56 protein-coding genes, 1 pseudogene and 1 riboswitch (2 of these 58 cut by a window edge) are annotated in these 55,235 nt (G+C 74.0%); of the genes and pseudogenes, 23 read left to right on the top strand and 34 right to left on the bottom strand.

Annotation, left to right across the window (positions count from 1 at the left end):
- The 4 genes from FHX78_RS30245 to FHX78_RS30260 form a co-directional block, all read right to left on the bottom strand.
- On the bottom strand, positions 1–522 hold the beginning of the coding sequence (locus tag FHX78_RS30245; protein WP_229924021.1) for a GNAT family N-acetyltransferase. The gene continues 732 nt to the left of window position 1, outside the view; the window shows 522 of its 1,254 coding nt (coding positions 1–522); its start codon is at positions 520–522; the stop codon falls past the left edge of the window.
- A 125-nt stretch (positions 523–647) separates the two neighbouring features.
- The gene (locus FHX78_RS30250) at positions 648–2,234 is read right to left on the bottom strand and encodes an alkaline phosphatase D family protein (RefSeq protein WP_145870560.1); all 1,587 of its coding nucleotides are present in this window, start codon (positions 2,232–2,234) and stop codon (positions 648–650) included.
- Positions 2,235–2,470: 236 nt separating this feature from the next.
- Positions 2,471–3,901: a MocR-like pyridoxine biosynthesis transcription factor PdxR gene (gene pdxR, locus FHX78_RS30255; RefSeq protein ID WP_145870561.1), complete on the bottom strand. Its 1,431-nt coding sequence runs from the start codon at positions 3,899–3,901 to the stop codon at positions 2,471–2,473.
- 42 nt (positions 3,902–3,943) lie between these two features.
- Positions 3,944–4,774 (bottom strand): alpha/beta fold hydrolase, encoded by an 831-nt coding sequence (locus FHX78_RS30260; protein ID WP_145870562.1) that lies wholly within the window; start codon positions 4,772–4,774, stop codon positions 3,944–3,946.
- 182 nt (positions 4,775–4,956) lie between these two features.
- Between FHX78_RS30260 and sigJ the strand changes: the two genes are divergently transcribed.
- Positions 4,957–5,844: an RNA polymerase sigma factor SigJ gene (sigJ, locus tag FHX78_RS30265; RefSeq protein WP_145870563.1), complete on the top strand. Its 888-nt coding sequence runs from the start codon at positions 4,957–4,959 to the stop codon at positions 5,842–5,844.
- 172 nt (positions 5,845–6,016) lie between these two features.
- Positions 6,017–6,778 (top strand): GntR family transcriptional regulator, encoded by a 762-nt coding sequence (locus FHX78_RS30270; protein ID WP_145870564.1) that lies wholly within the window; start codon positions 6,017–6,019, stop codon positions 6,776–6,778.
- Positions 6,779–7,126: 348 nt separating this feature from the next.
- Here the strand turns inward: FHX78_RS30270 and FHX78_RS30275 are convergent, their stop codons facing one another.
- The 3 genes from FHX78_RS30275 to FHX78_RS30285 all read right to left on the bottom strand — a co-directional run bounded on the left by FHX78_RS30275 (position 7,127) and on the right by FHX78_RS30285 (position 10,228).
- Positions 7,127–8,284, bottom strand: coding sequence for an ROK family transcriptional regulator (locus FHX78_RS30275; RefSeq protein WP_145870565.1), 1,158 nt, complete (start codon positions 8,282–8,284; stop codon positions 7,127–7,129).
- 106 nt (positions 8,285–8,390) lie between these two features.
- A complete protein-coding gene (locus FHX78_RS30280; RefSeq protein ID WP_145870566.1) occupies positions 8,391–9,047 on the bottom strand; it encodes a response regulator transcription factor in 657 nt (218 codons plus the stop codon).
- Between the two features lie 14 nt (positions 9,048–9,061).
- Positions 9,062–10,228 (bottom strand): sensor histidine kinase, encoded by a 1,167-nt coding sequence (locus FHX78_RS30285; protein WP_145870567.1) that lies wholly within the window; start codon positions 10,226–10,228, stop codon positions 9,062–9,064.
- A gap of 109 nt (positions 10,229–10,337) precedes the next feature.
- Between FHX78_RS30285 and FHX78_RS30290 the strand changes: the two genes are divergently transcribed.
- From FHX78_RS30290 to FHX78_RS30300, 3 genes are read left to right on the top strand one after another with little or no spacing between them, the layout of a single operon-like run.
- A complete protein-coding gene (locus FHX78_RS30290; protein ID WP_145870568.1) occupies positions 10,338–11,258 on the top strand; it encodes an ABC transporter ATP-binding protein in 921 nt (306 codons plus the stop codon).
- Positions 11,259–11,260: 2 nt separating this feature from the next.
- Positions 11,261–11,986 carry an ABC transporter permease gene (locus tag FHX78_RS30295; RefSeq protein ID WP_145870569.1) on the top strand — a complete coding sequence of 242 codons (726 nt, stop codon included), beginning with the start codon at positions 11,261–11,263 and terminating at the stop codon, positions 11,984–11,986.
- 55 nt (positions 11,987–12,041) lie between these two features.
- On the top strand, positions 12,042–12,482 hold the full coding sequence (locus tag FHX78_RS30300) for a hypothetical protein (RefSeq protein ID WP_145870570.1): 441 nt from the start codon (positions 12,042–12,044) through the stop codon (positions 12,480–12,482).
- Between the two features lie 35 nt (positions 12,483–12,517).
- Here FHX78_RS30300 and mug read toward each other — a convergent pair whose 3' ends face one another.
- The 8 genes and pseudogenes from mug to FHX78_RS30340 all read right to left on the bottom strand — a co-directional run bounded on the left by mug (position 12,518) and on the right by FHX78_RS30340 (position 21,869).
- Complete coding sequence (mug, locus tag FHX78_RS30305) at positions 12,518–13,015, bottom strand: G/U mismatch-specific DNA glycosylase (RefSeq protein WP_145870571.1); 498 nt, start codon at positions 13,013–13,015, stop codon at positions 12,518–12,520.
- A 44-nt stretch (positions 13,016–13,059) separates the two neighbouring features.
- A complete protein-coding gene (gene purB / locus FHX78_RS30310; protein WP_145870572.1) occupies positions 13,060–14,502 on the bottom strand; it encodes an adenylosuccinate lyase in 1,443 nt (480 codons plus the stop codon).
- Positions 14,503–14,609: 107 nt separating this feature from the next.
- Complete coding sequence (locus tag FHX78_RS30315) at positions 14,610–15,386, bottom strand: SGNH/GDSL hydrolase family protein (protein ID WP_145870573.1); 777 nt, start codon at positions 15,384–15,386, stop codon at positions 14,610–14,612.
- Positions 15,387–15,466: 80 nt separating this feature from the next.
- Entirely contained in the window at positions 15,467–16,480 is a 1,014-nt protein-coding gene (locus tag FHX78_RS30320; RefSeq protein ID WP_145870574.1) for a hemolysin family protein, read from the bottom strand.
- Entirely contained in the window at positions 16,477–17,844 is a 1,368-nt protein-coding gene (locus FHX78_RS30325; RefSeq protein WP_145870575.1) for a hemolysin family protein, read from the bottom strand. Before FHX78_RS30325 ends, FHX78_RS30320 begins: the two co-directional genes overlap by 4 nt.
- 159 nt (positions 17,845–18,003) lie before the next feature.
- Positions 18,004–18,429 carry a GNAT family N-acetyltransferase gene (locus FHX78_RS30330; protein ID WP_145870576.1) on the bottom strand — a complete coding sequence of 142 codons (426 nt, stop codon included), beginning with the start codon at positions 18,427–18,429 and terminating at the stop codon, positions 18,004–18,006.
- 69 nt (positions 18,430–18,498) lie between these two features.
- Positions 18,499–21,055 (bottom strand): annotated as a pseudogene (locus FHX78_RS30335) (FtsX-like permease family protein).
- 4 nt (positions 21,056–21,059) lie between these two features.
- Complete coding sequence (locus tag FHX78_RS30340; protein ID WP_145870577.1) at positions 21,060–21,869, bottom strand: ABC transporter ATP-binding protein; 810 nt, start codon at positions 21,867–21,869, stop codon at positions 21,060–21,062.
- A 198-nt stretch (positions 21,870–22,067) separates the two neighbouring features.
- On the opposite strand from FHX78_RS30340, the gene FHX78_RS30345 reads away from it, so the two are divergent.
- Both FHX78_RS30345 and FHX78_RS30350 read left to right on the top strand, forming a co-directional pair.
- Positions 22,068–22,343 carry a toxin-antitoxin system HicB family antitoxin gene (locus FHX78_RS30345; protein WP_145870578.1) on the top strand — a complete coding sequence of 92 codons (276 nt, stop codon included), beginning with the start codon at positions 22,068–22,070 and terminating at the stop codon, positions 22,341–22,343.
- Between the two features lie 4 nt (positions 22,344–22,347).
- Positions 22,348–22,722 (top strand): fic family toxin-antitoxin system, toxin component, encoded by a 375-nt coding sequence (locus FHX78_RS30350; protein ID WP_145870579.1) that lies wholly within the window; start codon positions 22,348–22,350, stop codon positions 22,720–22,722.
- Here the strand turns inward: FHX78_RS30350 and FHX78_RS30355 are convergent, their stop codons facing one another.
- The 4 genes from FHX78_RS30355 to bioB form a co-directional block, all read right to left on the bottom strand.
- Positions 22,723–23,424: a class I SAM-dependent methyltransferase gene (locus tag FHX78_RS30355; protein ID WP_145870580.1), complete on the bottom strand. Its 702-nt coding sequence runs from the start codon at positions 23,422–23,424 to the stop codon at positions 22,723–22,725. It lies immediately after the preceding gene.
- 67 nt (positions 23,425–23,491) lie between these two features.
- Entirely contained in the window at positions 23,492–24,208 is a 717-nt protein-coding gene (gene bioD / locus FHX78_RS30360) for a dethiobiotin synthase (RefSeq protein WP_145870581.1), read from the bottom strand.
- Position 24,209: 1 nt separating this feature from the next.
- A complete protein-coding gene (locus tag FHX78_RS30365; RefSeq protein WP_145870582.1) occupies positions 24,210–25,490 on the bottom strand; it encodes an adenosylmethionine--8-amino-7-oxononanoate transaminase in 1,281 nt (426 codons plus the stop codon).
- Positions 25,483–26,649: a biotin synthase BioB gene (gene bioB / locus FHX78_RS30370; protein ID WP_145870583.1), complete on the bottom strand. Its 1,167-nt coding sequence runs from the start codon at positions 26,647–26,649 to the stop codon at positions 25,483–25,485. Before bioB ends, FHX78_RS30365 begins: the two co-directional genes overlap by 8 nt.
- 147 nt (positions 26,650–26,796) lie before the next feature.
- On the opposite strand from bioB, the gene FHX78_RS30375 reads away from it, so the two are divergent.
- A complete protein-coding gene (locus FHX78_RS30375; RefSeq protein WP_145870584.1) occupies positions 26,797–27,924 on the top strand; it encodes an 8-amino-7-oxononanoate synthase in 1,128 nt (375 codons plus the stop codon).
- A 76-nt stretch (positions 27,925–28,000) separates the two neighbouring features.
- On the opposite strand, the gene FHX78_RS30380 is transcribed toward FHX78_RS30375, so the two are convergent.
- Complete coding sequence (locus FHX78_RS30380; RefSeq protein ID WP_145870585.1) at positions 28,001–28,225, bottom strand: DUF397 domain-containing protein; 225 nt, start codon at positions 28,223–28,225, stop codon at positions 28,001–28,003.
- Positions 28,226–28,234: 9 nt separating this feature from the next.
- On the bottom strand, positions 28,235–29,095 hold the full coding sequence (locus tag FHX78_RS30385; RefSeq protein WP_145870586.1) for a helix-turn-helix domain-containing protein: 861 nt from the start codon (positions 29,093–29,095) through the stop codon (positions 28,235–28,237).
- 212 nt (positions 29,096–29,307) lie between these two features.
- Here FHX78_RS30385 and FHX78_RS30390 point away from each other — a divergent pair, with 212 nt between their 5' ends.
- Complete coding sequence (locus FHX78_RS30390) at positions 29,308–29,769, top strand: ATP-binding protein (RefSeq protein ID WP_145870587.1); 462 nt, start codon at positions 29,308–29,310, stop codon at positions 29,767–29,769.
- A 60-nt stretch (positions 29,770–29,829) separates the two neighbouring features.
- On the opposite strand, the gene FHX78_RS30395 is transcribed toward FHX78_RS30390, so the two are convergent.
- The 3 genes from FHX78_RS30395 to FHX78_RS30405 form a co-directional block, all read right to left on the bottom strand.
- Positions 29,830–30,303, bottom strand: coding sequence for a C40 family peptidase (locus tag FHX78_RS30395; RefSeq protein ID WP_145870588.1), 474 nt, complete (start codon positions 30,301–30,303; stop codon positions 29,830–29,832).
- A 3-nt stretch (positions 30,304–30,306) separates the two neighbouring features.
- Positions 30,307–30,496: riboswitch (cyclic di-AMP (ydaO/yuaA leader) on the bottom strand.
- A gap of 346 nt (positions 30,497–30,842) precedes the next feature.
- Complete coding sequence (locus FHX78_RS30400) at positions 30,843–31,151, bottom strand: hypothetical protein (RefSeq protein ID WP_145870589.1); 309 nt, start codon at positions 31,149–31,151, stop codon at positions 30,843–30,845.
- A gap of 7 nt (positions 31,152–31,158) precedes the next feature.
- Positions 31,159–31,794, bottom strand: coding sequence for an ATP-dependent Clp protease proteolytic subunit (locus FHX78_RS30405; protein ID WP_145870590.1), 636 nt, complete (start codon positions 31,792–31,794; stop codon positions 31,159–31,161).
- A gap of 68 nt (positions 31,795–31,862) precedes the next feature.
- Here FHX78_RS30405 and FHX78_RS30410 point away from each other — a divergent pair, with 68 nt between their 5' ends.
- Positions 31,863–32,159 (top strand): type II toxin-antitoxin system Phd/YefM family antitoxin, encoded by a 297-nt coding sequence (locus tag FHX78_RS30410; protein WP_145870591.1) that lies wholly within the window; start codon positions 31,863–31,865, stop codon positions 32,157–32,159.
- Positions 32,160–32,257: 98 nt separating this feature from the next.
- Here the strand turns inward: FHX78_RS30410 and FHX78_RS30415 are convergent, their stop codons facing one another.
- Positions 32,258–33,259 carry an ABC transporter permease gene (locus FHX78_RS30415; RefSeq protein ID WP_145870592.1) on the bottom strand — a complete coding sequence of 334 codons (1,002 nt, stop codon included), beginning with the start codon at positions 33,257–33,259 and terminating at the stop codon, positions 32,258–32,260.
- Between the two features lie 106 nt (positions 33,260–33,365).
- Here FHX78_RS30415 and FHX78_RS30420 point away from each other — a divergent pair, with 106 nt between their 5' ends.
- From FHX78_RS30420 to FHX78_RS30455, 8 genes are all read left to right on the top strand, one after another.
- Positions 33,366–33,995 (top strand): TetR/AcrR family transcriptional regulator, encoded by a 630-nt coding sequence (locus FHX78_RS30420; RefSeq protein WP_145870593.1) that lies wholly within the window; start codon positions 33,366–33,368, stop codon positions 33,993–33,995.
- A gap of 165 nt (positions 33,996–34,160) precedes the next feature.
- Positions 34,161–34,463 carry an urease subunit gamma gene (locus tag FHX78_RS30425; RefSeq protein WP_189908634.1) on the top strand — a complete coding sequence of 101 codons (303 nt, stop codon included), beginning with the start codon at positions 34,161–34,163 and terminating at the stop codon, positions 34,461–34,463.
- A 16-nt stretch (positions 34,464–34,479) separates the two neighbouring features.
- Entirely contained in the window at positions 34,480–34,791 is a 312-nt protein-coding gene (locus tag FHX78_RS30430; RefSeq protein WP_145870595.1) for an urease subunit beta, read from the top strand.
- On the top strand, positions 34,784–36,505 hold the full coding sequence (locus FHX78_RS30435; protein WP_145870596.1) for an urease subunit alpha: 1,722 nt from the start codon (positions 34,784–34,786) through the stop codon (positions 36,503–36,505). Before FHX78_RS30430 ends, FHX78_RS30435 begins: the two co-directional genes overlap by 8 nt.
- On the top strand, positions 36,505–37,179 hold the full coding sequence (locus tag FHX78_RS30440) for an urease accessory protein UreF (protein ID WP_145870597.1): 675 nt from the start codon (positions 36,505–36,507) through the stop codon (positions 37,177–37,179). Before FHX78_RS30435 ends, FHX78_RS30440 begins: the two co-directional genes overlap by 1 nt.
- 119 nt (positions 37,180–37,298) lie before the next feature.
- Positions 37,299–37,982, top strand: a complete 684-nt coding sequence (ureG, locus tag FHX78_RS30445) for an urease accessory protein UreG (RefSeq protein WP_145870598.1) — start codon at positions 37,299–37,301, stop codon at positions 37,980–37,982.
- Positions 37,970–38,746: an urease accessory protein UreD gene (locus FHX78_RS30450; RefSeq protein ID WP_145870599.1), complete on the top strand. Its 777-nt coding sequence runs from the start codon at positions 37,970–37,972 to the stop codon at positions 38,744–38,746. The genes ureG and FHX78_RS30450 overlap by 13 nt, the downstream gene beginning before the upstream one ends.
- 119 nt (positions 38,747–38,865) lie before the next feature.
- Entirely contained in the window at positions 38,866–40,467 is a 1,602-nt protein-coding gene (locus FHX78_RS30455) for an alpha/beta hydrolase (RefSeq protein WP_145870600.1), read from the top strand.
- 75 nt (positions 40,468–40,542) lie between these two features.
- On the opposite strand, the gene FHX78_RS30460 is transcribed toward FHX78_RS30455, so the two are convergent.
- Positions 40,543–41,262, bottom strand: a complete 720-nt coding sequence (locus tag FHX78_RS30460) for a lysophospholipid acyltransferase family protein (RefSeq protein WP_145872220.1) — start codon at positions 41,260–41,262, stop codon at positions 40,543–40,545.
- A gap of 192 nt (positions 41,263–41,454) precedes the next feature.
- On the opposite strand from FHX78_RS30460, the gene FHX78_RS30465 reads away from it, so the two are divergent.
- Positions 41,455–41,910, top strand: a complete 456-nt coding sequence (locus FHX78_RS30465) for an RpiB/LacA/LacB family sugar-phosphate isomerase (protein WP_145870601.1) — start codon at positions 41,455–41,457, stop codon at positions 41,908–41,910.
- Positions 41,911–41,933: 23 nt separating this feature from the next.
- Here FHX78_RS30465 and FHX78_RS30470 read toward each other — a convergent pair whose 3' ends face one another.
- The 5 genes from FHX78_RS30470 to FHX78_RS30490 all read right to left on the bottom strand — a co-directional run bounded on the left by FHX78_RS30470 (position 41,934) and on the right by FHX78_RS30490 (position 48,462).
- Complete coding sequence (locus tag FHX78_RS30470) at positions 41,934–43,163, bottom strand: PP2C family protein-serine/threonine phosphatase (RefSeq protein ID WP_189908635.1); 1,230 nt, start codon at positions 43,161–43,163, stop codon at positions 41,934–41,936.
- An 11-nt stretch (positions 43,164–43,174) separates the two neighbouring features.
- Positions 43,175–45,628 carry a SpoIIE family protein phosphatase gene (locus tag FHX78_RS30475; protein WP_145870602.1) on the bottom strand — a complete coding sequence of 818 codons (2,454 nt, stop codon included), beginning with the start codon at positions 45,626–45,628 and terminating at the stop codon, positions 43,175–43,177.
- Between the two features lie 170 nt (positions 45,629–45,798).
- Positions 45,799–47,025: an ornithine--oxo-acid transaminase gene (gene rocD, locus FHX78_RS30480; protein ID WP_145870603.1), complete on the bottom strand. Its 1,227-nt coding sequence runs from the start codon at positions 47,023–47,025 to the stop codon at positions 45,799–45,801.
- Entirely contained in the window at positions 47,022–47,834 is an 813-nt protein-coding gene (gene ddaH / locus FHX78_RS30485) for a dimethylargininase (protein WP_145870604.1), read from the bottom strand. Before ddaH ends, rocD begins: the two co-directional genes overlap by 4 nt.
- A gap of 124 nt (positions 47,835–47,958) precedes the next feature.
- Entirely contained in the window at positions 47,959–48,462 is a 504-nt protein-coding gene (locus tag FHX78_RS30490; protein WP_145870605.1) for an Lrp/AsnC family transcriptional regulator, read from the bottom strand.
- 111 nt (positions 48,463–48,573) lie between these two features.
- Here FHX78_RS30490 and FHX78_RS30495 point away from each other — a divergent pair, with 111 nt between their 5' ends.
- From FHX78_RS30495 to FHX78_RS30510, 4 genes are read left to right on the top strand one after another with little or no spacing between them, the layout of a single operon-like run.
- A complete protein-coding gene (locus FHX78_RS30495; protein WP_145870606.1) occupies positions 48,574–49,329 on the top strand; it encodes a LytR/AlgR family response regulator transcription factor in 756 nt (251 codons plus the stop codon).
- 9 nt (positions 49,330–49,338) lie between these two features.
- Positions 49,339–49,695 (top strand): hypothetical protein, encoded by a 357-nt coding sequence (locus tag FHX78_RS30500; RefSeq protein ID WP_145870607.1) that lies wholly within the window; start codon positions 49,339–49,341, stop codon positions 49,693–49,695.
- 19 nt (positions 49,696–49,714) lie between these two features.
- Positions 49,715–51,427 carry a sodium/solute symporter gene (locus FHX78_RS30505; RefSeq protein ID WP_145870608.1) on the top strand — a complete coding sequence of 571 codons (1,713 nt, stop codon included), beginning with the start codon at positions 49,715–49,717 and terminating at the stop codon, positions 51,425–51,427.
- The gene (locus FHX78_RS30510; RefSeq protein ID WP_145870609.1) at positions 51,424–52,629 is read left to right on the top strand and encodes a sensor histidine kinase; all 1,206 of its coding nucleotides are present in this window, start codon (positions 51,424–51,426) and stop codon (positions 52,627–52,629) included. Before FHX78_RS30505 ends, FHX78_RS30510 begins: the two co-directional genes overlap by 4 nt.
- Positions 52,630–52,642: 13 nt before the next feature.
- On the opposite strand, the gene FHX78_RS30515 is transcribed toward FHX78_RS30510, so the two are convergent.
- The 3 genes in view from FHX78_RS30515 to FHX78_RS30525 are tightly spaced (at most 13 nt apart) and all read right to left on the bottom strand, a layout consistent with a single transcriptional unit that may run on beyond the window.
- Entirely contained in the window at positions 52,643–52,819 is a 177-nt protein-coding gene (locus FHX78_RS30515) for a membrane protein (RefSeq protein ID WP_030865508.1), read from the bottom strand.
- A gap of 13 nt (positions 52,820–52,832) precedes the next feature.
- Positions 52,833–54,638 (bottom strand): serine/threonine-protein kinase, encoded by a 1,806-nt coding sequence (locus tag FHX78_RS30520; RefSeq protein WP_145870610.1) that lies wholly within the window; start codon positions 54,636–54,638, stop codon positions 52,833–52,835.
- 4 nt (positions 54,639–54,642) lie between these two features.
- Positions 54,643–55,235, bottom strand: the end of a protein-coding gene (locus FHX78_RS30525) for a DUF6777 domain-containing protein (protein WP_308439678.1). 781 nt of this gene lie beyond the right edge of the window; the window shows 593 of its 1,374 coding nt (coding positions 782–1,374); the start codon falls outside the window, past its right edge — the gene reads right to left on this strand; its stop codon occupies positions 54,643–54,645.

The raw sequence follows: 55,235 nt of genomic DNA on the forward strand, positions 1-55,235 counted from the left end.
CGAGCGGATCGTGCACCGGCCCAGCAACTGGCGCAGGGCGAGCGGCAGTTCGGAGGCGTCCTGGGCGGTGCGGGCGGCCAGCCGCAGGACCCGGGTGGGGGCGTCCACCAGGTCGTGGGCGTCGGCGCGCTCCAGCCAGACGGCCGTACCGCCGGCCCGCGACACCGCCGCGGTGAGGTCCGTACCGGCCGGGGCCCGCAGCAGGAACTCGTCGACGGTGTCCGCGCCCAGCGGGTGCGTCTGCAGGGTGAGGATGTCGACGCGCAGGTTGGCCAGTGCCGTGCACAGCGCGGCCAGCGCGCCCGGTTCGTCCTTCACCGTCGTCCGCATCCGCCACAGCTCGCTCTCCCCGGCCGCGGCGGAGGGCGGCGGGGCACCGCCGGTATCGTGCGCCGGCGGTGCGCTGCCGTGGCGGCGTGCCCACCATGCGTGGAACCCGGCCGAGCACCGGGCGGCGAGCTCGGCGGGGTTCCAACGGCGGTGGGCGGGGCCGCCGTGCCGGATGTCGGTCGCTTCAGACATGTCTCGACTCATACAGCCACTGTGAAGGAAATGTGTTTCGTGATCACGAACGCACTGTGACTGACGGGTAAAGCGAGCTTCCGCCCGTTTTCGCGGGGTTGCCGCGGGACTCGGGCCCTGCCGCGTTACTGGCCGACCAGACCCGGCCGCAGGGTCTTCGTGAACAGGACGGTGCCGTCCTGCTCGCGCATCCGCACCGTCAGTTCGCCGCTGTCGCCGTCGATGTCGACCTCGCCGAAGAACTGGTAGCCGCCCGCGGGGGAGACGTTCGAGGCGGTCGGCGCCTTCACCCACACCCGTTCCGGGCCGAAGGTGTCGTCGAGCGCGCTGGCCGGGAAGGCACCCGCGTTGAGCGGACCGGAGACGAACTCCCAGAACGGCTCGAAGTCGCCGAACGCGGCGCGCGAGGGCTGGTAGTGCTGGGCCGAGGTGTGGTGCACGTCGGCCGTGAGCCACACGGTGCCGGTGATCCGCCGGTGCTTGACGAACCGCAGCAGCTCCGCGATCTGAAGCTCCCGTCCCAGCGGCGCGCCCGGGTCGCCCTGGGCCACCGCCTCGACGTTCCTGCGGCCCTCCGTGGTGTCCGGCACGACCAGGCCGATCGGCATGTCGGCGGCGATCACCTTCCACACCGCGCGCGAACGCGCCAGCTCCCGCTTGAGCCACTCCAACTGCTCGCGCCCGAGGATGCCCTGGGGGTCGACGGTCTGGTCACCGGAGGAGTTGGCGTTGCGGTAGGTCCGCATGTCCAGCACGAACACGTCGAGCAGCGGGCCCTGCCGCAGCACCCGGTACACCCGGCCCTCGCGGTCGCCCGGACGCGGCGTCGACATCGGGAAGTACTCGCTGAACGCCCGCCGCGCCCGCGCCGCCAGCACGTCGACGCTCTTCTCCGTGTACCGGGTGTCCGTGTCCGCGATCCGCTGGCCGGGGTACCAGTTGTTGCGCACCTCGTGGTCGTCCCACTGCACGATGGAGGGCACCTGGGCGTTGAACCGGCGCAGGTTCTCGTCGAGCAGGTTGTAGCGGAAATTCCCCCGGAACTCGGCGAGGGTCTCGGCCACCTTGGACTTCTCCTCGGTGGTGATGTTCCGCCAGACGCTGCCGTCCGGCAGGGCGGCGGTCTCGGCGATGGGGCCGTCGGCGTAGACGGTGTCACCGCTGAACAGGAAGAAGTCGGGGTCGAGCCGGGCCATCGCGTCGAAGATGCGGTAGCCCCCGAAGTCGGGGTTGATGCCCCAGCCCTGTCCGGCCAGGTCGCCCGACCACAGGAACCGTACGCCGTCCCGCCGCCGGGCCGGCACCGTGCGGAAGGTGCCGGTGACCGGCTCGCCGGTGCGGCGCGGGTCGTCGGGGTCGGCGAGCAGCACGCGGTAGTGGATCTGCTCGCCCGGCGGCAGCCCGCGCAGCCGGGTCGTGCCGGTCAGATCGGTGTCCGTGCCGAGCAGCGGCCCGTGCCACCTGCGGGGATTGCGGAACGACTCGGTCGCCGAGGTCTCGACGATCATCCGCGCCGGCCGGTCGGACCGCACCCACACCAGTCCCGAGTCACGGGTCACGTCGCCCGTCTGCACGCCCCACCGCGCCAGCGGACGTCCGGAGCGTGCGAACGCGGGCGCCGCGCCGAGGGCGGTGGGCAGGGTCAGGGCCGCCGAGGCCGCGAGCGAGCCGCGCAGAACGGCGCGACGGCCCGGGAACGAACGGTGTGACATGGATGCGCCTCCAGGGACGGGATCCGGCCAGTGTGTGCAGCCACACCTACGCGGGTGGCGCGGCTCGCACGCAAACCCGAGGTGAACAACTGATCGGACGGGACGACGCCCGACGACGGGCTTGCGCGCGGTCGGCGGTCGCGGTCACGCCCGGCTCCGGCTCCGGCTCCTGCCCGGTGGCGGTTCCGGTCCTGCTCGGAGGGGACCGGGCCCTCACCCCGTCGAGGCCCCGCCCGTCACCCGGCGGCGGCCTCCGCCATCAGGCGGACGCCCTCGTGGATGCGCGCGGGCGGCACGTGCGCGTAGCCCAGCACGAGGCGCACCCGCTCGTCCGGCTCCGCGTGGTGCGCGCAGTCCGTGAGCGGACGCACCGCCACACCGGCCCGCGCGACCCGCGCGAGGAACCGCTCCTGTGACCCGCAGCGTTCCGGCAGCGAGGCGATGACATGCAGCCCCGCCGCGATCCCGGACACCTCCGCGCCCGGGAAGTGCGCGGCCAGAGCGGCGACCAGCGCGTCGCGCCGCTCGCGGTAGGCGCGCCGGCAGCGGCGCAGCTGACGGTCGTAGTCGCCGCGCTCCACGAGACGGGCGAACAGCGCCTGGTCCAGCGCGGGGTGACCGAGGTCCATGGTGCGCTTGCGCTCCACCACCTCGTCCGTCCACGCCTGCGGCACCAGCAGCCAGCCGAGCCGCAGCCCCGGGGCGAGGGACTTGCTGACCGAGCCGGTGTAGGCCACGCGCTCGGGGTCGAGTCCCTGCAGCGCGCCGACGGGGGCGCGGTCGTACCGGAAGTCCCCGTCGTAGTCGTCCTCGAGGACGAGGCCGTCCACGGAGCGCGCCCAGTCCAGCAGGTCGGCCCGGCGCCGCGCGGAGTACGCGATCCCGGTGGGGAACTGGTGGGCCGGCGTCACGACGACCGCCCGCGCCCCCGACGCCCGCAGCGGCTCCAGGGTGAGCCCCTCGCCGTCCACCGGCACGGGTACGGCGGTGACCCCGGCGGAGGCGTAGAGGCCGGCGTGCTGCGGGCTGCCCGGGTCCTCCACGCCGACGGACCGCAGGCCGCGCGCGCGGAGCGCGAACCCCAGCAGGGTCATCGCCTGCGTCACCCCCGAGACGACCACGATCCGCTCGGGATCGGCCACCACGCCCCGCCGTCGCGCGAGCAGCCCGGCCAGGGCCGTGCGCAGCCGGGGGAGCCCGCGCGGGTCGGGGTAGCCCAGCTCCCGGTGCGGAAGGTCCGCGAGCACGGCGCGGTGCGCCGCGGCCCACGCCGCGCGCGGGAAGAGCGACGGATCGGGCGTGCCGGGGACGAAGTCGGCGCGGGCGCCGGGCGTACGCGGGGCGAGGTCGTGGGCGCGCGGGCGGGCGGCCCGTACCGCCTCTCCCACCCAGGTGCCGGCACCCCGGCCGGACCGCAGATAGCCCTCCGCCGTCAGCTGCTCGTACGCCTCGGTGACCAGCCCCCGCGACACACCGAGGTCGGCGGCCAGGTCGCGGCTCGACGGCAGCCGGGTCCCCGGTGCCAGCCGCCCCGAGCGCACCGCCTCGCGCAGCGCCGTCCGCAGCGAACGGCCGCGCGCGCGGGCGGGGGCGGAGGCGGCGGGCAGCAGCAACTCCCAGGCGGAGGAGGGGGTGTGCCCTTCGGAGCCGGTCCGCGGTGACGTCATGACGGGATCACCCTAGGCGCTGCCGGCCCGCTCCCGCACCGCTCAGCGGCTGCCGTCCAGGATGACGCGGGCGACCAGCGCCGGGTCGTCGTTCATGGGGACGTGGCCGCAGCCGGGCAGCCGCACCAGCCGGGCCCCCGGGATCGTCCGCTTGGCACGGACGCCCTGCCGGGGGACGAGCAGCCGGTCCCGGGCACCCCAGGCGACGGTCACGGGGATGTCGGGCACGTCGTCCGTGAACTGTACGGTGGCGCCCGCCCGGAGGGTCTCGGTGAAGCCCGTGGCGCCGGCGAGCGCCAGCGTCTCGGCGACCACGGCCTCGGGGGAACGGCGCCCGGGGCGGGCGTAGATGGTGCTGGTCAGCACCGCCCGGCCGGCCGCGGACCGGGAGAGCCGCTGGACCAGCGACAGCGGCATCCGCTCCGCGATCCGCCGCATGCCCGTCAGCACGGTGAAGGCGTACCGCCGTTCGGCCAGGGTCCAGAAGCCCGCCGGGGACAGCGCGGTGACGGACCGTACGAGCCGCTCGCGGCCGAGTTCCAGGGCCAGCAGACCGCCGAGCGAATTGCCCGCGACATGCGGCCGGTCCAGCTCCAGCGCCTCGCACAGGGCGCCGAGCGCGGCGTTCATGGTGGGCAGGTCGTGGGCGAGGCCGGCCGGCAGCGACGGGGAGGCGCCGAAGCCGGGCAGGTCCACGGCGATCACCTCGCGCTCGGTCGCCAGGATGTCCACCACCGGGTCCCAGGCCTGGCGGTGGTGGCCGATGCCGTGCAGCAGGAGCAGCGGTTCACCGCGGCCCACGCGCGCGTACGACAGGGTCACGGTCTGCGGGCCGAGGGGAGAGGTGACCTCGAAGGAGACGGTCGCGGACATGGGTGCTCCTCGTCTGGGACTCGCGGAAACGGACGCCGCCTGACGTCGTAGACAGCTTGTCAGCAATTGCTACCGACGGGTAGCCCCCGGTGCCGTCCCGATCTCCGCGCGGTGACCGGACAGCTTCCGGCGCGCGCTGGTGCCGCCTGGACACGACCGTGCGGGTCGGCTGGGATGGTGCCGTGACCACCGACACCGCGACCGATGTCTTCGAAGAGCACCGCCCCGTCCTCCTGGGAGTCGCCTACCGCATGCTCGGCCGGGTGGCCGACGCGGAGGACGTGGTCCAGGACGCGTGGCTGCGCTGGTCGGGCGGCGACCGGTCCGGGGTGCGCGAGCCGCGCGGCTACCTGGTGCGCGTCACCACCCGCCTCGCCATCGACCGGCTGCACCAGATCAGGACGCGCGGCGAGACCTACGTCGGCCCCTGGCTGCCCGAGCCGTACGTCACCGACTTCGGCGACAGCGCCCCGGACACCGCCGAGCGGGCCGTGCTCGCCGACTCCGTCTCCCTCGCCGTCCTCGTCGTCCTGGAGTCCCTGTCGCCGCTGGAACGCGCCGTCTTCGTGCTGCGGGAGGCGTTCGGATTCCCGTACGCCGACATCGCGGCCGTGCTCGACCGCGGCGAACCGGCCGTACGCCAACTCGCCGGACGCGCCCGCAGGCACGTCGCGGAACGGCGCCCGCGCTACGAGGTCGACCCCGCCCAGCGCCGCGACCTCACCGAGCGCTTCCTGGCCGCCGCCACCGGCGGCGATCTGGCGGGGCTGATGCGACTGCTCGCGCCGGACGTGCGGCTGGTCGGCGACAGCGGCGGCAAGTCGCGGGCCCCGCTGCGCGTCCTGGAGAGCGCCGACCACGTGGGGCGCTTCCTCGTCGGGGTCGCCGGCAAGGGGGTGCCGGACCTCACCTTCCGGCTGCTGGAGCTCAACGCCGGTCCCGCGGTGCTCGTCCTGTCCGGCGGCAAGCCCGACTCGGTCGTCCAGCTCGACGTCGCCGACGGGCGCGTCCAGGCGGTGTACGTCATCCGCAACCCCGACAAGCTCCGCTCGCTGCCCACGGCCCCGTAGAGCGGCACGCACGCGACATCGAGGCCCCCGTACGGCACGGGGGCCTCGTCTCGTCGTGCGGATTGGTATTGACCAAGGGTGGGGGCCGCCTTATGGTCGCAGAGAAGTGAAACAACCTTTAATAAACAAGGGCGCTAAAACGCCGCCGGACACGGCGATCGCGGAGGACAGGGTGGGGACCACGCAGCTGGAAACGGTGCCGGAACCGAAGTACTGGCATCTCAGGACCGTGCTCAGCGAGGCGCTGGACTCGGAGTTCTCGGTGGGCGAGATCCTGCCCAACGAGCGGGACCTCGCGGCCCGCTTCGGCGTCGCCCGCGCCACGCTCCGGCAGGCCCTGGAACAGCTCGAACTGGAAGGCAGGCTGCAGCGCCGCCGCGGAGTGGGCACGACCGTCGCCCCGCCGCGCATGGGGGTGTCCGTCGGCACGGCGCAGCACGTGTGGCCGGGCGGTCCGCACGACGCCTGGCAGACCCTCGACTGCGCGCTCGAGGTGCCGCCCGCCGCCGTCGCCGAGACCCTGGTGACCGGACGCGACGAGCCCGTGCACATCGTGCGCCGCTCCCGGGTCTCCCACGGTCAGCCCGTCGCCGCCGAACTGCTGTACATCCCGGCGGACTCGGTGCGCGACCTGTCCGGCATCGACGCGCCGTCCGGCGCCGCCCGCGCGCGTGCGGTGCTGCGCGAACTGCAGCGGCTGGAACTGGAGCGGCAGGAGAACACGGTGGAGCTCGGCTCCGCCCGCGCGGACGACGCCAGGGAGCTGGACCGCCTGCCGGGCGCCCCCGTCCTCGTCGTCACCACCCGCTTCATCGCCCGCGGGCGCACCGCCGCGCTCTCCGTGGCCACCTACCGCGCGGACACCTGCCGGCTGACGTTCGGCGACTCCGGCGGCGTGGAGATCCACCACGGCCCCGAGCGCCACGCCTCCTGAACACGGCCGACCGGGCTCCCGCGTAGGGCCGGCCACGCTCCGGGCGCGGCCGGCCGTCGCGCGTCCGGGGACGGCCGGCCACGCACCTGAGCACGGTCGGCGGCCACGCTCCCGAGGGCGCCCGGCGGTCACGCTCCCCGAGCGCGGCCGCCCGGCCCGCTCCCGAGGCCGGCCGGGAGGCGCGCCCCGGCGGCACACCCAACGGCGCCCCGGCGGCACACCCAACGGCGCCCCGGCGGCACACCCAACGGCGCCCCGGCGGCACACCCAACGGCGCCCCGGCGGCACACCCAACGGCGCCCCGGCGGCACACCCAACGGCGCCCCGGCGGCACACCCAACGGCACACCTAACGGCGTGCCGTCACCGTGCCCTCCACCGCGAAGAGCTGCTCCTCCACATGGTCCAGCGCCAGCCGCACCGCGCCGGTGGCGACCGCCGCCTCTCCCAGGTGGGACAGGGCGACCCTCGGCGGGCGCAGGCAGTAGCGGGCGAGTTCGCGGCGCAGCGGCTCCAGGACCCCGTCCAGGCCGGCCGCCCAGCCGCCGATCACCACCAGCTCCGGGTCGAGGGCCAGCACCAGCGCCGCCACGTCGTGGACCAGCCGGTGGATGAAGCGGTCCATGGCTGCGAGCGCCCGTTGGTCGCCCTCGCGGGCCTGGGCGAAGACCGCGGCGACCGCCTGCTCGTCCAGCGGGTGCAGCGGCTCGTCCGTGGTGGACAGCAGCGTCTCCGGGGTCGCCTCCCGGCCCAGCAGGTGCAGCGCCCCGATCTCACCGGCCGCCCCGCCGTACCCCCGGTGCAGCCGCCCGCCGATCAGTGACCCGGCGCCCGGGCTCAGCCCGGCCAGCACGAACACCACGTCGTCGGTCTCCCTGGCGGCGCCCTTCCAGTGCTCGGCCACCACGGCCGCGTTGGCGTCGTTCTCCACCAGCACCGGGCACTTGAAGGACCGGCCCAGCCGCTCACCGAGGCCGAGCCCCGTCCAGCCGGGCAGCGCCGTGCCCAGCCGCACCGTGCCGTCCGCCTCGACGATCCCCGGCGTGCCCACGCCCACGGCGCGCAACGAGCCGCGCGGCACACCGGCCGTGTCCAGCAACTCACCTATGGCCGCGTCCAGCCGCTCCAGCCGCTCGTCGGCGTCGACCCTCTCGTCGACGTCCCCGGCCCGGGCGCCGATCACCCGGCCGTCCAGGTCGGCCAGCAGCGCCGCCACCCGGTGCACACCGATCTCCAGGCCCAGCAGATGCCCGGCCTCCGCCCGGAACCGGAACCGCCGCGCGGGCCTGCCCTGGCGGCGCGCGGCACCCTCCTCGGCCGCCGTCTCCACGACGAGGCCCGCCTCGATGAGGCCCTCCACGACGCCCTCGACGGTCGGCCGGGACAGCCCGGTCACCCGGGTGACCTCGGTCAGCGTCGCGCAGTCCGTCGCCCGCAACGCGTGCAGCACCACCGCGGAGTTGATCCTTCGCAGCAGCGAGGGGTCCCCGCCGGTCAGCCGAGCCACCGTCCGTCCTCCCCGCTCGTGCGCGTGTTGGGCGGATCGTACTCGGCACGGCCGACACCGGCGACCTCCGGGCCCGGGCACCCCGGGGACGGCCCGCGCACGCGGCTCACCCCGGCGCCACGAAGCCCGACTCGTAGGCCGCGATCACCGCCTGCGTCCGGTCCCGCGCCCCGAGCTTCGCCAGGACGGCACTCACGTGCGACTTCACGGTCTCCGTCCCGACCACCAGCCGGGCCGCGATCTCCGCGTTGGTCAGACCCCGCGCCATCAGCCGCAGCACCTCCCCCTCGCGCTCCGTCAGCCGTGCCCGCTCCAGCAGGTCGCGCGCGGCCCGGTCGCCGTCGCCGTACTCGGCCGCGAGCCGGCGCACCGAGGCGGGGAACAGCAGAGACTCGCCCTCGGCGACCAGCCGTACCGCGTGCACGATCTCCGCGGGCCGCGCCCGCTTCAGCAGGAACCCGTCGGCGCCCGCGCGCAGCGCCCCGTAGACGTACTCGTCGTTCTCGAAGGTCGTCACGACGAGGATCTTCGGCGGCGCGTCGACCGTCCGCAGCAGCGCGCGCGTGGCCTCGATGCCGTCCAGCAGCGGCATGCGCACGTCCATGGCGACCACGTCCGGCCGCAGTCGCCGCACCAGCGGGATGACCGCCGCCCCGTCGGCGGCCTCCCCGACGACCTCGATGTCCGGCTGCGCCTCCAACACGGCCCGCAGACCCGCGCGTACGAGGGGTTCGTCGTCGACGAGCAGAACGGTCACCGGCATCCCGCCAGCGTAGATCAGCGCACCGGCAGCTCGACGCGCACCCGCCAGTCGCCCTCGCCGTCGGGCCCGGTGCGCGCCCGCCCGCCGAGCAGGGCGGCGCGCTCGCGGATGCCGCGCAGCCCGCTGCCGCGCACCGGACCGGGCGCCACCCGCGCCAGCGGGTTGCGGATCTCCAGCAGCAGCGTGCCGTCGGCGACGTGGATCCGGACCCGCACGGGGACCGCCCCCGCGTGCCGCAGGGCGTTGGTGAGCGACTCCTGGAGGATGCGGTAACCCTCGCGGGAGACCGGACCGGGCACGGTGTCCAGGGGGCCGGTCACCTCGGCGTCGACCCTCGCCCCGGAGGCGCGGGCGGACTCCAGCAGCCGTCCGGCGTCCACGAGCGCCGGCCGGCCGCTCACGGGCTTCTCGGGCTCGCGCAGAAGGCCGAGGACCCGCTCCAGGTCCTCCAGCGCGGCCCGTCCGGTCTCCTCGATGGCCTGCAGCGCCCGGTCGGTGAAGGCGGGGTCGGCCGCCGCCCGCGCGGCGCCCGCCTGCACCACGGCGACGGTGAGCGCGTGGCCGATCGAGTCGTGCAGTTCGTGGGCGATGCGGCTGCGTTCCAGGAGCCGGTCGGTGCGGGCCTCCAGCGCGGCCAGACGCGCGGCGGGGGAGGGGCCGAGCAACTGCCGGGCCAGGGCGGTGATCAGCGATCCCGCCCCGACGACCACCGCGCCGAGGACGAGCAGCGGAACGGGCACCAGCAGCGCGTGCCACCAGTGCCGCCCGGGAACCTGCACGAACGTCGAGGGGTCGGCCGTACCGCCCCGGGCCGTGTTCGCCAGGTCCACGGCGAGCATGGGCAGATGGACGGTCAGGAAGGAGACCGCGCCCCCGAGGAACAGCCGGCACTCCAGCCACACCACGGTCCGCCCGCGGTCGGCCCAGCCGGCGGACGGTGCCGGGACGATCTCCGCGTCCCGCGCGTCGTACCGGCGCCCGAAGAGCAGTCCGGTGGCCTGCACGCCCTCCACCGTGCGCATCGCCGGCACCAGACCGACGAGCGCGAGCAGCACCGCGGCCAGGTACATGCGCGTGTTGTCGATGAGGTACCACATGGCCGGCCACACGACGGCGATGAAGAGATGCAGCCACCGCGTGTACGTCACCGCCCGCCCGAACGGGCCCGGGATGCGGACCATGGCGCCATCGTGCCAGGGCGCGCCGACGGCCCGCCTCCCCCGCGCGGGGGAGGCGATCTCCACGCCCGGGGGAGGCCCCGGCACCGGTCCGGCGGCCACGCTGGACCACATGACCAGCATCGACGTCCAGGACCTCACCAAGGAGTACGGCACCCGGCGGGCCGTCGACCACCTCACCTTCCGCGTCCACCCCGGCCGGGTCACCGGCTTCCTCGGCCCCAACGGCGCCGGAAAGTCCACCACCATGCGCCTGGTGCTCGGCCTCGACCACCCGACGTCCGGCACCGCCACCGTCGGCGGACACGCCTACGCCACCCTCGCCGAACCCCTGCGCCGGGTCGGGGCCCTGCTCGACGCGCAGGCCGCGCACGGCTCCCGCACCGGCCGCGACCACCTGCGGGTGCTGGCCGCGAGCAACCGCATACCCGACCGCCGGGTCGACGAGGTGCTGGAGGAGACCGGCCTGACAGCGGTGGCGCGCCGCCGCGTGCGGACGTACTCCCTGGGCATGCGTCAGCGGCTGGGCATCGCCGCCGCCCTGCTGGGCGATCCGGCCGTCGTCGTGCTCGACGAGCCCTCCAACGGGCTCGACCCCGAAGGCATCGTGTGGATCCGCACCCTGCTGCGGCGGCTCGCGGACGAGGGGCGCACCGTCCTGGTCTCCAGTCATCTGATGAACGAGACGGCCGCCTTCGCCGACCACCTCGTCGTGCTCGGCCGGGGCCGGCTGCTGGCCGACACCCCGGTGCGGGAGTTCATCGACACGCGTGTGCGGCCCGCCGTCCGCGTCCGCACCCCGGACCCCGCCGCCCTCAGGACCGTCCTCGCCCGGCACGGACACGAGGCGGTGGAACACCCGGACGGGCACTGGACCGTACCGGACGCGCGGGTGGACGACATCGGACGCCTCGCGTCCGCCGCGGGGGTGCCGATCCTCGAACTCGCCGCGGACGAGGGCACCCTGGAGCAGGCCTATCTGGACCTGACCGCCGCCGAGACCGAGTTCACCGCCCAGCGCCAGGAGGCCTGACCATGCAGTTCGCACCCGTACTCCGGTCCGAGTGGCTGAAGATCCGCACGATGCGCCCGCTCCTCGGGGCCCTCCTGGCGCTGTTCGCGGCGACCACGGCGTTCTCCGCGCTCGCCGGGGTGTCGGACACCTCGGACCCCGGCTTCGACCCGCTGTTCACCAGCTTCTCCGGCGTCCTGCCGGGCCAGATCGCCGCCATCTCCTTCGGCGCCGTGGCCGTGTCGTCGGAGTTCCACAACGGCGCGCTGCGCGTCTCCCTGGCGGCGGTACCGCGGCGCGGCCGCTGGTTCGCGGCCAAGATGACGTCGATCGCCCTGCCGGCGCTGGCCGTGGGGCTGGCGACCGCCGTCGCCTCCCTCCTCGCGGCCCGCGCGGGACTGGGCTCCGAGGCGGACGGCCTCACCGCGGGCGAGCAGGTCCGGGCGGTGGCGGGCTGCGCCGTCTACCTCACGCTGACGGCGCTGTTCGCCGCGGGCCTCACGACCGTGCTGCGCAGCGGTGTGGCCACCCTCTCCGTGCTGGTCCCCTTCATCCTCGTCGTGTCGTTCGTGATCGGTGACGGGGCCGGGACGGTCGTGGAGTTCCTGCCCGACAGAGCCGGGCAACTGGTCCTCCAGCAGACCCACGAGGGGATTCTGGGACCCTGGTCCGGTCTCGCCGTGACCGCCCTGTGGACGACCGCCGCCCTCCTCGCGGGCGTCTGGAGCCTGCGCCGCCGGGACGCCTGACCGGGAGTCGGCTGACGGCCCGCCAAGTGTCAGTGGCGGCGGGTTTACTGGACCCATGAACATCGCACAGCACATCGCGCTCATCGACGAGCTGTGCTTCCGCCCCTTCCCGGCGGAGCACGGTCCGTCGGACGTCGGCTTCGCCGGACCGGGCCACCACGTGGCGGTCCTGGAGAGCGCCCACGGCCTGCGGGACGGCGACCCCGCCGAGTGGGCGGTGACCGTGGACCAGTACGAGAAGGACCGCGACGCCGTCTACGAGCTGCTGGCCTCACGCTGGGGGGACGTCGCGCCCTGGAACCTGCAGACGGTCCTGCTGCGCACCGGTGCCGAGGAGATACCCGAGCCGTGGGCCTGGCTCGCCGCCCGCGCGGGTGTGGCCTGGCTGTGGGAGGTCCAGGGGACCGGCCGCTGGGTCGCGCTGGCGGTCGCCGACCGGGACGCCGGCGACGAGATCCAGCTGCTGGCGGTGGTCACGGAGACAGCCCCTCCCTGACCACGGCCGGCCCTACGTCCCCCGGCCGGTCGGCGTCACTCCGCCGCGGCCTCCCGCAGCCGCCCGAACTCCTCGGCCAGCGTCGCCGGTGTCCAGTGCGCGTTCAGCCCGCTCGGGTTGGGCAGCACCCACACCCGTGTGCCGCCGATCGTCCGCGCCTGCGGCCCCACGGCGGCCCCGCGGTCGTCGAACGCCGCCCGGTAGGCGGTGATGCCCACCACGGCCAGCCACCTCGGGCGCAGCCGGGCCACCTTGAGCGTCAGCAGCCGCCCGCCCTCGCGGTACTCCTCGGCGCTCAGCTCGTCGGCCCGCGCGGTCGCCCGCGCCACCACATTGGTGATGCCGAGCCCGTACGACAGCAGCTCCCGCTGCTCGGACGGCAGCAACAGCCGCGGCGTGAACCCGGAGCGGTGCAGGGCCGGCCAGAAGCGGTTGCCGGGGCGCGCGAAGTGGTGGCCCGTCGCGGCCGTCATCAGGCCCGGGTTGATGCCGCAGAACAGCACCCGCAGGCCGTCCGCGACCACGTCCGGCACCAGGCGGTCGCGGGCGGCCTCCAGCTGCTGCTGGGTGAAGCGGGTCAGAGGATCGCCCCGGGGGTGTACCCGGCGGCCTCCGGGTGCCGCTTCACGATCTCGTCGATCCTTCCGACGACGGTGGCGACCTGGTCGCTCGCCGCGCCCGTGAAGGACAGCTTGTCCGCCATCAGCGCCGCCAGCTCCGCCCGGCCGAGCGGCAGCCGCTCGTCGGCGGCGAGCTTGTCGAGCAGGTCGTTGCGCTCGGCGCCCTGCTCACGCATGGCCAGGGCGGTGGCGACGGCGTTCTCCTTGATCGCCTCGTGGGCGACCTCGCGGCCGACGCCCGCGCGCACCGCGCCCATCAGCACCTTGGTGGTGGCCAGGAACGGCAGGTAGCGGTCGAGCTCGCGGGCCACGACCGCCGGGAAGGCGCCGAACTCGTCGAGCACCGTCAGGAACGTCTCCAGCAGACCGTCCAGGGCGAAGAACGCGTCCGGAAGCGCGACCCGGCGCACCACCGAGCAGGACACGTCGCCCTCGTTCCACTGGTCGCCCGCCAGCTCGCCGGTCATCGAGGCGTAGCCGCGCAGGATCACCATCAGGCCGTTGACGCGCTCGCAGGAGCGGGTGTTCATCTTGTGCGGCATCGCGGAGGAACCGACCTGGCCCGGCTTGAAGCCCTCGGTGACCAGCTCGTGCCCGGCCATCAGCCGGACCGTCTTCGCCAGCGACGACGGCGCGGCGGCCAGCTGCACCAGCGCGGTGACGACCTCGTAGTCCAGCGAGCGCGGGTAGACCTGGCCCACCGAGGTGAACGCCTCCGAGAAGCCCAGGTGCCCGGCGATCCGCCGCTCCAGCTCCGACAGCTTGGCCGCGTCCCCGCCGAGCAGGTCCAGCATGTCCTGCGCCGTCCCCACCGGGCCCTTGATGCCGCGCAGCGGGTAGCGGCCGAGCAGCTCCTCCACCCGGCCGTACGCGACGAGCAGCTCGTCGGCGGCGGTCGCGAACCGCTTGCCGAGGGTGGTGGCCTGCGCGGCCACGTTGTGCGAGCGGCCGGCCATGACCAGCTCGCCGTACTCACCGGCCAGCCGGCCCAGACGCGCCAGCACGGCCACCGTGCGGTCGCGCATCAGCTCCAGCGAGAGCCGGATCTGCAACTGCTCCACGTTCTCGGTGAGGTCGCGGGAGGTCATGCCCTTGTGCACGTGCTCGTGCCCGGCGAGGTTGTTGAACTCCTCGATCCGCGCCTTCACGTCGTGCCGGGTGACCTTCTCGCGCTCGGCGATCGAGGCCAGGTCGACGGTGTCGAGGACGCGCTCGTAGTCGGCGATCGCCGCGTCCGGCACCTCGATCCCGAGATCCTTCTGGGCGCGCAGCACGGCGAGCCAGAGCTGCCGCTCGAGCTTCACCTTCTGCTCGGGCGACCAGAGCGTGGCGAGCTCGGCGGAGGCGTAGCGTCCGGCGAGGACGTTCGGGATGCGGGGCTTGGCGGGCGCAGAAGTCACGTGTACGGATTCTACTGGCGCATCGTGCAGGCCGGCGCCACGGGGTGGTTCGGCGGAAGCTACGAACGGCCTGGGTGCGGGGGACCGGTGCCGGGGGACCGGCGCCGCTAACCGATCTCGTACGGCAGCAGCTCGGGCCGCTTGGGCGGCAGCCCGTCGCCGGAGGAGCGGCCGGTGAGGCGGCGGCCTATCCACGGCAGCAGGTGCTGCCGGGCGAACCGGGCGTCCGCGACCCGGCGGGCCGCCCAGCGCGGCGGCAGCGTCGCCTCCGGGGGCAGGTGCCACTCGGGGTCCTCGGGCGGGTAGCCGAGGGTCTGCCAGACCGCCTCCGCGACCCTGCGGTGGCCCTCCGCGGTCAGGTGCAGCCGGTCCACGTCCCACAGCCGGGGGTCGCCGAGGGCGGGCGCCCCGTACAGGTCGACGACGAGTGCGCCGTGCCGCTCGGCGAGCTCGTCGACACAGGCGAACAGCGCCTCCATGCGCGGCCGGAACCGCTCCAGGACCGGCCCCTGGCGGCCGGGGCTGCGCATCAGCACCAGTTGCTCGCAGTGCGGGGCCAGCCGCTCCACGGCCTCGGTCAGCAGGTCCCGCACCCGCACCATGTCGCACTTGGGCCGCAGGGTGTCGTTGAGTCCGCCGACCAGGGTGACGACGTCGGCCCGCATGGCCGCCGCCGTCTCCACCTGCTCGTCGACGATCTGCTGGATCAGTTTGCCGCGCACCGCGAGGTTGGCGTAGCGGAAGCCGGGGGCGGCGGCCGCCATCCGCCCGGCGAGGAGGTCGGCCCAGCCGCGGTAGGTGCCGTCAGGGAGCCGGTCCGACATGCCCTCGGTGAAGGAGTCGCCGACGGCGACCAGGCTGGTGTGGGTGGGAATCGTCTGCATGGCGACAGAGATGGTATCCCGCGGCACATACCCGGCGGTCGGTCGGCCCGGGTCCGGGCCGACCGACCGGGTCGCGCGGCTCAGGTCCGCTGACCGAACAGCTTCTGGAGGACGTCCTCCATCGTCACCAGTCCGGACAGCCGCCCGTCGGTCCCGAGGACCGCCGCCAGGTGCGTACGGCTGCCCCGCATCGCAGTGAGGACGTCGTCCATCGGCGTGCCCTCCCGCACCCGAGCGATGGGCCGCATGTCGCGCAACCGGAACGGCAGGTCCCGCGGAGAGGCGTCGAGGGCGTCCTTCACGTGCAGATACCCCACGATCCGCCGCTGCCCGTCCACCACCGGGAAGCGGGAGAACCCGGACCGCGCCGACAACTCCTCCAGCCCCTCGGGGGTGACGCCCACGCTCGCGTAGACCACGCGCTCCAGCGGCATCACCACGTCCCGCACCGGCCGCCGGCCCAGCTCCAGCGCGTCGTGCAGCCGCTCCTGCGCGCGGTCGTCGATGAGGCCCGCCTCACTGGAGTCCTTCACGATCTGGGCCAGTTCGGCGTCGGAGAAGGAGGCGACCACCTCGTCCCGCGTCTGCACCCGCAGCAGCTTCAGCAGGGTGTTGGCGAAGGCGTTGATCGTGAAGATCACCGGGCGCAGCGCCCGGGACAGCGCCACCAGCGGCGGACCCAGCATCAGCGCGCTGCGCACCGGCTCGGCGAGCGCTATGTTCTTCGGCACCATCTCGCCGAGCAGCATGTGCAGGTACGTCGCCAGCGCCAGCGCGATGACGAAGGACACCGCGTGCCCCGCGCCCTCCGGCACGCCCACCGCGTGGAACGCCGGTTCCAGCAGGTGCTCGATGGCCGGCTCGGCGACGACACCGAGGACCAGGGTGCACAGCGTGATGCCGAGCTGTGCGGCCGCCATCAGCGCGGACACGTGCTCCAGGCCCCACAGCACGCTCTTGGCGCGCCGGTCGCCCCGGTCGGCGTAGGGCTCGATCTGGCTGCGGCGGACCGAGATCAGGGCGAACTCGGCGCCGACGAAGAAGGCGTTGACGACCAGCGTCGCCAGACCGATCAGCAACTGTACGGCGGTCATCGCCGCGCCCCCTTGTCCTCCGTGGTTCGGCCCGTCCGCTGCTGCGCCGGGTGCGGGTCGTCGAGGGGCGCGTGCAGCAGGACGCGCGCCGCGCGGCGGCCGGTGGCGTCCAGCACCTCCAGCCGCCAGCCGGTCACCTCGAAGGTGTCCCCGACGGCCGGTATCCGGCCCAGCTCGGCCGCCACGAGGCCGGCGAGGGTCTCGTACGGCCCCTCCGGGGCGCGCAGGCCCACCCGGGCGAGCTGGTCGACGCGCGTCGCGCCGTCGGCCGAGAACAGCGCCCGGCCCTCCTCGTCGGTGCCGGCCCGGGCCAGGTCGGGGACCTCGTGCGGGTCGTGCTCGTCGCGGACCTCGCCGACGACCTCCTCCACGATGTCCTCCAGGGTGGCCACCCCGGCGGTGCCGCCGTACTCGTCGATCACCACGGCCATGGTGCGCCGCCCGGAGAGCCGGTCGAGCAGCCGGTCGACGGTGAGCGATTCGGGGACCAGCAGCGGTTCGCGCATCAGCTCCGAGACCGGGACCCGGGCGCGACGTTCGGCGGGCAGCGCCAGTACGTCCTTGACGTGCGCGGTGCCGACGACCGCGTCGAGGGTGTCGCGATAGACGGGGAAGCGGGACAGCCCGGTCGCCCGGGTCACGTTCGCCACGTCCTCGCAGGTCGCGTGGACCTCCAGGGCGACGACCTGGACGCGCGGGGTCATCACGTTCTCCGCGGTGAGGTCGGCGAGGTTCAGGGTGCGGACGAACAGCTCGGCCGTGTCCGCCTCCAGGGCGCCCTCCCTGGCGGAGTGCCGGGCGAGCGCCGCGAGTTCCTGGGGTCCGCGCGCCGACTCCAGTTCCTCGGCGGGTTCCACGCCGATGCGGCGCACGATGCGGTTGGCCGTGTTGTTCAGGTGGGTGATGAAGGGGCGGAACGCGGCGCTGAACCAGCGCTGCGCGTTGCCCACCCGCTTGGCGACGGCCAGCGGCGAGGAGATCGCCCAGTTCTTGGGCACCAGCTCGCCGACCACCATCAGGAACACGGTCGACAGGGCCGTGCCGATCACCAGCGCCAGGGAGCGCGCCACGGACTCGGAGGCGCCGACGTCCCGCAGCGGGCCCGCGATGAGCGCCGCGATGGACGGCTCGGCGAGCATGCCGACCACCAGGTTGGTGACGGTGATGCCGAGCTGGGCGCCGGAGAGCTGGAAGGTCAGGCTCCGTACGGCCTCGAGCGCGCCCGCGGCGCCCCGCTCGCCGCGCTCGACGGCCCGCTCCAGCTCGGCGCGCTCGACCGTGGTGAGGGAGAACTCCGCCGCGACGAAGGCGCCGCACGCGAGCGAGAGCAGGATCGCCGCCAGGAGGAGGAGCACTTCTGTCATCGGGTCACCTCCGTCCCATCGTCGGACAGGACGGGGACGAATGCGCGATGTCGCGGACTGGGAGGCTCGCCCATGGGCGGACGCACACAACCTTTCATGGAGGACCGGGTGACCCCACAAGAGTAAAGGACCGGCAAAGGAGGGTGGCCGGGCTGTGGATCAGCCGGTGAGGGGCTTCACCCAGCGCCGCCAGTGTTCCTCCGGCGCGTACCCCGCCGCGCCCCAGGCATGGTGCGCGGTCTCGTTGCGCCGGAGCACCATCGCGTCCGCGCGGCGCCCGCCGAGCCGCACGAACCGCTCCTCCGCGGCCGCCAGCAGCGCGGTGGCGACGCCCTGGCGGCGGTGGCCTGGATGCACCGCCAGCCGGTAGAGATGGCACCGCCAGCCGTCGAACCCCGCGATCACCGTGCCGACCGGCTCGCCGCCGTACTCGGCGAGGATCAGCGCCTCGGGATCGCGGGCGACCAGCCGCTCCACGCCCTCCAGGTCGTCGCTGATGCTCGTGCCCTCGGCGGCCACCTTCCAGAAGGCCAGCACACGGTCCAGGTCGCCGGGCCCGGCGGCCCGTATACGCAGCTCACTCATGAGCCGATCCCAGCACGCCCGGCCGGCCCGGGCCGGGAATTCCGCGATCCGGACCGTCCGCCGCGCGGCTCACTCGTGCGCGATCGCCTCCAGCACGTTCATCCGCGACGCCCGCAGCGCCGGCAGCAGCGCCGCCGCGATGCCCACCACCACCGAGCCGACGACGACCGCGACGACGGTGCCCCAGGGGACGGCCAGCGCGGTCATGCCCTGCAGGGCCAGGACCTGCTGCATGCACAGACCCCACACCAGCCCCAGCGCGAGTCCGAGCACGGCGCCGAAGACGGCGATCACCACCGACTCCAGGCGGATCATCCGCCGCAGCTGCCGCCGCGCCAGGCCGATCGCCCGCAGCAGACCGATCTCCCGGGTGCGTTCCACCACCGACAGCGCGAGGGTGTTGACCACTCCCAGCACCGCGATGACGATCGCCAGGCCCAGCAGGGCGTAGACGAGGTACAGCAGGACGGCGATCTGGTCGTGCACCAGGTCCTTGTAGTCGGCCTGGTCGCGGACCTGCGCCTGGGGATACGGGTCGAGGGCCGACTCCAGCCGGTCGCGCAGGGCGTCCGTGCCGGTCCCGTCGGCGGCGTTGACGTACAGCGCGGAGTCCTGGCCGCCCGGCATGTACTCCTCGACCGTCGCGATGCCGAAGAACAGCCCGCCCCGCATCCCGAAGCCCTCGCCGCCCTCCATGTCGGTGAGGGCGGTCACCGTCAGCTCGGTGCGCCGGCCGCCGGGGAACTCGACCGGGAGCGTGCCGCCGATCCGCACGCCGTGCTCCGCGGCGAAGCCGGCGTCCATGGCGAGGCCGCCGTCCGCCAGGGCCGCCGCGCGCGTACGTCACCCGCGCGACGTCGTCGACCCGGTCGTCGTACCCGGCGGCGGTGGTCTCGACCCGCTCCCCGTCCGGCAGCCGTACCGCCACCGGCGCGAACCGCTGCCGCACCACCAGCCCCACGCCCTCCGTGTCCCGCACCCGGTCGGTGACCTCCTGGGAGAACGGCATGAAGCCGGCGTCCTGGATCACGAAGTCGGCGCCGAGCGTCCTGTCGATCTGCTCGTCGAAGGACCGGGACATCGAGGCACCGGCCACCGACATCCCGCCGACCAGGGCGATCCCCACCATCAGCGCGGCGGCCGTCGCCCCCGTACGGCGCGGATTGCGCAGGGCGTTGCGCCGGCTCATCAGGCCCACCGCGCCGAACAGCGCGGGGAAGGCCGCGCCGAGCACCCGGATCACCGGCCGCACCAGCAGCGGACCGGCGACGACGGTCGCGATCAGCGTGAGGACGACACCGAGCCCCAGCAGCGAGGCCGCCCGGGCCGTCCCGGTGGCGGCCGCACAGCCCGCCAGCGCGGCCGCGCCGAGCGCGCCCACCACGGACCCCACCACGGCGCGCGCCCGCAGCGGCCGCCCCACCCCGGCGATCTCCGCGTCGGCCAGCGCGGCCATCGGCGACACGGCCGCCGCGCGGCGGGCCGGGAGATACGCCGCGACGAAGGTGACCCCCACGCCGACGGCGTACGCCGTGACGGGCGTGACCCACCCGATCACCATCTCCGTCGTCTTCAGGTTCATGCCGAAGACGCCCATCAGCCGGATCAGCCCGGAGGCGAGCCCGATGCCGGCCGCGAGCCCCAGCGTCGAGCCGGCCAGACCGAGCAGCACCGCCTCGGTGAGCACCGACCGGCGCACCTGCCGCCGGTCGGCGCCGAGCGCCCGCAGCAGGCCGAGTTCCCGGGTGCGCTGGGCGATCAGCATCGAGAAGGTGTTGACGATCAGGAAGACGCCGACGAGGACGGCGACCCCGGCGAAGCCCAGCATCACGTACTTGATCACGTCGAGGAATCCGCCGAGTTCGTCGGCGGCCGTCTCGGCCAGCTCGTCGGCGGTCCTGATCTCGTAGGCGCCCGTGCCCAGCTCGGCGGTGACCCGGCGCTTCAGTTCCGCGTCGGTCACGCCGGGCGCCGCCTCGAGGGAGATGCCCGTCGCCCGGTCCGGCGAGCCCAGCAGTCTGGTGGCGGCGACCCCGGGGTCGAGGAAGACCAGCGCCGCGCCGGGGTTGGTGGTGGTGAACGTGGCGATGCCGACGACCTCCACGCGGAAGGTGCCCGGCTGCGCGTGCACGGACAGCGTGTCCCCGATCCCGACGTCCTCGGCGTCGGCGGTGTCCGCGTCCAGGACGGCCTCGCCGTCGCCGCGCGGGGCCCTGCCGGAGGTCAGCTCCACCACGCTGCGCTCACTGACGTACCAGTCCACCGCGTGGGTCGGGGCACCCGTGGTCGGGCCCACCGGCTCGTCGTCGCCGTCGGTCACCGTGATGTTGTCGGCCTCGACGTCCGCATGGGCCGACGCGACACCGTCGACCCCGGTCAGCTCCCCGGCGAGCGGGGCCGGCAGGGTCCGGACCGCTCCCGTGGGCACCGACGACTCCAGGTCCTCCAGGGGCTCGACCGTCACATCGGCGGAGCTGGAGGCGAACAGCCGGTCGAAGGTACGGGAGACCGTGTCGGAGAAGATCAGGCTGCCGGCGACGAACGCCACGGACAGGACGACGGCCAGCGCGGACAGCAGCAGCCGCCCCTTGTGCGCGAGGAAGCTCCTCAGCGTCGCCCGCAGCACCGTGTCACTCCCTCTCGGGGGCGGCGCCGTCCGCGGGGGCGCGGATCACGTCGAAGCGCTTCATCCGCTCCAGCACCGACTCCGCGGTGGGCCGCCGCATCTCGTCCACGATCCGGCCGTCGGCGAGGAAGAGCACCAGGTCGGAGTGGGCGGCGGCGCCCGGGTCGTGCGTCACCATCACCACGGTCTGGTGCAGTCGGTCCACGGCCTCGCGCAGGAAGCCGAGGACCTCGAGACCCGAGCGGGAGTCGAGGTTGCCGGTCGGCTCGTCCGCGAAGATCAGCTCGGGACGGGAGGCCAGGGCCCGTGCGCAGGCCACGCGCTGCTGCTGTCCGCCGGAGAGCTGCGCGGGGCGGTGCCTGAGCCGGTCGCGCAGGCCCAGCGTGTCGATGACCTGGTCCAGCCACGCCTCGTCGGGCCGCTGCCCCGCGATGTCCATGGGCAGGGTGATGTTCTCCCGCGCGTTCAGGGTCGGGATGAGGTTGAACGACTGGAACATGAACCCGATCCGGTCCCGCCGCAGCCGGGTCAGCTCACGGTCCCTCAGCCCCGTGATCTCGGTGTCTCCCAGCCACACCTGACCGGCGGACACGGTGTCCAGCCCCGCCAGGCAGTGCATCAGCGTGGACTTCCCCGACCCGGACGGTCCCATCACCGCGGTGAACCGCCCGCGCACGATGTCCACGTCCACCGAGTCCAGGGCGAGCACCGTCGTCTCCCCCGAGCCGTAGGCCTTGGTCAGACCACGGGCGCGGGCCGCGGTCCCGTCGGCGGACGGGCGTCCGGGAGCGTGCTCCGCAGCAGGTGTGGACAAGGCCGCCTCCTCGATTGAGGACGTCATGTCGTGCTCGTCCCGCCCGAGCGTAATGTGATCCCGCCCACACTCGGTATCCCCCATAGGGGCACCTCCGTCTCCACCCCAGGTCGGGTCCCCGAAAACGGTGTAAGGGGCATAAATCTCGCCCGGTCGCCGCACTTGCCGCTGCTAGCGCCCCGGCGCTAGCTTCGAGGTATGGCGAAGACCCAGCTGAACGTGCGCGTGGACGAGGGCACCGCCCGCGCGGCCCGCGAGCGCGCCCTGGCCCGCGGGATGAGCGTCAACCGCTACATCGAGGAACTGGTCCGGCGGGACACAGGGGAGGCGGGCCGCGCGTTCGTCGAGGCCGCCGCCGACTTCATGAAGCAGTACGAGAGCGTCTTCGCCGAGGAGTTCGACGGGGCCGCCCCCGCCCGGTCGGGGCCGGCCGGCCCCGAGGACCGCGAGGGCACGCGCGAAGGTCGCCGCTGAACCGTTGAACGACCTGCGCATCGACCTCGCGTGGCTGCTCATGCTCGCCGAGCAGCAGACTCCCGGGGACCCCCAGGTCACCGACTGGGGCGCCCTCGTCGCCGCCGTCGCACGCCACCGGGCCGAGATCTTCGACGTCCCCGTCTACGACAGTCCGCACGCCCGCGCCGCCGCGCTCCTCCAGCTGCTGATCCACGTCCCCGCGCTGGAGCGCTCCAACGCCCTGTTCGCCTCCGCCGTCGCGTACGCCTACCTCGTCGCCAGCGGTCTGAAGGTCGTCACCTCGCCGGAGCAGGTGCGCGATCTGGCCCGGCTGGTCAAGGACGGGCAGGCGACCGTGGACGACATCGCCGCCGAGCTGCGCCGCTGGAGCGAGTGATCAGCTCCCGGCGCTCCCCGCCTCGCCCACCGGCCGCCACGCGGTGCCGATGACGCAGTACGAGGTCGGCAGGACCGGCCCCTTCTCCGGCATCAGCATCCGCCGGTAGGGACCGAGTTCGAACCCCGCCTCCCGGAGCGCGCCGACCGGGTCCCGGGCCACGTGGCAGCCGCCGGCCAGCGGCGGCCACACCGTCCGGTCCAGCGCCCGCTGGGTGAGGCGCATGACCGGGCCGCCGCCCCGGCCGTGCTCGAAGAACCGCACCTCGCCGCCGGGCCGCAGCACCCGCCGCAGCTCCGCCAGCGCCCGCGGCACGTCCCGCACGCTGCACAGCACCAGCGAGAGCACCGCCGCGTCGAACGCCTCGCTCTTGACCGGCAGCGCCTCCGCCACCCCCGGCGCCACGTCCACCGGCACCCCGGCGCGCAGGGCGGCCTCCACGGCCAGCGCGCGCAGCGCCCGCTCGGGCTCGATGGCGACGATCTCGGAGACGGTGGCCGGGTAGTGGGCGAAGTTCAGGCCGTTGCCCGCGCCGATCTCGATCACCCGCCCGGACAGCCCGCCGAGCAGTCCGCGCCGCACCTTCGCCATCCCCGCGCGGGTCTCGGCCGCGACGCTGGCCCGGGCGTAGCAGCGGGCGAACAGCGGGTGGTGCACGGGATCCCGCGCCACCTTCGTGGAGCGGTCGGACCGTAGCCGCATGTGGACCTCCCCAGGACGGGACTACGGCGATTCTGCCCCGAACGGGCCGCCCGCACCCCCGCCGTCGTCAGACCGCCTCGCGCGCCCGGAACGCCTCCGCGTCCCAGGTCCCCTCCAGCTCGGGCGCCAGCCAGTGCGGTGCCGAGGACCGGAAGCGGGCGGGCCCGAGGGAGCCCGCCCCGGCCGGCACGGCGCCCAGCAGCGGCACCCCGGCCACGTCCGGCAGGTCCAGCAGGTTGCACCGTGCCGCCAGGTCCGGCTCGGCGGGCCAGCTGCCGATCACCACACCCGCCGGGTCCAGCCCCCGCCGGCGCAGCTCGCGGACCGTCAGCTCCGTGGTGTTCAGCGTGCCGAGCCCCGCCTGCGCCACCACCAGCACGGGCGCGGCCAGCAGCTCCGCCGCGTCCGCCAGGGTGCCGCCGGCCGCGTCGAAGCGCACCAGCAGGCCGCCGGCGCCCTCCACCAGCACCAGATCGTGCTCCGTGGCCAGCTTGGCGGCCCGCTCCGCGACGTCCCGCGGACGCACGGGCGCCCGCCCGGCCCGGCGGGACGCCGTGGCCGGCGCCAGCGGATCCGGATAGCGCGCGAGTTCGTCCGTGGTCACCGCACCGGCGAGCCGCGCGACCTCCTCGGCGTCCCCGGGCTCTCCCGGCCGCACGCCCGTCTGCGCCGCCTTCAGCACGGCCACCGACCGGCCGGCCGCCAGCGCCGCCGCGGCGACCGCGGCCGTCACCACCGTCTTGCCGACCTCGGTGCCCGTGCCCGTGATCACCATCACCGGCATGTCATCCCTCCTTCGCCGCCGCGCACACCGCGCGCGCGATGCGCGCCACGTCGGCGTCACCCGTGACGTACGGCGGCATGGTGTAGACGAGGTCCCGGAACGGCCGCAGCCACACGCCCTCGCGCACCGCGGCCGCCGTGGCGGCCTCCATGTCCACCGGGTGGTCGAGCTGCACGACACCGATGGCGCCGAGCACCCGCACGTCCCGGACCCCCGGCAGCCGCGAGGCCGGGGCCAGCCCCTCGCGCAGACCCGCCTCGATCCGTTTGACCTCCGCGAGCCAGTCCTGCCCGAGCAGCAGCTCGATGGAGGCGCAGGCCACGGCCGCCGCCAGCGGACTGCCCATGAACGTCGGACCGTGCGCCAGCACCGGCACCTCACCGCGGGAGATGCCCTCGGCCACCCGCGCGGTGCACAGCGTCGCCGCCATGGTCAGGTAACCGCCGGTCAGCGCCTTGCCCACGCACATCACATCCGGGGTCACCGCCGCGTGCTCCGCCGCGAACAGCGCGCCCGTGCGCCCGAAACCGGTCGCGATCTCGTCGAACACCAGCAGCACGTCGTGCGCGTCGCACGCCTCGCGCAGCACCCGCAGGTACGCGGGGGAGTGGAACCGCATCCCGCCCGCGCCCTGCACCACCGGCTCCACGATCACCGCGGCCAGCTCACCGGCGTGCCGCCCGATCAGCTCCCGCAGATGAGCGGCGTACGACTCCTCGTACCGCTCGGGCGGGGCCTCGGCGAACACCTGACGGGGCAGCACCCCGGACCACAGGTCGTGCATGCCCCCCTCGGGGTCGCAGACCGACATCGGCTGCCAGGTGTCGCCGTGGTAGCCGCCCCGCCAGGTCAGCAGCCGCCGCTTCTCCGGCCGGCCCAGCGAACGCCAGTACTGAAGGCACATCTTCACCGCGACCTCGACCGACACCGACCCCGAGTCGGCCAGGAACACGTGCTCCAGGCCCTCCGGCGACATGTCGACGAGGAGCTTCGCCAGCCGGACGGCGGGCTCGTGCGTGAGCCCGCCGAACATCACGTGGCTCATCCGCGACAGCTGCTCGCCGGCCGCCTCGTTGAGCACGGGGTGGTTGTAGCCGTGGATCGCCGACCACCAGGACGACATCCCGTCGACCAGTTCGCCCGAGCCGTCGGCGAGCTTCAGCCGCACCCCGCTCGCCGCCTCCACGACGAGCGGTTCCTGACGGCCCGGCATGGGCCCGTAGGGGTGCCAGACGTGCCGCCGGTCGAGTTCCAGCAGGTCGGCGACGGAGAGCTCAGGCATTGGGCGCGAGGTCCGTTCCGGCCCCCCGGCGGCGCACGGCGACCAGATCGGTGCGCGGCCCGTCGGCCTGCCGCGCGCCCCCGTCCACCGCGTCCGCGTCGGCGGCCACGGAACCGCACGCCCCGCCGCCCCCGTGCGAGCCGCAGCCCCCGCCGGCCCGGTGCTCGGGCAGCGTCACCTGATCGGCGCCCTCCACCTCGAAACCGGCGTCCGCGATCATCTCCAGGTCGGCCCTGCCCGCCTGGCCCTCGCTGGTGAGGTAGTCGCCGAGGAAGATCGAGTTGGCCAGGTGCAGCGCGAGCGGCTGCATCGAGCGCAGGTGCACCTCGCGGCCGCCGGCGATCCGCACCTCGACGTCCGGGCAGACGAACCGGACCATCGCCAGGATGCGCAGGCACCGCTGCGGGGTCAGGTTCCACTCCTTGGCGAGCGGCGTCCCCTCGAACGGGATCAGGAAGTTGACCGGCACCGAGTCCGGGTCCAGCTCGCGCAGCGAGAAGACCACGTCGACCAGGTCCTCGTCGCTCTCGCCCATCCCCGCGATCAGACCCGAGCAGGCGGACAGCCCGGCCGCGTGCGCCTTCTGCACCGTGTCCACGCGGTCGGCGTAGGTGTGCGTGCTCGTGATGTCCGCGTACGTCGACTCCGACGTGTTGAGGTTGTGGTTGTAGGCGTCCGCGCCCGCCTCGCGCAGCCGCTCCGCCTGGCCGTCGGAGAGCAGGCCCAGGCAGGCGCACACCTCGACGCCCTCGTTCTGTTCCTTGATCGCCTTGATGGTGTCGGAGACCCGGTCCACGTCGCGGTCGGTCGGACCCCGCCCGCTGGCCACCAGGCAGACCCGCTTGGCGCCGCCCGCGAGACCGGCGGCGGCCGCCTGGGACGCCTCGTCCGGCTTGAGCCAGGTGTACTTCAGGATGTCGGCCTTGGAACCGAGCCGCTGGGAACAGTAGGAGCAGTCCTCCGGGCACAGGCCGGACTTGAGGTTGACGAGATAGTTGAGTTTCACCCGTCGGCCGAACCAGTGCCGGCGCACCTTCCCGGCCGCGGCCACCACTTCGAGCAGGTCGTCGTCGGGCGTCGCGAGGACGGCCAGCGCTTCCCCACGGGTCGGCGTCTCGCGCCGAAGCCCCTTGTCCACCAGCGTGTTCAGCAGGTCCATGAGAGCCGATCCTGTCCTACCGGACCCCCTCGGGCAAAGGAGAGTTCGTACAACAGAGGCACTTCGAGGTGTGGGTATTGCCACACAGTGGTCCGTCCGTCCTGCCGCTAGTGTCTGTCCACTGCCTACAAAAGCCCCGGAGGACCCATGGCGTTCGGCTGGATCGACGAGCAGGCGGCACGGCGCCGCCGGGCCGGACTCGTCCGCACGCTGCGCCCCCGGGCCGCCGGCACAGCGCTGCTCGATCTGGCGAGCAACGACTACCTGGGCCTGGCCCGGCATCCGGAGGTCACCGAGGGCGCCGCCCGGGCCGCGCGGACCTGGGGCGGCGGCTCGACGGGCTCCCGGCTCGTCACCGGCACCACCGAACTCCACGCCGAGCTGGAGCGCGAGCTGGCCGCCTTCTGCGGCTTCGAGGCGGCCCTGGTCCTCTCCTCCGGCTACGCGGCCAACCTCGCCGCCGTCACCGCGCTGGCCCCGCACGGCTCGCTGATCGTCTCCGACGCGGGCAACCACGCCTCCCTGATCGACGGTTGCCGGCTGGCCCGCGGGACGGCCCAGGTCACCGCGCACGCCGATCCCGACGCCGTGCGCAAGACACTGGGCGGGCACGACGGGCCCGCCGTCGCGGTGTCCGACACGGTGTTCTCGGTGGACGGCGACGCCGCCCCCCTCGCGGCGCTGGCCGAGGCGTGCCGGGAACACGGCGCGGGGCTGGTGCTCGACGACGCGCACGGCCTCGGAGTGCTGGGCGACGGCGGCCGGGGCGCCCCGTACGCGGCGGGACTCGCGGGCGCCGACGACGTCGTGGTGACGGTGACGCTGTCCAAGTCGCTGGGCAGCCAGGGCGGGGCGGTGCTCGGCCCGGCCCGGGTGATCGAGCACCTGGTCAACACGGCGCGGACGTTCATCTTCGACACGGGACTCGCCCCCGCGGCGGCGGGCGCGGCCCTGGCGGCGCTGCGGCTGCTGCGCCGCGAACCCGGGCGCGCGGCACGGGCGGGCGCGGTGGCGCGGGAGCTGCACGGCCGGCTGACGGCCGCGGGTCTGGAAGCGGTGCGTCCGGACGCCGCGGTCGTCTCCGTGCGTGCCCCCTCCCCGGAGCAGGCCGTGCGATGGGCGGCCGACTGCCGGGCGGCCGGCCTGTCCGTGGGCTGCTTCCGTCCTCCTTCCGTGCCCGACGGCATTTCACGGCTCAGGCTGACCGCCCGCGCGGACCTGTCCGGGGCGGAGATCGAACGCGCTGTACGAGTGATCGGCGAGACGCGGCCATGAGTCGGCGGGGCACGGCCGTGCGTCGCCCGGTGACGGGTCGGTTCCGGTCGGTCGGGTCAGTGGATGTGAAGCCGGGTCAGCGGACCGCGGTCACGAACTCCGCCCAGCTCTCGGGGGAGAAGAGCAGCGCGGGTCCGGCCGGGGTCTTGGAGTCGCGCACGGCGAGCAGTCCGGCCAGGGGGCCGGTGGCCGGCCGGGCCGTCTCGACGCAGTTGTTCGCACCCGTGCTGTAGCTGCTGCGCAGCCACCGCGCGCCGTGCAGTGCGAGGCTGGAAGGGATGGTCCGAGGCGGTGCGGGCATCGTGCCTCCTTACGCGCCGGCCGCTGTGCCGGCGATGAAATCCAACGAGTCCTCTGGCGAAAGGGCGTGGATCGAAAGCGCGTCGAAGGCCTCCGAGTAGGCCCTGAGGTCTTCTTTCCGCTCCAGATAGAGGCTACTCGTCAAGTGGTCGAGAACAACCACGTCCAGATCAGAAGTGCGCGAGAATGAAAAGATTACGAAAGGACCGGTCACACCGATGTGTGCCCCCGCGGTGAACGGCAGCACCTGCAACCGCACTTGGGGGAGTCGGGCCGCCTCGACCAGCCGGTTCAGCTGCCGGGTCATCACACCGGGCCCGCCGACCTGCCGGCGCAGCACCGCCTCGTCCAGGACCGCGCTCAGCTCCAGGGGCGGCTGGGCCCGCAGCACGTCCTGCCGGGCCAGCCGCACCTCCACCAGGGCGTCCAGCCGTTCCTCCGACGCGCCCTCCAGGGCCGCCTCGGTCACCGCCCGCGCGTACTCCGGGGTCTGCAGCAGTCCGGGGATCACCGTGGTCTCCAGGGTGCGCATCGCGCTCGCCTGCGACTCCAGGCTGATGAAGTCCCGGTAGGTCGGCGGCAGTACACCGCGGTAGGCGTGCCACCAGTGGTGCCGGCCGGCGCCGTCGCCGGTGCCCGACAGCATCAGCAGCAACTCCCGCAACTGCGGGTCGCCGACGCCGTAGAGGTCGAGCAGTAACCGGACGTCGGCCGGTTTCACCCCGCTCGTGCCCGTCTCGATGCGGCTCACCTTCGACTGGTGCCAGCCCACCAGGCGGGCCGCCTCACCACTGGTGAGTCCCGACGAGGTGCGCAGCGCGCGCAGCTCCGCGCCCAGTTTCCGGCGGCGCACCGCGGGACCGTGCTGCATGGGCTTCTCCTTACTCCTTCCGAGCCGCCCGCATACGGTCTCCCGTCGCAGAGTTCACCGCTTTGAGCGACAGATATATGCATATCCTGGTGGATCGCCGCCCTGCACCGCGCGGTAATGGCAGTCTGGCGACGAAGCACCAGTGCGGGACCGTACTCGAACCAGCCGCTCCGTGTCGGACTGCGGTCCCGTGGGAAAGGGACGACGTCGCCATGGCAGACCATCTGGAAGCATCCGTCACTCTGCCGAGCGCTCCCGCCTCGGTCGCGGCCGCCCGGGCCCATGTGGTGGACACGCTGGTGGAATGGGGGATGCCCAGGGACGCGGACCTGTCCGACACCGTCCGGCTGATCGTCTCCGAACTCGCCACCAACGCGGTGCAGCACACGTTCGGGCAGTCACCCACGTTCACGGTGGACGTCGTGCTCGTCCGTGACGAGCGGGTGCACATCGGTGTGACGGACAGTCACCCCCGGCTGCCCAAACGGCTGCCCGCCGCGGTGCAGCAGGACAACGGGCGCGGGCTGGTCATCATCCGCTGGCTGACCGTGGAGTGCGGCGGCAGACTCCGCGTCCGCCGCACGCGGGAGGGCGGCAAGACCGTCGCGGTGGAACTCCCGTGGACCGTCCCCGCCGCCGAAGCGGTCACGGCGGTGGGACAGCAGGAGCAGTAGGCGCGGCGCGGGCCGGGCGTGACGGGGCGGCGGCGTGGCGGGGCGCCGCCGCCCCACGGGTCACCGCACCCGGCCGTACGAGACGCTGCGGGTCCAGATCTTCTGCAGGCGCACCACGTCCCCGCTCTTCGGGGCGTGCCAGATCTTGCCCTGACCCGCGTAGATGCCGACGTGGTAGACGTAGTTGCCCGAATGGAAGAAGACCAGGTCCCCCGCCCTGCGGCTGCCGGCGGAGATGTGGCGCGTCTTGTTGTACTGCTGGGCGGCGGTGCGCGGCAGCTTCTTGCCCGCCTTCTTGAACGAGTACAGGGTCAGACCCGAGCAGTCGAACCGGTTCGGCCCGGTGGCGCCCCACTGGTACGGCGAGCCCTTCTTGGAAGCGGCGATGCGCAGGGCCTTGCTCGCCGGACTCGCGGCCGCCGCCTCCGAGGCGACTCCGGGGACCACGATGGAGCCGCCCACGGCGGCCAGGGTGAGGGCCGAGGCCGTGCCGGCCCGGGCCATGAGAGACGGGACACGATTGAGCGCAGTCATGCGCAACCCTTCGTCAGCCGCCTGTGAAGGATGACCTGTCGGATTCGGGCTGGCGAAGTTGCCCGGCCGCACGTGTGCGGCTTCACCCCAAGGACTGCTCGGAACTGACGTCCCGGCAACCCGTCGTGCCTGGGTCCTCCACTCCTGCCGATCCACTCCTGTCGACCGGTCATCCGGGCGGCGGCAGGACTCGGCGTCCGCCCGGATCGCCCCGCCGCGGCGGCGGGGTCTTGTCGTCAGTCAGGGATCTTGACTCAAGAAGGGAGCGAAATCCCAACGGAACGTGGGGTTTGTGTTGTTACTCACCAATCACCCGTTCGGGTGGACACCTCCTTGTTCGGTTCCTCGTCAAGGGCGCCGGGGAGTCACGGACCAGCGATGGAATGTCCGATTCCGCGCTGCGGCGGGCGCGGTGCGCAACTTCGGCGGCCCGAAAACAGCAGGTCGGTCTACGCCGGATGGGGGTACGCCGTTCGGTCCGTTTCAACGTCCGCCGGGGCGCGCCGCCGACGGAAAGGTCATCGGGAGGGGTGCGGGCGTCAACTGCCCGGGTCCGGCGGCAGGGTGACCCGGGCCGTGCGCCGTTCGCCGTCCAGCACGCGCAGCGCCCGGGCCAGGGTGGCGGAGTGCAGTTCGCTCTCGCCGCGCAGGTGCATCAGGGTCAGCGCGTCGCGCAGCGCGACAGCCTTGCCGACCAGCGCCTGCGCCGCCCGCAGTCCGCGGTAGGTGTCACCGCCCAGGGCGGGGTTGACCCTGCCGAGCAGGTCGACGGCCTCGAGGTAACGGTCGATCAGTTCGGCCTCCGCGCGGGTCAGCGCGGGCAACGGGGGCAGTTCCGGTGGCAGCATCCGCGGCTCACTCAGCGGCGGAGGCGGGGTACGCGCTCCTGTGGTGCGGCACGATCCGGTCCGCCAGGCCGTGGTCCAGCGCCGCCTGTGCGTCGAGCACCTTGTCCCGCTCGATGTCAGCCCGGACCTGTTCGGCGGTGCGGCCCGTGTGCCGGACGAGCATCTCCTCCATGCGGGACCGGATACGGGTCAACTCCTCGGCCTGGATCGCCAGATCACTGGCCTGCCCCTCGACCGGTTCCGGCAGGGCGGGCTGACGGAGCACCAGGCGCGCGCCGGGCAGGAGGAACCGCTTGCCCGGGGTGCCGGCGGCCAGCAGCAGCGCGGCGGCGCCCTCCGCCCGGCCCAGGCAGATCGTCTCCACGTCGCAGGTGACGTAGCGCAGCGTGTCGTAGATCGCCGACATGGCGTGGAAGGAGCCGCCGGGGGAGTTGACGTAGAGGGAGATGTCCCGGTCGGGGGAGTGGTGCTCCAGGTACATGAACTGGGCCATCACGTCATTGGCGGAGGTCTCGTCGATCCGGGTCCCGAGGACGACGATCCGCTCCTCGAGCAGCTTGGAGTACGGGTCCATCGTCCGGTGGCCGGACGCCGTGCGTTCGGTGAACTCGGGCAGGACGTGGCGGGCGGACGGTCGGGTCATGGGAGCCCCTCCTGTCAGGTTGTCTCTGTAAAAAATGTACAGGATGTACGTGACGTTATGATGGGTGCATGGCCTACGAGATTCCGGTGACTCAAGCCAGGGCTGAGCTCGCCGACCTGATCAACCGTGTGGTGTACGGCGGCGAGCGCGTTGTCGTGACCCGCCACGGAAAGCCCCTCGTCGCCCTCGTATCCGCCGATGACCTGCGACGACTCGAAGAACTGCGGAAGCTCGAGGAAATCCGGGAGTCCGCGCAGGAGCAGGTGGTCAGCACGGTGGCCGGCGTGCACGAGGTCGCGTCCGCCTCCCGCGAACAGCAGCGCTTCGGCATCGCCGCGCAGCACCGGGGGACGGCCACCTCGTAAGGGCCGCCGGAACAGGCCGTGCACCCCCGTCCGGCAGTGACGAGGGTGCACGCGCACGCAACCGGGAGTCCCGGCGGTCGCGCGCCGGGCGGCGGCGGTCAGCCGACGGTGGCCGGCTCCCGCGCGGAGGCGGGCGCCGCCTTCCCCGTCCGCTCCCGCAGCGCGTCGGCCAGCAGCACGGTCCCCAGGCCCAGCGCCGCCCACCAGGTCAGCGTCAGGGCGGGACCCACCGCCGCCGCGCCGTCGAAGAAGGACACGGAGCGCAGCAGTGACACGCCCGCGCCCGGAGGCAGCCACTGGCCGATCGCGCCGGCCGGCTCGGGCAGCATCTCCGGCGCCGAGGACGCCCCCGAGAAGGGGTTTCCGAGCAGGACGACCAAGAGGCCGCCGACCCCGATGCCGGCCCGCCCCAGCAGGGCCGCGCATCCGGCGACCGCCGCGGCCACGGCCAGCGCGGTCAGGGAGAACGTGCCGGCCACGGCCCACCAGTTCCCCGGGACGGCCTCCAGCCAGCTCTGCGTCAGCGCGGCGGCCACCGCGCCCACCAGCACGGCGGACCCGGCCAGCGCGGCGACCGCGCGGATGCCGCGCAGCCCCAGCAGCGTCACCGCCGAACCGGCCCCGACGCCGGCCAGGGCCAGCGGCAGCACGCTCGTGTTGAGGACCGCGCCGCGCGGATCCCGCTCGGCGGCGGGTACGACGTCCACGGTGGTGACCGGGGTGCCGGAGCCCGCCGCCGATCGGGCCACCGCCTCCTGGAGCAACTGGGCCACGGCCGGGCTCGCGGCGGACGCGGTGAGCAGCCTGGGGCCCTGCTCGGTGACGACGACCGCGCCGTACACCTCGCGCTGCTCGATGGCGTCGCGGGCGGCGGCCTCGTCGGCGTAGCGGTGCACCGCGAAGGCGCCTTCCCGCCGTTCGAGCCGCTGCTCCACCGGTGCGGTCGCGGCGGCCGGTCCGGCCACGCCGAGCGGCAGGTCACGGGGTGCCGTGCGGGCGGCGGGCCAGGCGAAGGCCCAGAGTGCCAGCGCCACCACGACGGGGATCAGTACCACCACGGCGGCGATCCGGCGGTGCGGTGGCAGTGAGGAGGGGGACATGAGGGCTCCCGCTGTAAAAAGAAGGATCGTTCGTTTTGAATTCCTCCTCACCGTCCCGCTCGGGCTTCTCCTTGTCAAGAAGGAACGTTCGTTTTAGATTGCGGTCATGGCCCGCGTTTCCCAGGAACACCTTGACGCCCGCCGCCGGCAGATCCTCGACGGCGCCGCGCTCTGCTTCGCCCGCAACGGCTTCCACGCCACCTCGATGCAGGACGTGCTCAAGGAGGTGGACCTCTCCGCGGGCGCCGTCTACCGGTACTTCGGCGGCAAGGACGAACTGATCTCCGCGATCGTCACGGAAGTGCTCGACACGGTGCGCGACATCTACGAGCGGGCCGCGCTGGAGAGCCCGCCGCCCACCCCGGACGTGCTCATCCCGCGCACCCTGGCCCGGATGCGCGAACTGCGGCCGGCCACCCTGGACGGCGGTGAGTGGATGTTCCCGCGGCTGATGATCCAGGTGTGGACCGAGACCACCCGCAACCCGGAGCTGGCCGCCGCGCTGGGCGAGGGGTACCAGAAGGTCCGGGCGAGCTGGGTGAGGATCGTCGAGGGCTACCAGGACGCCGGACTGATGCCGCGGGACACCGACGCGGACGCCATGGCGCGCGCCATGATCGCGGTCGTCCAGGGGTTCGCGGCGCAGATCGCGCTCTTCGGCGGGCCCCTGGAGGAGACCGTGGGCGAGGGGCTGAGGGCGATGATGACGGTGCGCCGGCCCGGGACGGACGGCTGAACGGCCCGGCGGGCCCCTGGGGGTGTCCGCCGCGGCCCGTCACGGTTAACGTCCCCGAAACTCCGCCCCACTAGCCTGCCCACCCACGCCACCAGGGGCGCCACCCCGTGGCCGCGGCGACCGGACCCCGCACGGTCCGGAGCGAGAAGGGTGAGGTGGGACGCTGTGCGACTGACCCCGCACGAGCAGGAGAGGCTGCTGATCCACGTGGCGGCCGACGTGGCGGACAAGCGCCGTGCCCGCGGGCTGCGGCTGAACCACCCCGAGGCGGTCGCCCTGATCACCTCGCACATCCTCGAAGGCGCCCGGGACGGCCGTACCGTCGCCGAACTCATGGCGTCCGGACGCCGGTTGCTCGGCCGCGCCGACGTCATGGAGGGCGTCCCGGAGATGATCCCCGACGTCCAGGTGGAGGCGACCTTCCCGGACGGCACCAAGCTCGTCACCGTCCACGACCCGATCGTCTGACCCGGGAGCGGCCGCCGTGATTCCCGGAGAGATCCTGTTCGCCGACGACCCGATCGCCTTCAACGTGGGCCGCGAGGTCACCCGGCTGACCGTGCTCAACACCGCCGACCGCCCCGTCCAGGTCGGCTCTCACTACCACTTCGCCGAGGCCAACCCGGGCCTGGAGTTCGACCGCGCGGCCGCCCGCGGCACACGGCTGGACATCGCCGCCGGCACCGCCGTGCGCTTCGAGCCGGGCATCCCCGTCGAGGTCGGGCTGGTCCCGCTCGCCGGAGCGCGGGTCGTGCCGGGCCTGCGCGGGGAGACCGGAGGTGCCCTCGATGCCTGAGCTCTCCCGCGCCGCCTACGCCGACCTGTTCGGCCCGACGACCGGTGACCGTATCCGGCTCGCCGACACCGACCTGCTCGTCGAGATCGAGGAGGACCGCTCCGGCGGCCCCGGACGCGCCGGTGACGAGGCCGTGTTCGGCGGCGGCAAGGTCATCCGCGAGTCCATGGGCCAGTCCCTCGCCACCCGCGCCGACGGCGCCCCGGACACGGTCGTCACGGGCGCGGTGATCGTCGACCACTGGGGCGTCGTCAAGGCCGACGTCGGCATCCGCGACGGCCGGATCACCGGCATCGGCAAGGCGGGCAACCCCGACACCATGGACGGCGTCCACCCGGACCTCGTCATCGGCCCCGAGACCGAGATCATCGCGGGCAACGGACGGATCCTCACCGCCGGCGCCGTCGACGCCCACGTCCACTTCATCTGCCCCCAGATCGCCGACGAGGCGCTGGCCTCCGGCGTCACCACCCTCGTCGGCGGCGGCACCGGCCCCGCCGAGGGCTCCAAGGCCACCACCGTCACCCCGGGCCCCTGGCACCTGGCGCGGATGCTGGCGGCGATGGAGGCGTACCCGCTGAACATCGGACTGCTCGGCAAGGGCAACACCGTCTCGCAGGAGGCGATGCTCTCGCAGATCAGGGGCGGTGCGGTCGGGCTGAAGCTGCACGAGGACTGGGGCTCCACCCCCGCCGTCATCGACGCCGCGCTGACCGTCGCCGGACGCACCGGCATCCAGGTCGCCCTCCACAGCGACACCCTCAACGAGGCCGGGTTCGTGGGCGACACGCTCGCCGCGATCGCCGGGCGCGGCATCCACGCCTACCACACCGAGGGCGCGGGCGGCGGGCACGCTCCCGACATCATGACCGTGGTCTCCGAGCCGCACGTCCTGCCCAGCTCCACCAACCCGACCCGGCCGTTCACCGTCAACACCGTCGAGGAGCACCTCGACATGCTGATGGTGTGCCACCACCTCAACCCGGCCGTGCCGGAGGACCTGGCCTTCGCCGAGTCCCGGATCAGGCCTTCCACCATCGGCGCCGAGGACGTGCTGCACGACCTGGGCGCCATCTCGATCATCTCCTCCGACTCCCAGGCCATGGGGCGGGTCGGTGAGGTGATCATGCGGACCTGGCAGACGGCCCATGTGATGAAGCGGCGGCGCGGCGCCCTCCCGGGAGACGGCCGCGCCGACAACCACCGGGTACGCCGCTACGTCGCCAAGTACACGATCAATCCGGCGCTCGCCCAGGGCATGGCCCGCGAGATCGGCTCCGTGGAGAGCGGCAAGCTGGCCGATCTCGTGCTGTGGGAACCGGCGTTCTTCGGCGTCAAGCCCCAGCTCGTCCTCAAGGGCGGTCAGATCGCCCACGCGCAGATGGGCGACGCCAACGCCTCCATCCCCACCCCGCAGCCGGTCCTCCCGCGCCCTATGTACGGGGCGATCGGGCGGGCGCCCGCGGCCAACTCGGTCAACTTCGTGGCGCAGGCGGCGATCGAGGCCGGGCTGCCGGACCGGCTGGGGCTGGGCAAGCGGTTCACCGCCATCGACTCCACGCGCTCGGTGACCAAGGCGGACATGCGGGAGAACGACGCCCGGCCGGACGTGCGCGTCGAGCCCGACAGCTTCGCCGTCCACATCGACGGTGAGCTGGTGGAGAGCGCACCCGCCGCCGAACTGCCGCTGGCCCAGCGGTACTTCCTCTTCTGATGTCCCGGTCGGCGCTGCTCGTCCTGGCCGACGGCCGGTTCCCCGCCGGGGGCCACGCGCACTCCGGCGGGGCCGAGGCGGCCGTCGCGGCCGGGCGGATCACGGGGGCGGCGAGCCTGGAGGAGTTCTGCCGGGGGCGGCTGCACACGACGGGACTGGTGTCGGCGGCCCTCGCCGCGGCCGCCGCGCTGGGCGCCGACCCGGCGGAACTGGACGCGGCGGCCGACGCCCGCACCCCCTCGCCCGCGCTGCGCGCGGTCGCGCGCCGACTGGGCCGCCAGCTGACCCGGGCGGCCCGCGCGACCTGGCCCTCGCCCGAACTCGACGGCCTCGCGGCGCGGTTCCCCAAGGGCGCGCACCAGCCGGTGGTCCTCGGCGTCACCGCACGGGCCGCCGGACTGGGGCCCGCCGACGCGGCGCACTGCGCGGTGTACGAGAGCGTCGGCGGGCCGGCGACGGCGACGGTGCGGCTGCTGAGCCTCGACCCGTTCGACGCGACGGCGGTGCTGGCGCGGCTGGCGCCGGAGGCGGACGGGGTGGTGCGGCGGGCGGTGGAGGCGGCGCGGAGGGTGGCCGGCGAAGGGGTCGGGGCGCTGCCCGCGGCGTCGGGCCCGCTGCTGGAGATCTCGGCGGAGGCGCATGCGGGGTGGTCGGTGCGGTTGTTCTCCTCGTAGGGGGCGGTCGCCCCCGCCGCCCGTTCCCGTTCCCCACCGGGTGCTGCGCCCCCGAACCCCCTGTCCGCCCGAGTGGGCCCGTCCGCGTACGTCGGACGGGCCGGAAGCCGGAGTCGTCCATGCATCTCGACCACGCCCCCAGCCACGGCGGACCCGCCGCCGTCAGCGCCGATGTCCGGCGGCCCGACGGCTCGCGGCGGGCGCTGCGGATCGGTCTCGGCGGGCCCGTGGGGTCCGGGAAGACCGCCACCGTCGCCGCCCTCTGCCGGGCCCTGCGCGACGAGGTGTCCCTCGCCGTCGTCACCAACGACATCTATACCCGGGAGGACGCCGAGTTCCTGCGCCGCGAGGCCGTGCTGCCGCCCGAGCGGATCACCGCCGTGGAGACCGGGGCGTGCCCGCACACCGCGATCCGCGACGACATCTCCGCCAACCTCGAAGCGGTGGAGGAACTGGAGGACGGCGTAGGCCCGTTGGACCTGATCCTGGTCGAGTCCGGCGGGGACAACCTCACCGCCACCTTCTCCCGGGGGCTCGTGGACGCGCAGATCTTCGTCATCGACGTGGCCGGCGGGGACGACATCCCGCGCAAGGGCGGCCCCGGCGTGACCACCGCCGACCTCCTGGTCGTCAACAAGACCGACCTCGCCCCGTACGTCGGCGCCGACCTCGGCCGCATGGCCGCCGACGCCCGGACCCAACGGGCCTGCCTCCCCGTGGTGTTCCAGTCGCTGCGCGACGGGGCCGGGGTGACGGACGTCGCCGGCTGGGTGCGCGGGCGGCTCGCCGCGTGGACGGCGTGACCGCCGGCGTGCGGGCCGTCGCCCGCATCCGTGCCCGCGCCGACGGCCGGGGCGGGACCTGCCTGCCCGTGCTGGAGGGCGACGGGCCGCTGGCGCCCCGGCGCACCCGGGGGAGCGGCGGCGAGGCCCACGTCATGCTGGTCGGCGCCATGAGCGGCCCGCTCGGCGGGGACCACCTCACGGTGCGCGCGGACGTCGAGCCGGGCGCCCGGCTCCGCGTGGGTTCGGCCGCCGCCACCATGGCCCTGCCGGGCCGGCACCCGGGCGGGGCGCGCTACGACGTACGGATCACCGTCGCCGCCGGTGGCGAACTGCACTGGACGCCGAAGCAGTTGATCTGCGCGGCGGGAAGCGACCTGAGCGTCACCACACAGGTCGACCTCGCGGCCGGCGCCCGGCTCGTGCTGCGTGAGGAGCAGGTCCTCGGGCGGGCCGCGGAGCAACCGGGACGGCTCGTGTCGCGTCTGACCGTACGGATCGCCGGGCGGACCGTCCTCGACCAGGAACTGGGCTGCGGGCCCGGCGCGCCGGGCGGCTGGGACGGACCCGCCGTGCTCGGCGGACGCCGGGCCGTCGGACAACTGGTGGTGGCGCGGCCGGAGTTCGAGGAGAAGCCGGTCGTCGCCGGACCGCTGGGCGAGGACGCCGCCGTCCTGCCGCTGGCCGGCCCCGCGGTCCTGGTGACCGCCGTGGCGTCCGACGCGCTCCGGCTGCGCCGCCTGCTCGACGAGGCACCGGACACCTTCACTTCCACGTCCGATTGACGGAACTCCCTTCTCCGGTTATCGGATTGGCAAAGAAGGGCCGCCGCCCCTGTCCCCGGGGCCCCCGCAGCGGCGAGGATCCCCCGTACTCGTCGCAACGATGCAGGGGGAGGCCCCAGTTGAGGGACAGCAGACCGACAAGGCGCAGGACGGCGCTCGGTGCGGCCGGAGCGCTCGTCACGGCGACGCTCATAGCCGGCGCCGTCGCGGCGCCCACGGCGAACGCGACGGCCGGCCCGCACCACGGCAAGGACCGCCAGGCCCGCGGCGTCGCCGTTGCCGCCGCCCGGGCCGCGAAGACCGGCGTCGACTGGCAGGACTGCCCCGCCGACTGGAACCTGCCCAAGCCGATCCAGTGCGGCTGGGTGTCGGTGCCGCTGGACTACGCCGAGCCGAACGGCAAGCAGATCAAGCTCGCCGTCGACCGCGCCGGCAGCACCGGCACCGTCGGCGAGCGCCAGGGCGCGCTCCTCTACAACCCGGGCGGCCCCGGCGGCTCCGGCCTGCGCTTCCCGGTGCGGATCACCGGAAAGAACCCCGTCTGGGCCAAGACGGCCAAGGCCTACGACTTCGTCGGCTTCGACCCGCGCGGCGTCGGCAAGTCCGCGCCGATCTCCTGCGCCGACCCGCAGGAGTTCGTCAAGGCGCCCAAGATGGACCCGGTGCCCGGCTCCGAGGCCGACAAGCTCGCCCAGCGCAAGCTCGCCCGCGCGTACGCCGAGGGCTGCCTCGAGCGCAGCGGCGAGATGCTGCCGCACATGACCACCCCGAACACCGCCCGCGACCTCGACGTCATCCGCGCCGCCCTCGGCGAGAGGAAGCTCAACTTCGTCGGCGTCTCCTACGGCACCTACCTCGGCGCCGTCTACGCCACCCTCTTCCCGGGCCACGTCCGCCGCATGGTCGTCGACAGCGTCGTCAACCCCTCCCGCGAGAAGATCTGGTACCAGGCCAACCTGGACCAGGACGTCGCCTTCGAGGGCCGCTGGAAGGACTGGCAGGACTGGGTCGCCCGCAATGACGCCACCTTCCACCTCGGCACCACCCGGGACGCCGTCCAGGCCCACTGGCTGAAGCTGCGCGCCACCGCCGCGAAGGACCCGATCGGCGGCGTCGTCGGACCGGCCGAGCTGATCGGCTTCTTCCAGAGCGCCCCGTACTACGACTCCGCCTGGGTCCCCGTCGCCACGGTCTTCAGCGCGTACGTCGCCGGTGACACCCAGGCCCTCGTCGACGCCGCCGCCCCCGACCTCTCCGACACCGCGGGCAACGCGGCCGCGGAGAACGGCAACGCGGTCTACACGGCCGTGGAGTGCACCGACGCCAAGTGGCCCACCAACTGGCGGACGTGGGACCGCGACAACACCCGGCTGCACCGCGACCACCCGTTCATGACTTGGGCCAACGCCTGGATGAACCTGCCCTGCGCCACCTGGCCCGTCGCACAGCAGACCCCGGTGGACGTCCGGTCCGGCAAGGGCCTGCCGCCGGTGCTGATCGTGCAGGCCGAGCGGGACGCGGCCACCCCCTACGGGGGCGCCGTCGAACTGCACCAGCGGCTCCGGGGCTCCCGCCTCGTCACCGAGCGGGACGCCGGCTCCCACGGCGTCACCGGCCTGGTCAACCCCTGCGTCAACGACCGGGTGGACGCCTACCTGCTCACCGGGGCGGTGGACCGGTCCGACGTGACGTGCGCGCCGCACGCCACGCCGAAGCCGTAGCACCGGCGCCGTACGACACGAGGCGCGGCCGGTGCCTTCCGGCCGCCCCTCGCCCGTGCGTTCCCCGGGTCCGGCTCAGCGCATCCTGGGGAAGCGGCGCCTCTCCTCCGCCGTGCGCTCCGCCTCCTCGGCCTTGGCGACGGCCGCGTACCGGTCGACGTACTCCTGCCCGGAGAGGCCGAGGATGGCGTACATGATCTCGTCGGTGACGGCGCGCAGGACGGCCTTCTCGTTCTCCATGCCCGCATAGCGCGAGAAGTCCAGCGGCGCGCCGAACCGGATCGTCACCGGGTGGACGCGGGGGATCTTCTTGCCGGGCGGCTGCGCCTCGAAGGTGCCGATCATCGCGCACGGAACCACCGGGACGCCCGCCCTGAGGGCCATCACCGCGACACCGACCTTGCCCTTGTAGAGGCGGCCGTCGTGCGAGCGCGTGCCCTCCGGGTAGATGCCGAGCAGTTCCCCCTTGCCCAGCACCCCGAGGCCCTCCCTGATCGCGGCCTGCCCGGCGTCCTTGCCCGACCGGTCGACCGGGATCTGCCCCGCGCTGTGGAAGAAGAAGGCCGTCAGCCTGCCCTTGAGGCCGGGACCGGTGAAGTACTCCGCCTTGGCGAGGAAGGTGATGCGCCGCTTCAGCACGGCCGGCATCAGGAAGTGGTCGGAGAACGACAGGTGGTTCCCCGCGACGATGGCGGCACCGGACGGCGGGACGTGCTCGAGACCCTCTATTCGAGGCCGGAAGACCAGTCGCAGCAGCGGCCCCAGCAGCACATATTTGAGCAGGTGGTAGAACAAGGGCACGCTCCTCGACTCCGGCGGACGGTCGGTGCCGCCGCGTTCCAGCAGGCCATCCGGCACGTCGCGGGGTGCCAGTCTAGGACCGGGCGGCGAGGCCCGGCACCACCACGTCCCGCACGCCGGGAACGTACCCCGCCGGACGGCTGAACGCCCGTCAGCACCCCCACCGCGGGGAGTAGGCTCGCAGACATGAGGATCTCCGTCTCCTCCGACATGGACGAACCGGTGGCCCGCGCCCTCCTCGCCGAGCTGCGCGAGCGCGGCCACCAGGTGCGGGCGCACGGCGCCCTGAGCCCCGGGGACGACGCGCGGTGGGCGTTCTGCTCGGAGGCGGCGGCCCGCGACGTCGCGGACGGGTCGGCCGACCAGGCGGTCGTGTGCTGCTGGACCGGCACGGGCGCCTCGATCGCCGCGAACAAGGTGCCCGGCGTCCGCGCAGCCCTGTGCACCGACGCCTGCACGGCGGACGGCGCGCGCCGCTGGAACGACGCCAACGTCCTGGCCCTCAGCCTGCGGCTGACCTCCGGTCCGCTGCTCAAGGAGATCCTCGACGCCTGGTTCGCCGGCGCGCCCAGCGACGACCCGGACGACCGGCGCAACGTGGAGCGGACGGCACAGCTCGACCGGGCGCGCACCGCGCCCTGACCCGCGCCGACCCCGCCGCGCCGTCACAGCCGTACGACGACCAGCGCCGTGTCGTCGGTGGCGCCGCCCGGTGGCAGCAGCGCCAGCAGCACCGTGTCCGCGAGGGTCTCGGGATCCTGCGTCCGGTGGCGGCGCAGGGCCTCGGAGAGCCGCAGCAGCCCGGTGTCGATGTCCTCCCGGCGCCGCTCGACCAGACCGTCGGTGTACAGCACCAGGGTCGCCCCGGGGGCGAACACCGTCGTCGCCTCGGGCCTCGGCCGGGGATCGGGGCGGGCGTCGAGCGGCGGGTCGGTGGCCCGGTCGAGGAACTCCACGCGTCCGTCGAGGTGGACCAGCACGGGCGGCGGATGGCCGGCACTGCTGTAGGTGATCGTCCGCCGGTCGAAGTCGACGAAGGTGGTCACCGCGGTCGCGGACTCGGCCCCGTCCACGACATGGGCGTAACGCCCCACGACGTTCAGCGCCTGGGCGGGCCCGTCCGCCACCCGGGAGGCGGCGCTGAGCGCGCTGCGCAGCTGGCCCATGACCCCGGCCGCCGCCAGACCGTGCCCCACCACGTCCCCCACGGACACGCCGATGCGGTGCCCGCCCACCAGGTCGACCAGGTCGTACCAGTCGCCGCAGACGTTGAGCGCGCCCACCGCCGGCCGGTAGCGCACGGCGGCCCGGTGGGGGCCGACCTGCGGGCGGGAGGGCAGCATCGCCTCCTGCAGCGCCAACGCCACCTCGCGCTCCCGGGCGTGCGCCTGGCGCAGCCGGTTGTTCAGCTCCTGCAGCTCACGGGCGCGCGCGTACAGCTCCACCTCCAGCACCCGCCCGTCGCCCCCGTCGGCACGGCCGCGGGCCCGGATCAGCTCGGTGACCTCCTCGATCCGGTGCACGATCAGCACGACCCGCCCGTCGGGGCCGAGGACCGGGGTGTTCACCGGGCTCCAGTAGCGCTGCTCCCACTCCCCGGGGCGCTCCGGGCTCTCGACGTCGTAGCGCTGCACGGCCATGGTGTCGCGCTCACCGGTGGACAGCACCCGCAGCAGCGAGGCCCGCAGGTTCTGCGCGCCCCTCGCCGCCGGGTCGTTCGGGTTGTCCGGGAAGACGTCGAATAGGAAGCGGCCCACCAGGTCCGCGCGGGGACGCCCGGACCCGCGCACGAACGCCTCGTTGACGTCCGCGAACACGAGATCGGGGGTCAGCAGCGCCACCATGCCGGGCAGCGCCTGGTACACCGCCGCGTAGTCGATCGGCGTCTCCGGCACGGTCCCTCACCTCACTCCGGCGCGGTCAGCGACTGCTCCGCCCAGATGATCTTCCCCTCGGGCACGAACCGGGTGCCCCACCGCTGGGCCAGCTGCGAGACCAGCAGCAGCCCGCGGCCGCCCTCGTCCATCGCGCGGGGATGACGCAGATGGGGCGCGGTGGCCCCGCCGTCGAACACCTCGCAGACCAGCGCCCGCTCCCGGATCAGCCGCAGCCGGACCGGGCCGCCGGCGTGCCGGATGGCGTTGGTGACCAGTTCGCTGACGACCAGCTCCGTGGTGAAGCCCAGCTCGTCCAGCCCCCAGCGGGCCAGCTGCCGGTTGGTGGTCTTGCGGGCCTCGGCGACCACGGAGGGATCCGCCGGCAGGTCCCAGACCGCGACCCGCTCCGGATCCAGACGCCGGGTGCGGGCCATCAGCAGCGCCACGTCGTCGTACGGGCGGGCTGGCACCAGCGTGTCGACCACGGCCCGGCAGCTCAGCTCCAGCGAGGCCGTGGCACCCCGCAGCGCCCCCCGCAGCCGCTCCCGGTCCGTCCCGGCGGCGCCCGGCTCCCCATGGGCCAGCAGACCGTCCGTGTGCAGCACGAGCGTGCTGCCCTCGGCCAGGGACATCTCCACCGCCTCGAACGGCGGCCCGCCCACACCGAGCGCCGGACCCTGCGGAAGGTCCACGAAGCCGACCGTGCCGTCGGGCGCCACCACGGCGGGCGCGGGATGCCCGGCGGCCGCCATGGTGCACTGTCCGTCCACCGGGTCGTAGACGACGTACAGACAGCCGGCCCCGATGGACTGGCCGGGGGTGTCCCCGGGCTCCTGCCCGTCGCCCTCCTCCCGCGCGGACCGGGCCGCCAGGTCGTCCAGGTGGGCCAGCACCTCCTCGGGCGGCAGATCGATGGCGGCCAGCGTCCGTACGGCCGTCCGCAGCCGCCCCATGGCCGCGGCGGCGTCGATGCCGTGGCCCGGCACCTCGCCGACGACCAGGGCGACGCGGGCCCCGGACAGCGGGATGAGGTCGTACCAGTCACCGCCCAGCCCGGTCAGCTCGTCGGCCGGGCGGTAGCACGCGGACACCTCGACGGCGTCCTGCTCGGGCAGCCGGCGCGGCAGCAGACTGCGCTGCAGGACGAGGGCGGCGTCCCGCTCGCGGGTGTAGCGGCGGGCGTTGTCCACGCAGACGGCGGCGCGGGAGACGAGGTCCTCCGCCAGATTGAGGTCGTCCTCGTCGAAGGGGTTCTCGCGGCGGCGCCGGAAGAACGTGGTGACGCCGAGGGTGACGCCCCTGGCCCGGATCGGGACCACCATCACGCTCTGCAGGCCCAGCTCCAGGAAGGTGGACTCCCGGTCCCCCGGGCGCCCCACCGCCCACTCCACGGCGAGCGGGTCGAGCTGCTCCTGACGCCAGGACCGGCCGGTGGTCAGGGAGCGCACCGGCGGGGACTCCGCCAGGTAGGACACGACCGCGCCGGTCTCCACGGCCCTGCGCGGCAGGTCCTCGTACAGCGACCGGTGACCCGCGCGGCGCAGCGGCACCCGGTCGGACGCGGCGAGCGGCCCGGGCGGCAGCTCGGCGCCCCGCAGCACCGTCTCCAGCAGATCCACCACGACGAACTCCGCGAGCCCCGGCACCGTGACGTCCGCCAGCTCCTGCGCGGTGATCATGATGTCCAGGGTGCGGCCGATGCGCTGGCCCGCCCGGTCGAGCAGGGCCAGCCGCTGACGGGCGCGGTGCCGCTCGGTGACGTCCACGACGGTGTAGTACACGCCCATGGGGCGGCCCCGGTCGTCGTCGAGGCGGGTGAACGACAGCATGTGCGCGGTCTCGCGCAGCGGCGCCGAGCGCACCCGGCCGACGTGTTCGTAGCCCACGACCTGTTCACCGGTGTCCAGCACGTGCCGCATCTGCGCCTCGACGGCCGCGGCGTCCAGACCCGGCTGGATGTCCGCGAAGCGCAGTCCCAGGCGCCGCGGGGCCGGACCGCCGCCGAACTGCTCCAGCGCCCCGTTGGACCAGACATAGCGCAGATCCGTGTCCACGATGGCGATGCCGATCGACGAGCCGGTCACCATCTGCTCCAGCGTGCTGCGGCTCATGTCCCAGCCGGCGGCCCCGTCCAGCTCCGACAGCAGCACCAGCAGCGACGATCGGCCCCGCGGCTCCACGGTCGGCGTGATCCGCACCATCACCGGGACCGGCCGCCCCTGCCGGTGCCGCGCCGTCATCAGTCCCGCCCAGTCGCCGTCCGACCGGCACCGTTCCATCAGGTCCGGCACTCGCTCGGCGTCCTCGGGCATCAGCAGCTCGGCGAACTTGCGGCCCACCATCTCGGAGGCGCGGTACCCCAGCAGCCGCTCCGCGCCGCCGGTCCAGCCCGCCACCATCCCCTGCGGATCGAGCAACAGGGGAACGGCGTCGGCCACATCGAACCCCTGCCGGGCAACGTCGTGCTCCTTGTGTCCGCCCACGGCCGACCTCTCTGTCGCTGAGAGTGGTCTACCACCTCTTGTCCCCATCTTCACCCTTGGAGCGTGCCGGGGGCTCCCTGGACGTGCCACCGGTGAGCGAGGCGGACGGAGCGCACCGCCGCCCCCGCCGATGGAGCGCGGCGGGGGCGGCGGGGGCGGCGGGCCGTGCGTCAGACCTGCTGGACGAGGACCTTCTCCAGCGTGCGCAGCGCGCCCTGGAGCTCCTCCGCCGTGATGGTCAGCGGCGGGGCAAGGCGGATGGTGGACCCGTGGGTGTCCTTGACCAGGACGCCCTCCCGCATCAGCCGCTCACTGATCTCGCGGCCGGTGCCGAGCTGCGGGTCGACGTCCACGCCCGCCCACAGCCCCCGGCAGCGGAAGCCGGCGACGCCCTTACCGACGAGGGACTCCAGGCCCTCGTGCAGGATCCCGCCCAGCTCCGCCGCCCGGCGCTGGAACTCGCCCGTCTCCAGCAGCTCCACCACGGCCGTGCCGACCGCCGCGGCCAGCGGGTTGCCGCCGAAGGTGGACCCGTGCTCACCGGGGTGCAGCACCTCCAGCACCTCGCGTCGGGCCACCACCGCCGACACCGGGACGATGCCGCCGCCCAGCGCCTTGCCGAGCAGCACCACGTCCGGGACGACCGACTCGTGCTCCACCGCGAGCGTGCGGCCGGTGCGCCCCAGCCCGGACTGGATCTCGTCCGCGACGAACAGGCAGCCCTCGCGGCGCGTCAGCTCCCGCACCCCGGCCAGATAGCCGTCGTCCGGGACGATCACGCCCGCCTCGCCCTGAATGGGCTCGATCAGCACCGCCGCCGTCGTCTCGTCGACCGCCGCCTCCAGCGCCGCGAGATCGTTGTACGGGACCACGCGGAAGCCCGGTGTGAACGGGCCGAACCCGGCGCGCGCCACCTCGTCCGTGGAGAAGCTGACGATCGTGGTCGTCCGGCCGTGGAAGTTGTCCGCGGCCACCACGATCGTGGCCCGGTCGGCGGGGACGCCCTTGACGTCGTAGGCCCACTTGCGGGCCACCTTCACACCGCTCTCCACCGCCTCCGCGCCGGTGTTCATGGGCAGCACCATGTCCAGCCCGGTCAGCGCGGCCAGCCGCTCCGCGAACCCGGCGAGCCGGTCGTTGTGGAACGCGCGCGAGGTCAGCGTCAGCCGGTCCAGCTGGCGGTGCGCCGCCTCGATCAGCGCCGGGTGCCGGTGGCCGAAGTTCAGCGCCGAGTAGCCGGCCAGCATGTCGAGGTAGCGCCGGCCCTCCACGTCCTCCACCCAGGCGCCCTCCGCGCGGGCGACGACCACGGGCAGCGGGTGGTAGTTGTGCGCGAGGACCGGCTCCTCGGCGCCGATCAGCTCGGCGGACGAACGCGTACGGGCGGCAGAGGTCATGAGCGGATCTCCTGAGTGCAGCACTTGATGCCCCCGCCCGCCTTCTGGAACTCGGACAGGTCGACGGGGACGGGGACGTAGCCGCGGTCGGCGAGCTGAGCGGCGAGGGCCGTGGCCCCCGGCGAGAGGAACACGTGGCGGCCGTCGGACACGGAGTTCAGGCCGAACGCCATCGCGTCCTCACGGGTCGCGAGCACCGCGTCCGGGTACAGCCGGGCGAGCACCTCGCGGCTCCCCGGCGAGAACGCCTCCGGGTAGTACGCGATGTTCTCCCCGTCCAGCACGAACAGCGCCGTGTCCAGGTGGTAGAAGTACGGATCCACCAGCGTCAGGCCGATCACCGGCACCCCGAAGAACTCCTGCACCTCGCGGTGCGCATCCCTGGTGGTGCGAAAACCGGTCCCGGCGAGGATCCAGCGCCCGGCGGGCACCAGGTCGCCCTCGCCCTCGCACACCGACTCGGGATGGTGGACCTCGTACCCCTCGGCCTTGAACCAGGCCTCGTACGGCACGGACTCCGGGCGCCGCTCCGGCGCGAGGAACAGGGAGCCGAAGACGCGGCCCTCCACGACGACCGCCGCGTTCGCGGCGAACACCATGTCGGGCAGTCCGGGCTCCGGCTTCACGTTCTCCACGGTATGTCCGTGGTCACGGTAGGTGTCGACGAGCGTCTGCCACTGCCGCTGGGCGAGCAGGACGTCCACGGGTCGGTCGGGACGCATCCAGGGGTTGATCGCGTACCGGACGGCGAAGTGTCTGGGTTCGCAGACGAGGTATCGCCGCCGGGACGCCACACGGGAGTCGGGCACAGAGGGGTTCCTCCGCTTCCATGCGGTGTCTACAGGGGGTGCCTACACGGTAGGAACCGACCGAGACGGACGACAAGGAACGGGAGCTGCGTGTTCACGCAGGATCGCTGCGTGTTCACGCCGTTCAACGCACGTCTGGTGCGCCCTCGGGCGCGGGCTGGCTCACTCCCGCCTCAGGACTGTCGGGCAGCAGATGGGACAGCACCATCACGCTGATCGTCTTGCGGATGAACGGCTCCTGGCGGATCCGCTCCAGCACCTCCTCGAAGTGCTCCACGTCCCGCGCCCGCACGTGCAGTAGCGCGTCCGCGCCCCCGGTCACCGTCATCGCCGCGGCGATCTCCGGATGGTTGCGCACCACCTCCGCCAGCCGCCGGGGCGGCGCCGCGCCCTCGCAGTACACCTCCACGTACGCCTCCGTGCGCCAGCCCAGCGCCGACGGCTTCACCGTCGCCGTGAACCCGGTGATCACCCCCGTCTCGCGCAGCCGGTCCACCCGGCGCTTCACGGCCGTCGACGACAGCCCGACGGCCGCGCCGATCTCGGCGAAGGACGTCCTGGCGTTCGCCATCAGAGCCGTGACGATCTTCCGGTCGAGCTCGTCGAACGGGGCGTGCCTGCTGTTCATGCGGGCACTGTATCCAGCGCCGACGCCCCGGCGGCCGGCCACGGCCCCGGCGGGAACGCCCCCTGTCCGGCACGTGTCCAGACGCGGAAATCACCCCTACACTCCACCTTCATGCTGCGCGCCCTCGCCGTCGACGACGAACGTCCCTCGCTGGAGGAACTGCTGTACCTGCTGAACGCGGACCCGCGCATCGGCAGCGCCGAGGGCGCCGGCGACGCCACCGAGGCGCTGCGCCGCATCAACCGCGCGCTGGAGTCGGGCCCGGACGGGCCCGAGGCCATCGACGTGGTCTTCCTCGACATCCAGATGCCCGGACTCGACGGCCTCGACCTGGCCCGGCTGCTCGGCGGCTTCGCCCGGCCGCCGCTGATCGTGTTCGTCACCGCCCACGAGGACTTCGCCGTCCAGGCCTTCGACCTCAAGGCCGTCGACTACGTGCTCAAACCCGTCCGCAAGGAGCGGCTGGCCGAGGCCGTGCGCCGGGCCGCCGCCCAGCGCGGCACCGCCCCCCGCATCCCCGTGCACGAACCCGACCCCGACCACATCCCCGTCGAGCTCGGCGGCGTGACCCGCTTCGTCCCCGTCGACGACATCACCCACGTCGAGGCCCAGGGCGACTACGCCCGCCTGCACACCGACCGCGGCAGCCACCTCGTACGGATCCCGCTGTCCACCCTGGAGGAGCGCTGGCGCTCCCGCGGCTTCGTCCGCATCCACCGCCGCCATCTCGTCGCCCTGCGCCACATAGGCGAACTCCGGCTCGACGCCGGAACCGTGAGCGTCCTGGTCGGCTCCGAGGAACTCCAGGTCAGCAGGCGGCACGCGCGCGAACTGCGGGACCTGCTGATGCGCCGGACCACGAGCTAGGGGAGCACGATGCCCCAGGACCCGACCGAACGCCGCGTGGTCGTCACCGGCCCGCCCCGCCGCGCCCTGAGCGCCTCCGCCTACTACCGCCCGCGCACCGAGATCGACGAGCAGACCACCCTCGGACACACCTACGTCCGCTCCCTGATGCGCATCCAGCTGCGCACCGGCCTCACCGTGTTCGCCGTCCTCGCCCTGCTCATCGGCCCGCTGCCGCTGGTCTTCGCCGCGGCCCCGGACGCCCGCCTGGAGTGGGCGGTCCTCGGCTTCGGGCTCTACCCCCCGCTGGTCCTGCTCGCCCGCTGGTACGTGCGCCGCGCCGAACGCAACGAACGCGACTTCGTGCGCCTCGTCGAGGACCGCTGAGACCCGGGACACCAGCACCGTGAACTCCGCCTACGCCGTCACCGCCGTCGCGCTCGTCGCCCTCGCGACCGTCCTCGTCGGCGCCTTCGGCCTGCGCGTCTCCCGCACCACCTCCGACTTCTACGTCGCCTCCCGCACCGTAGGCCCCCGCCTCAACGCCGCCGCCATCAGCGGCGAGTACCTCTCCGCCGCCTCCTTCCTGGGCATCGCGGGGCTCGTCCTCGTCCAGGGCCCGGACATGCTCTGGTACCCGGTCGGCTACACCGCGGGCTACCTGGTCCTGCTGCTGTTCGTCGCCGCACCGCTGCGCCGCTCCGGCGCCTACACCCTGCCCGACTTCGCCGAGGCCCGGCTCGCCTCGCACGCGGTGCGGCGGCTCGCGGGCGCCTTCGTCGTCGGCGTCGGCTGGCTCTACCTGATGCCCCAGCTCCAGGGCGCCGGACTCACCCTGACGGTGCTCACCGGCGCGCCCGACTGGCTCGGCGGAGTGATCGTCGCCGTCGTGGTGACCGTCATCGTCGGCGCGGGCGGCATGCGCAGCATCACCTTCGTCCAGGCCTTCCAGTACTGGCTGAAACTCACCGCCCTGTTCGTCCCCGCCCTCTTCCTGGTCCTCGCCTGGCAGAGCGACGGAGCGCCCGGCCGCGCCTTCGACGAACCGGCCGCCTTCCGCGAACAGCGGGTCGTCCGGGTCGACGGCACCCTCGACCTGCGCCTGCGCGAGCCGCTCACCGTGACCGTGGACGGTACCGTCGACGGCCGCGCCCACGACGGCACCGAACTCCGGCTGCCCGCCGGCACCCACCGCGTCGACGCCGGCACCCGGCTGACCTTCGCCGAGGGCACCGAGGTCCCCGCCGCCGGACGCGGCGCCGACGACGCCCTGTCGCCCTCCCGCGCCGAGTCGCGCGAGGAACGCCCGCTGTACGCCACGTACGGGCTGATCCTCGCCACCTTCTTCGGCACCATGGGCCTGCCGCACGTCGTGGTGCGCTTCTACACCAGCCCGCACGGCGTCGCCGCCCGCCGCACCACCGTCGCGGTGCTCGGCCTCATCGGCGCCTTCTACCTCCTCCCGCCGGTCTACGGGGCACTGGGCCGCCTGTACGCCCCCGAGCTGACCCTCACCGGGGACGCGGACGCCGCGGTCCTGCTCCTGCCCGGCCGGATGATCGGGGGGACGGGCGGCGACCTGCTGGGCGCGCTGGTCGCCGGCGGCGCCTTCGCCGCGTTCCTGTCGACGGCCTCCGGGCTCACCATGGCCGTGGCCGGCGTGCTCACCCAGGACGTGCTGCCCTCGCGCGGCGTACGGCACTTCCGGCTCGGCACCGTCCTCGCCATGGCCGTACCGCTCGGCGCGGGCCTCCTGGTCGGCGGCCTGCCGGTGGCCGACGCCGTGGGGCTGGCGTTCGCCGTGTCGGCCTCGTCGTTCTGCCCGCTGCTCGTGCTCGGCATCTGGTGGCGCCGGCTGACCCCGCCGGGCGCGGCGGCCGGCATGCTCGTGGGCGGCGGCTCCGCGTTCCTCGCCGTCGCCGCGACCATGGCGGGCTACCCGGGCGCGGGGCCCTGGCACGCCCTGCTCGCCTGGCCCGCGCTGTGGTCGGTGCCGCTGGGCTTCCTCACCATGATCCTGGTCTCGCTGGCCACCCCCGGCCGGGTGCCGCCCGGAACGGCCGCGGTGCTGGCCCGCTTCCACCTGCCGGAGGAACTGCGCACGGAGGTGTCCGCGTGAGCGGTTTCCTCGCCGGTCTGCTCGTCGCCGTCCTGCCCCTGCTGGCGGCCGGGTTCTGGCTGGGCCGGCGCACCGCCCGGCCCGCCGGCCTCGCCGGGCTCGGCACCCCCGTCGAGCACGCCACCTTCGAGACCCTGCACACCGCCTCCCTGGCCACCCCACCGCTGCGCGCGGGCCTGACGGAGGAGGCCGCCGGCAAGTCCGCCCGCAAACTGCGCTCCCTGCTCGGCACGGACGCGCTGTGCCTCACCGACCGCGAGCGGGTCCTCGCCTGGGACGGCGTCGGCGCCCACCACCGCGCCGAGATCATGGAACGTCTCACCGGCCCCCTGGAGACCGGCCGGGGCGAGGCCTTCCCGCTGAGCTGCGACACCCCCGACTGCACGGTCCGCTGGGCCGTCGTCGCCCCGCTCACCGTCGACGACCGGGTGCACGGCGCGCTCGTCGCCTGCGCGCCCCGCGAGTCCGCGGTCCTGGTCCGGGCCGCCGGGGAGGTCGCCCGCTGGGTCTCCGTCCAGCTCGAACTCGCCGACCTCGACCAGTCCCGCACCCGGCTCATCGAGGCCGAGATCAGGGCGCTGCGGGCCCAGATCTCCCCGCACTTCATCTTCAACTCGCTCGCCGTGATCGCCTCGTTCGTGCGCACCGACCCCGAGCGGGCCCGCGAACTGCTGCTGGAGTTCGCCGACTTCACCCGCTACTCGTTCCGCCGGCACGGCGACTTCACCACCCTCGCCGACGAACTCCACGCCATCGACCACTATCTGGCGCTGGTACGGGCACGCTTCGGCGACCGCCTCTCCGTGACCCTGCAGATCGCCCCCGAGGTGCTGCCGGTCGCCCTGCCCTTCCTCTGCCTCCAGCCCCTGGTGGAGAACGCCGTCAAGCACGGGCTGGAGGGCAAGGCCGACAAGTGCCACATCCAGATCACGGCGCAGGACGCCGGCGCCGAGGCCCTGGTCGTCATCGAGGACGACGGCGCCGGCATGGACCCCGGGCTGCTGCGCCGCATCCTCGCCCGCGAGGTCAGCCCCACCGGCGGCATCGGGCTGTCCAACGTCGACGACCGGCTCCGTCAGGTCTACGGCGACGACCACGGCCTCGTCATCGAGACCGCCGTGGGCGCGGGCATGAAGATCACCGTCCGGCTGCCGAAGTACCAGCCGGGCGTGCACCTGGCCGGGCGGCTCACCCCCAGGTGAGCCGCCGTACTCCTCAGGTGCTGCGCGTGGCGACCATCCCGAGGGTGATCAGGCCCAGGACGACCCAGCCGAACCACAGCCAGCCGTTGCTGCCGAGCGCCACCGTGTAGGCCGTCACGGCGACGAGGCCGCCGACGGTGAGCACTCCCATGGTCTTCGTCGACGTCGAACCGTTCGTGGAACCGGGCATCGCAACACCCTCCTCATTCGGCTCCCTCCATGGTGCCCCCGTTCTGCCGCCTTACGGTGCACACGACGAGATGTGTGCCGGATTTCCAGGGCCCCTCACTGGTCCACGACCCGGCCTCGTGGACCGACGGATCGAAGCCGTAGTCCCGCGGCGGCACCTCCCGCGCGCACGCCGCGTCGGACGCGGTGCGCGCCTCGGCGAGCGAGACGTCCTCGCCCAGCCGGGTGAACCCGAGCACCTGCTCGTCGTACTTCCCGCCGCACGGCACCAGCCGGGCCTCCCGCCGGGAGCGCACGTCCAGGCAGTCCCGCCGCTGCATCGTCGCGGTGTCGGCGAACGCCGTCCCGAAGCGGCGCCGCTCCCCGAGGGGCCCGTACACCGGCCCGTGAGCGCCGAGCACCAGACAGGCGGTGCGCCGCCCGGCCGCCTCGAACCCGTCCGGCGCCGGTACGACCGCCAGGACGCGGACGTCGGCCAGCCGGCCGCGCAGTTCCCGCGTGCGCTCCTCGCACCGGGCCGGCCCCTCCTGCCGCGCCTCCTCCTGCGAGGCGGCCCCGACGGACGCCACGACCTGCCCGTCGGGCACTTCGTCCGCGCAGCTCGGGTCGAGGGCCAGCCGGGGCGTGCCGGTGAACGGGGTGCCGCCGGGCCAGTCGGCCAGCACGCAGTCGCCCTCCTTCAGCGGTTTCACCAGCCCGACGGCCTCGCCGTACGGGGCCGCCGTCCCGCCGGGGCCGCCCTCCCGGTCCGCCAGCGCGTACCAGGCCCCGCCCAGGGCCAGCACCAGGCCCAGCCCGCCGGCGAGGACGGCGCGCAGGGCGTGCGGGCGGGGCCGGCGGCGGGTACCGGAGGCGAAGGCGTGGGGGTCCGCCTCGGGCGCGGGGCGCGGGGAGGCGTCCCACGGCGGCTGCGACCCCAGGTCCGTCCGCGTCCGCGCGGAGGCGTCCGACTGGGGCGTGACGATCCGCGCCAGCTCGGCCTCCACCTCCCGCGCCGGCGTCCGCAGGTCCGGGTCCTTGGCGAGCAGCCCCCGCAGCACCGGCTCCAGCGCCCCCGCCCGCACCGGTGGCAGTGGGTCCTCCATGACCACCGAGGTGATCGACGCCAGGGGGGACTCCCGCTCGAACGGACCGCGCCCCTCCACCGCGTGGTAGAGCGTGCAGCCGAGCGAGAACAGGTCGGCCGCGGGGGTGGGCGGGCCGCCGGTGGCCCGCTCGGGGGCCAGATAGCCCGCGGTGCCGACCAGCACGGACGCCATGGTGTGGCGCGTCTCCCCGGTGTCGGGCTGGACGGAGATGCCGTAGTCGGTGAGCAGGACCCGCCCGTAGGGCGCGCCGGTGCGGTCGGGGGCGAGCAGGATGTTCGCCGGCTTCACGTCCCGGTGCATCACGCCCCGCTCGTGCCCGGCGGTCAGCGCGTCCAGGACCGCCAGCCCGATCCGGGCGCACTCGGCGGGGGCGGGCGGACCGTTGCGGGCGAGGAACTCCCGCAGGTCGACGGCGCCCGCGACGTACTCCATGACGATCCACGGCAGCCCCTCGTGCTCCAGCACGTCGTGCACGGTCACCACGTGGGGATGACCGCGCAGACCGGCCGCGTGCCGGGCCTCCGCGCGCGCCCGGGCGACCCGGGCCTCGCGCTCCTGGCCGGGCTCGGCCGGGTCCCCGAACACGATCTCCTTCAGCGCAACCTCGCACGCCAGTCGCTGGTCGTGGGCCAGCCAGACGTGTCCCATGCCGCCACCGCCCAGCCGGTGCAGCAGCAGATAGCGGCCGGCGATCACCCGGCCCACTCCCGACGTCGGGGATCCTGAGGGCATCCGGTCACTCCCGGGTTCGGCGGGGGCCGACGGCGGGGGTGCTCTCGGCGGGCGCCCCGGTGGCCGGGGCGGTGGTGGCGGCCGGGGGGCTGCTCGCGGAGGTGCCGGTCGCCTGCGGGGGCGTGCCGCCGGTGCCCGGGCCGGCGGGCGGCGGCGAGGAGGCGGTGGTCCCGGGCGGCGGCTCGGCCGGACCGGACGGCGGTGAGCCGGTGCCGCTGCCCGGGTCGGAGGACGGCGGTGGTGCGGAACCGTCCTTCGGCGGGGGCGTGGACCCGTTGTCCGGCGGGGGAGGCGGTGACGTGGGTCCCGGTGAGGCGGGGCGCTCGGACCCGGCCGGCCCGGACGACGACGCGGGTGGCGAGGAGGGACGCGCGGAGGAGGGGGAGGACGGTGGCGAGGAGGGCGAGGACCGCGGCGCGGAAGCGGAGGACGGCGCAGTGGAGGGAGCCGACGGCGACCGCGAGTCGTCCGTCGCCCGTGAGGACCCCGGGCCCGGGGGAGTGCTCCCCTCACCGGACGACGCACCCCCGCCCGCGCCCTCCACCACGCTCAGCGTGACGTACGCCCCGAACCGCAGCTCGGCTCCGGCCGCCGGGT

Source organism: Streptomyces capillispiralis, assembly GCF_007829875.1.
Classification (GTDB): Bacteria; Actinomycetota; Actinomycetes; order Streptomycetales; family Streptomycetaceae; genus Streptomyces; species Streptomyces capillispiralis.

Coding starts and splice junctions, on each gene's coding strand:
- FHX78_RS30330 (WP_145870576.1), bottom strand. CDS start 18,429: ATGAGTGAGCTGCGTATACGGGCCGCCGGGCCCGGCGACCTGGACCGT.
- FHX78_RS30415 (WP_145870592.1), bottom strand. CDS start 33,259: ATGTCCCCCTCCTCACTGCCACCGCACCGCCGGATCGCCGCCGTGGTG.
- FHX78_RS30325 (WP_145870575.1), bottom strand. CDS start 17,844: ATGACAGAAGTGCTCCTCCTCCTGGCGGCGATCCTGCTCTCGCTCGCG.
- FHX78_RS30520 (WP_145870610.1), bottom strand. CDS start 54,638: ATGCCCTCAGGATCCCCGACGTCGGGAGTGGGCCGGGTGATCGCCGGC.
- FHX78_RS30375 (WP_145870584.1), top strand. CDS start 26,797: ATGGCGTTCGGCTGGATCGACGAGCAGGCGGCACGGCGCCGCCGGGCC.
- FHX78_RS30405 (WP_145870590.1), bottom strand. CDS start 31,794: ATGACCCGACCGTCCGCCCGCCACGTCCTGCCCGAGTTCACCGAACGC.
- FHX78_RS30300 (WP_145870570.1), top strand. CDS start 12,042: ATGAACATCGCACAGCACATCGCGCTCATCGACGAGCTGTGCTTCCGC.
- FHX78_RS30395 (WP_145870588.1), bottom strand. CDS start 30,303: ATGACTGCGCTCAATCGTGTCCCGTCTCTCATGGCCCGGGCCGGCACG.
- FHX78_RS30250 (WP_145870560.1), bottom strand. CDS start 2,234: ATGTCACACCGTTCGTTCCCGGGCCGTCGCGCCGTTCTGCGCGGCTCG.
- FHX78_RS30490 (WP_145870605.1), bottom strand. CDS start 48,462: ATGAACAGCAGGCACGCCCCGTTCGACGAGCTCGACCGGAAGATCGTC.
- FHX78_RS30385 (WP_145870586.1), bottom strand. CDS start 29,095: ATGCAGCACGGTCCCGCGGTGCGCCGCCGGAAACTGGGCGCGGAGCTG.
- FHX78_RS30420 (WP_145870593.1), top strand. CDS start 33,366: ATGGCCCGCGTTTCCCAGGAACACCTTGACGCCCGCCGCCGGCAGATC.
- FHX78_RS30280 (WP_145870566.1), bottom strand. CDS start 9,047: ATGCCGGTGACCGTTCTGCTCGTCGACGACGAACCCCTCGTACGCGCG.
- FHX78_RS30380 (WP_145870585.1), bottom strand. CDS start 28,225: ATGCCCGCACCGCCTCGGACCATCCCTTCCAGCCTCGCACTGCACGGC.
- FHX78_RS30365 (WP_145870582.1), bottom strand. CDS start 25,490: ATGCCTGAGCTCTCCGTCGCCGACCTGCTGGAACTCGACCGGCGGCAC.
- FHX78_RS30295 (WP_145870569.1), top strand. CDS start 11,261: ATGCAGTTCGCACCCGTACTCCGGTCCGAGTGGCTGAAGATCCGCACG.
- FHX78_RS30500 (WP_145870607.1), top strand. CDS start 49,339: ATGCCCCAGGACCCGACCGAACGCCGCGTGGTCGTCACCGGCCCGCCC.
- rocD (WP_145870603.1), bottom strand. CDS start 47,025: ATGACCTCTGCCGCCCGTACGCGTTCGTCCGCCGAGCTGATCGGCGCC.
- FHX78_RS30290 (WP_145870568.1), top strand. CDS start 10,338: ATGACCAGCATCGACGTCCAGGACCTCACCAAGGAGTACGGCACCCGG.
- bioB (WP_145870583.1), bottom strand. CDS start 26,649: ATGGACCTGCTGAACACGCTGGTGGACAAGGGGCTTCGGCGCGAGACG.
- FHX78_RS30465 (WP_145870601.1), top strand. CDS start 41,455: ATGAGGATCTCCGTCTCCTCCGACATGGACGAACCGGTGGCCCGCGCC.
- FHX78_RS30390 (WP_145870587.1), top strand. CDS start 29,308: ATGGCAGACCATCTGGAAGCATCCGTCACTCTGCCGAGCGCTCCCGCC.
- pdxR (WP_145870561.1), bottom strand. CDS start 3,901: ATGACGTCACCGCGGACCGGCTCCGAAGGGCACACCCCCTCCTCCGCC.
- FHX78_RS30440 (WP_145870597.1), top strand. CDS start 36,505: ATGTCCCGGTCGGCGCTGCTCGTCCTGGCCGACGGCCGGTTCCCCGCC.
- FHX78_RS30355 (WP_145870580.1), bottom strand. CDS start 23,424: ATGCGGCTACGGTCCGACCGCTCCACGAAGGTGGCGCGGGATCCCGTG.
- FHX78_RS30435 (WP_145870596.1), top strand. CDS start 34,784: ATGCCTGAGCTCTCCCGCGCCGCCTACGCCGACCTGTTCGGCCCGACG.
- ureG (WP_145870598.1), top strand. CDS start 37,299: ATGCATCTCGACCACGCCCCCAGCCACGGCGGACCCGCCGCCGTCAGC.
- FHX78_RS30315 (WP_145870573.1), bottom strand. CDS start 15,386: ATGCAGACGATTCCCACCCACACCAGCCTGGTCGCCGTCGGCGACTCC.
- FHX78_RS30410 (WP_145870591.1), top strand. CDS start 31,863: ATGGCCTACGAGATTCCGGTGACTCAAGCCAGGGCTGAGCTCGCCGAC.
- FHX78_RS30400 (WP_145870589.1), bottom strand. CDS start 31,151: ATGCTGCCACCGGAACTGCCCCCGTTGCCCGCGCTGACCCGCGCGGAG.
- FHX78_RS30260 (WP_145870562.1), bottom strand. CDS start 4,774: ATGTCCGCGACCGTCTCCTTCGAGGTCACCTCTCCCCTCGGCCCGCAG.
- bioD (WP_145870581.1), bottom strand. CDS start 24,208: ATGCCGGTGATGGTGATCACGGGCACGGGCACCGAGGTCGGCAAGACG.
- FHX78_RS30285 (WP_145870567.1), bottom strand. CDS start 10,228: ATGGTCCGCATCCCGGGCCCGTTCGGGCGGGCGGTGACGTACACGCGG.
- FHX78_RS30495 (WP_145870606.1), top strand. CDS start 48,574: ATGCTGCGCGCCCTCGCCGTCGACGACGAACGTCCCTCGCTGGAGGAA.
- FHX78_RS30320 (WP_145870574.1), bottom strand. CDS start 16,480: ATGACCGCCGTACAGTTGCTGATCGGTCTGGCGACGCTGGTCGTCAAC.
- FHX78_RS30515 (WP_030865508.1), bottom strand. CDS start 52,819: ATGCCCGGTTCCACGAACGGTTCGACGTCGACGAAGACCATGGGAGTG.
- FHX78_RS30345 (WP_145870578.1), top strand. CDS start 22,068: ATGGCGAAGACCCAGCTGAACGTGCGCGTGGACGAGGGCACCGCCCGC.